The sequence below is a fragment of the Nocardia sp. NPDC056000 genome, from assembly GCF_042269265.1.
Classification (GTDB): Bacteria; Actinomycetota; Actinomycetes; order Mycobacteriales; family Mycobacteriaceae; genus Nocardia.
This window is the reverse complement of record NZ_JBHJXS010000018.1, coordinates 112201-168125: the sequence shown is the minus strand read 5'-3', so window position 1 is coordinate 168125 and position 55925 is coordinate 112201. Positions and strand designations below refer to the sequence as shown.

The following is a 55925-nucleotide window of genomic DNA, read 5'->3' as shown; positions in this document are numbered from 1 at the left end:
AGGTGGAGCGCAAGGACGCCTTCGAACGCGCCGTGATCGATTTCCTGAACCACGGCCTGTAGTCACCCGCCATCGATTCTCGCGCCCGTCCCGATTCCGGGGCGGGCGCGAAGTCGTTCGCGAAAACCCGGTATCGCGCCGCCGGGACCGCCGGTAACGTCCCCTCATGACCTGGATCGCCCCGGATGTCGAACGCACCACCCAACTGCTCGTCGGTGATGAGCGCGCCGTACTGCAATCGCTGCTCGATCGCGGCCGCACCATTCTGCTGTGGAAATGCCAGGGCCTCAATGGAACCCAGCTCTCCGCGCGCAGCGTCGAACCCTCCACGCTATCCCTGCTCGGCCTGCTCCGGCACCTGACCGAATGCGAGCGCGGCTGGTTCCGCATTCGCGCCGCCGGTGAACAGCTCGACTACCTCTACAGCTCCGAGGCCAATCGGGACGGCGATTTCGACGATACCGATCCCGATGCCGCCGAAGCCGACTACAACCGCTTCCTGGAGGAGATCGACCTGTGCGACAAAGCGGTCGCCGCCCTGCCGCTCGATTACACCGTGCCGCATCCCCGCACCGGCCTGGACATGTCCCTGCGCTGGATCTACCTGCATCTCATCGAGGAATACGGCCGTCACGACGGTCACGCGGACTTTCTGCGCGAACGCATCGACGGCGTGACCGGGTACTGATCGCGATTTCACCGGCCGTGTCCGAAACTGGAGGACAGCTTCGACGTCCCCTGTGAATCGCGCCTTCCCGGTGCGATCAGCCGGAAAGGAACAGTCATGAAGTACATGATCTTGGCCTACGCCTCACAGCGGGACTACGACGGAATGGCGGGCGGAACCGCCGAGACGCCGGCGTGGACGTCCGAGGAATTGGCGGCGATGACCGAATTCATGTCGGCGGCCAATCAGGAGCTGGCCGACTCCGGCGAACTGATCGAGACTCGCGGTCTCGCCGCACCGGTGCACACCCGGCGGGTGAGCAACGGTGACGGAGCTCCCTTCGTCACCGACGGTCCCTACGCCGAAACGCAGGAGGTGCTGGCCGGATACTGGATCGTGGAGTGCGAAAGCTTGGACCGCGCAACGGAAATCGCGGTCCAGCTGGGTAAGTGCCCGGCTCCCGGACCTCTCGCCGGTCGCGGCTACGCCGATGTCCGCCCGATCGTGGACGGCGCGACCGAACTGGTCTTCTGAATGACCTTCGTCCCCGATTCGGACCTGCGGCGGCTCACGCCGCAGGTCCTGGGCGCACTGGTACGCCGTTACGGCCATTTCGACACCGCCGAGGACGCGGTCCAGGAGGCGCTGCTGGCGGCGGCGACCAGATGGCCGAGCGAGGGCGTACCCGATGATCCGCGCGGTTGGCTCATCGCGGTCGGCGCGCGCAAGCTCACCGATCTGCTGCGCGCGGAACAGGCGCGCCGCCGCCGCGAGGACCGGGTCGCCCGCTGGGAACCGCCGCCGCGGGTCACCGATGGCACCCCGGCCGATGACACCCTGATCCTGCTGTACCTGTGCTGCCACCCCGCACTACCGCCCGTTTCCCAGGTGGCGTTGACGCTCCGCGCGGTGGGCGGCTTGACCACCACCGAGATCGCCCGGGCGTTCCTGGTGCAGGAGTCGGCCATGACCCGCCGCATCACCCGCGCCAAGGCGACCATCAAACAGAGCGGACTGCCGTTCGCCGCCCCGGCCGCCGCCGAGCGCCCGGACCGGCTCACCTCGGTCCTGCACGTGCTGTACCTGATCTTCACCGAGGGGTATGCCGCGACCACCGGCCCGGCGCTGCATCGCGTGGAGCTGTCGGCCGAGGCGATTCGCCTGGCGCGCATGGTTTTCCAACTGCTCCCGGAGGATGGAGAAGTGGCCGGGCTGCTCGCCCTGATGCTGCTCACCGATGCCCGTCGCGACGCTCGCACCGCGTCCGACGGCACCCCGGTCCCGATGGCGGAGCAGGACCGAACCCGTTGGGACGCAGCCGCTATCGCCGAAGGCATCGCACTGATCACCGCGGCTCTCCCGCGCGGTCCGGTGGGTCCCTATCAACTCCAGGCCGCCATCGCGGCCCTGCACGATGAGGCTCCCACCTACGATGCCACGGATTGGCCGCAGATCACCCTGCTGTACGAACAACTGCTGGCTCGCACCGACAACCCGGTCATCGCCCTGAATCACGCTGTCGCCGTGGCGATGTCCCGTGGACCGCGACAGGGATTGGACCTGCTCGACAAGCTTCGCTCCGACCCGCGCTTGGCGCAGGACCATCGCCTGCACGCCGCCCGCGCTCACCTGTTGAACCTGCTCGGCGATCCCGAGGCAGCACGTGCGGCGTTCGGCAGGGCCGCGACGCTGACGACCAACCTGCCGCTACAGCGCTATCTGCGCGCACAGGCTACCGCGTGAACCATTGACCGAGGCATCGTGTCTCACTACTGTGAGTGGGACATCACGTCTCATGTGGAGCACATGCCGACTGGTAGGGAGCCCGGTTATGGCCGCCGATGTCGATTCCGCGATCCGTCCCTCGAGAATGCACCCACCGAAGTGGACCCCGGCCTTCATTCGATGGCACGGCACCCCGATCACCTGGCGGCAGTCCACCCGCCTGGCGCTGGGAATCCTGCCGCGGGTGCGCGATCACACCGTGCTCGACTACGTGGCGAGCCTGCCCGGTGCGGACGATGTCATGGTGGCGCGGGTGCCGTTCAAGAGATTCGTGGTGATCCGCAGTCCGGAACTGGCACGGCAGATTCTGGTGACCAATCAGAACAACTACGCCAAGAGTCCCGAGTACGACATGCTGGCCGTCGCCTTCGGTCGCGGCCTCGTCACCGATATGAACGATGAACTGTGGCAGCGCAATCGGCGACTGGTGGGTCCGATCTTCGGTAAGCGCAATGTGGACGGCTTCGCACCGGTGATGGTGGCGGCCGCCCGGGACGCCGTTGCGCGTATTCGCGGTCTCACCGAGCAGACCGAGACCGTGGATGTGAATGCCGAAATGAACCGGCTCACACTGGATGTCACCGCCCGCACCATGTTCGGCACCGATATCACCGGGCCCATGTCGGAGGTGGTGCTGGCGCGGCTGCTCCGATTCTTCGGCCGCGGCTTCATGACCAATGCCAGTCATCCACTGCACAATTTCGCGGTCTGGCTGCACCGGCGCACCGGCCGGGACGGCGATGCCGCCAACTCGCGCTGGTCGATTCAGGTCATGCGCGCCGCCGGTTGGATGATCGAACCGCGTGCCATGCGCGATCTGCGCCATGCCGAGAACGTGGTGGACGGCTTGATCGCCGCGCATCGCGAGGGTCGCATCGACCGCAAGGACAATCTGCTCGCGCTGCTCATGGACGCCGCCGATCCCGAAACCGGTTACCGCTACAGCGATCAGGAGATCCACGATGAGCTGATGACCTTCATCGGAGCCGGAATGGAAACCACCGCAACGGCTTTGACCTGGGTCTGGCAGCTGCTCGCGGAGAATCCGCGGGCGCGCGAACGGCTTTACGCCGAGGTCGACTCGGTGCTCGGCGATCGTCCCGCCACCGCCGCCGATCTGGAACGACTGCCGTGGACCCAGGCGGTCATCGCCGAGACCATGCGAATGCTGCCGCCGGTCATCGGCCTCGCCCGCACGGCGAAGGAGCGGGACACCCTCGCCGGATATTCGATCGAGCCCGGTACGACGGTCGCCATCGTCATTCACGGTGTGCACCACCACGAACGGGTGTGGGACCGGCCCGATGACTTCGATCCCGGCCGCTATCTGCCGGAAAACCTGGAGCGCGAACAAAAACGCGCCTCGATTCCCTTCGGCGCGGGTAAACGCATGTGCGTCGCATCGGGTTTCGCGAGTATGGAGGCGACCCTGGTGGTCGCGACCTTCGCCCAGCACCTGCGATTCGAGGCGGTCTCGCCCGAGCGGGTCCGCCGTCAGATCTCCTTCACCGGCGGTCCCGACGGTCCGCTGACCATGCGCCCGCGGTTCCGCGCGGAACCGGAATCCGCGAGCCGCGCCGTATAGTCGGGTCGTGGACCTGCCGATGGACCTGCGAAAACGCCGTAAGCAGTCGCATAAACGGCGCTGGAGCGAACACAATTCGACCCGGCAGACCCTGATCCTGCAGGCCGCCGTGGAGCTGATCGAGGAGCACGAGTCCGGCGCGGAAATCTCCATCCAGCAGATCGCTGAGCGCGCCGGACTGGCCCGCTCGGTGCTCTACCGCCAGTTCGACAATCGCGAGGATCTGGACGCCCGCATTCGCGAATTCATCCGGCAGCGCGCGATCGAACAGTTCGAATCCGCGATGGTCCTCGATCCCGCCAAGACCGTCGGGGAGACCCTGCTCGATCTCATGCGCACGGTGGTGGGCTGGGCCGCCGACCACCCCAAGCTCTATCGGTTCGAGCAGAGCGGACGGTTGCACGGTCACAGCGCACCGCAATCCGGCGCGATCGTCGGCAGGCAGCGGCTGGCCGAGCTGGTGTGGCAGCGGTTCTCCACCGTGACCGCGGTGCTCGGTATCGATGTACGGCCCTTCCATCCGCTCGCGCACGGCGTCATTGGCCTGGTCGAGGGCGTCGTCAACCAATACATCGTCGCCCCGGGCGATTCCGGCCGCGCCGATCCGGAGGCCATCGCCGAACTTCTCGCCACCTCGGTATGGCACCTGTTCTCCGGCCATGCCGCCGACAATGGCTACCACTTCGACCGCGATGCCAATGCCGCCGCACTGCTCGGCGGACTGCTCGACACCGCTGCCGACGGAAAGCGCCCTCCCGCCGCGGAATCCGGCCGGTAGCGCCTCCCGCCGTGGACCTGTCGGGAACGGTAGCTTGTGGCGATGACCGATGCGCCGCTCGACCGTCCCGGCCCGGACCGCATCGGGCGGGTGGGCGCGCTGGCCTGGGTGTCGATCATCCAGTACTTCGTATTCCTGTTCGTGGTGCAGGCGCATTGGACGACCCCGTACAGCTGGATTCGCAATGCCATCAGCGATCTCGGGGCCGAGACCTGTTTTCATTCCGAATCTGTCGAGGCGTGGGTGTGCTCGCCGTGGCATCGGGTCGCCAACGTGTCCTGGGTGATCGCCGGTGCCTGTATGACGATCGGAGCGCTGGCGCTCTACCGCCTATTTCCGCGAAACCGGCTGTCCCACATCGGGTCCGGTCTCTATGCCGTGGCCGGTATCGGATTGATCGTGGTGGGGTTGAATCCCGAGGACGCCAATTCGCACCTGCACGGAATCGGCGCGGTCATCGCCATCGCCGGTGGCATCGCCGCCATGCTGTGCCTGTCGATCACACTGCGCCGGGCCGGGCAATGGCCGCCGGTGGCCCGGACCGGGATTGTGCTCGGAGTGGCGGCCACCTGCGGATTCATCGTGATGGCCGCGCGGGTCGGCGGACCCGCCATGTTCGGCCTGTGGGAACGCATCGCCGCGTTCCCGGTGCTGATCTGGCTCATCCTGTGCGGCGGGTACATCCTGGTCGGCTCGCGCAGCGCGGTCGCCATTCCCGAATGACGGTGCGGCTCAACCCAGAATGAGCGCGGCCGCGTGCTCGCCGATCATCATGGTGGAGGCATTGGTATTGCCGCCGACGATGCTCGGCATGATCGAGGCGTCGGCGACTCGGAGCCCTTCCACCCCGCGCACCCGCAGCGTCGGGTCCACCACCGCGCGCTCGTCCACGCCCATGCGGCAGGTGCCGACGGGGTGGTAGACGGTGGTCGCCCGATTCGGGACCTCAGCGGCCAGTTCAGCGCGGCCGGGAAACTTTGTGCCGGGCTCGATTTCGGTGTCGACCAGGCCGTCGAGTGATTTCGCGGCCATGATTTCGCGGATCAACTCCATGCCGTGCACCAGCGTGTCGAGGTCGCGCTGTTCGGCGAGATAGTTGGGGTCGATGGCGGGCGCGGCGGCCGGGTCGGCCGAGGTCAGCCGTAGCGTGCCGCGACTCTGCGGGTAGATCAGCGTCGACATGATGGTCAGCGACCGGCGCGGGTCCGGGGTGTGCCGGATCGGGGCATCCTGATTCGGGCCGGGGTAACTCCAGGGGAGCACGTGCAATTGGAGATCGGGCACCTCGGCGGCATACGGGGTGCGCAGGAATGCGACCACCTCGAAGACGCTGCGTGCGAGCCAGGTGCTGTTGTTGCGCAATGACTCTCGCAGCAGTGCACTGGCGAAGTAGCCCGGTGACGATCGGCGCACCGCGGTGGGCATGGCGAAGGTCATCGGCACGAACAGGTGATCGTGCAGGTTATCGCCCACCGGCAGATCGGCGACGACATCGATATCGAAGGCGCGAAGGTGATCGGCGGGGCCGATGCCCGAGAGCATGAGCAGTTGAGCCGAGCCGAAAGTGCCCGCGCTGACGATCACTTCGCGCTCGGCCCGCAGTGTCTCGGTGCCGCGCTTGGTGCGGACCTGTACGCCGATGGCCCGCCCGTTCTCGATCAGAATGCGCTCGACCTGTGTATTCGGCAGCACCGTAAGGTTTTTCGGCCGATCGTCGAGATATCCGACCGCGGTGCTGGAACGCAGCCCGTTGCTATTGCTCTGCTGGAAGAGCGAAACGCCCTCCTGCTCCGCGCCGTTGTAGTCGGGATTGACCGCCGCACCGGTGGTTTCGGTCAGCGCGCCCATGAACGCCTCGGACGCGCCCGTCAGCTCGCGCGCCCGAATCACCTTGATGGGCCCGGATTCCCCGCGGAATTCGTTCGCACCGTCCTCGAACGATTCGAACTTCTTGAAGCTCGGCAGCACATCGTCATACGCCCAGCCGGTATTGCCCTCGGCGGCCCAGTCGTCGAAATTGCGCCGATTCCCGCGCACGAAGACCATGCCGTTGACCGAGCTGGAACCGCCGACCACCTTGCCGTGCGTCTGCGGTACGCGCCGCCCCAGCGCGTGCTTCTGCTCGACGGTGTAGTGCCCCCAGTCGATGATCTTCTTCAACTGCGGTACGGCGTGCATCGGCCCGATCATCCCGGGCTTGCGCACCAGCCTGGTGTTATCCCGCCGTCCCGCCTCGATCAGCGTGACACTCGCCCCGGTATCGGCCAGCCTGCGCGCGATAATCGCTCCCGCACTGCCGGAACCGATGATGATGTAGTCCGCCGTCGCCACGATCAGCCCTTCTGTCAACACACTCCACGCCGCGCCCCTGCGGCGAAACTGGAACGTGTTGCGAAGCTACTCCGAAAACGGCCGCGTGGTAACCCGTTTCAAGGTCAGAGATCGTGTTCGTGCGCCCAGGCCGCCACCTGGGTGCGGGAGGTGAAGCCCAGTTTGGTGAGGATGTGCTCGACGTGGGTTTCGGCGGTGCGGATGGAGATGACCAGGTCGGCGGCTATGCGCTTATTGCTGTGCCCGGCGGCCACCAGTCGCGCGACATCCTTTTCGCGGCGGGTCAGCACGTTCGTCTCCGACACCGCGGCGGGGGCTTTGCGGGGTGCGCGCTTGGGTGCGGCGGGTTCGGGTTGTGCGGAGACGACGGTGCGGCCGAGGGCGTAGTCGATGGCCTCGGGCAGCGGCATATTCGCGCCGGAGCCGAAGGCGGCGCGGAAGGCGTCCTCACCGAGAGCGTCTCGGACCTTGAGTCGTTCCTTATCGCCGACGGCGACCGTGATGGTGTGCGCCAGGCGAATGGTGCTGCGCTGCAAGGATTCCGCCGCACCGAGCAGCCGGGCGGCGCGGGCGAAGTCGCCATTGGCCGAGACGGTCCAGGCCAGCCCTTCGAAAGCGGAGGAGAGCCAGACGCAGCGGTCGAACAGGGCCAGCTGTTCGATCGCGCGGCCGTGGAATTCGGCCGAGGCCGTCAGATCGCCGAGCCGCCAGTGGTCGATGCCGACGGTCCACAGGGCCAGGCCGCCCAGCAGGTGCGAACCGCTGGCGGTGGTCAGCTCCAGGAAACGGTTCGCCAGTTCGGTGCGGCCGGGGGCGTCCAGCACCATGGCGCACATGAAAGCGAAGGCGTGACTGTCCATTTCGATGGCCTGCTGATTGGTCTCGACCGCCAATTCGATGGCGGTGCGGCCCAATTCCAGCGAGCGCTGGCGGTCGCCCTCGGCGAAGGCGAGCAGCGAGCGGTCCAGCGCCGCCTCCGCCATGATCTCCGAACCCTCCAGCGTGGCAGCCAATTCCAGGCATTCCTGCACCAGGCGCGCGGCGGAGACCTGATCGCCGAGCAGGGCGGCCAGCGATGCGGCCGAGGACAACGCCTTGGCGCGTTCGGCGGTGGGCTCCGGATTGCGTTCCAGGGCTTCGGTGAGCCAGCGGTAGCCCTCGGACAGGAAGCGATTGTGCTCCCAGAACGGCCGCAGCACGGTCACCGTGGCAATGGTCTCGAGCGGTTCGTCTTCGAGCCCGGAACGCAGCGCCGCACGGAGATTCGCGTGTTCGCGGGTGAGTTCGCGGAACCACTGCACATCGTCGGCGGTCCAGTACGCGGTCTGCCCGCGCAGGGCCAGATCCCGGTAGTGCGCGCGATGGCGGGCGCGCACGGCGTGGATATCGCCGCGCTCCAGCAGCCGGTCGGCCGCGAACTGGCGGATCGGCTCCAGCATGGAATAGCGCGCCACATCACCGTCATAGCGTTGCGCCACAACGGATTTGTCGACCAGACCGGTGAGCGCGTCGATCAGCGAACCCCGGCCGAGATCGCAGACCGCCTCCGCCGCCTCGATATCGAATCCGCCCGCGAAGACCGAAAGCTGTTCCCACAGCGACTGTTCGGCGGGCGTGCACAGGTTGTAGCTCCACCGGATCGCGCCCTCGATGGTCTGCTGCCGTTCGGGCGCGGTGCGCGGTCCGGCGCTGAGCAGTCCCATGGTGTCGTCCAGCCGGTGCAGGATCTGCTCCGGGGTGAACATGCGCAGGCGCAGCGCCGCCAATTCCAGGGCGAGCGGCATACCTTCGAGCCGGCGGCAGATCTCGGCCAGCACTTCCCGATTGCCCGGTGTCGCTTTGAATTCCGGGTTCGCGGCACTGGCGCGTTCGATGAACAGTTGCAGCGCGTCGCTCTCATCCCCGGTATCGGCTTCGGGAATGGTGAGCGGCGGCACCGGCATCACCTGTTCGCCGGGAATGCCCAGCACCTCGCGGCTGGTGGCCAGCACCCGCACATCCGGGGTGGTGGCGATGATCCGCCCGACCAGCGCCGCGCACGCCTCGATGAGATGCTCGCAATTGTCCAGAATCAGCAGCAGTCGCTTATCGGCGAGGAATTCGGTGAGCCGGGGCAGCGGCGCGGTGGACTCATCGCGCAGGTTCAGCGCCTCGGCCACGCTGAGGGTGACCAGGTTGGGATCGTGCAGGTCGGCGAGCTCGACCAGCCACACGCCATCGGGGAACGCGCGCGCGACCAACTGCCCGATCTGCCGGGACAACCGGGTCTTGCCCATACCGCCGGGACCGAGCAGGGTCAGCACCCGGGTGGTGGGCAGTAGCCGTTTGGCGGTAGCCAGCTCGTCGCGGCGGCCCACAAAGGAAGTCACCTCGGCAGGGAGGTTTCCATTGACACGCCGCGCCATGAGCTCCAACCTATGTGATCTGTCACGCTCCCTGCTACCACCGGGGCATAAACGCAGTTCGCGTCGTCTGGTAAGTGTTTGTCAAGCGCCGTTGCGGACCCGGCTAGACTGCGTTGGTGCCGCCGAAATCGCGTCGCGCCAAGCTCGCCGATGTGCACGCTCTCGCCGAGGGCATGCCGCACGTGACCACCGTGCGGGGGCCGGTCGCGGACAATCCGGTCTATCAGGTGGGCGGGAAGTCCTTCATCTTCTTCCGCACCCCGCGACCCGATGCCGTCGATCCGGAGACCGGTGAGCGCTATCCGGACGTCATCGTCTTCTGGGTGCCGTCCGAATCCGATAAACAGGCCATGGTCCAGGACCCGGAGTCGCCGTTCTTCACCACACCGCATTTCAACGGGCATCTCTCGGTGCTGGTGCGTTCCTCCCGGCTGGGTGAGTTGAGCCTGGCCGAGCTCACCGAGGTGATCCAGGACGCCTGGCTCTCCCGTGCCTCGCCCACTCGCGCGCGCAAGTGGCTCGCCGAGCACTCCTAGCATTTCGTTTACGGCGCAGTGGTTTTCACCGGCGTCAGGGCGGTGCGTAGCGCGTCCAAGATCTGGGCGCGGCCCACGCGTCCCTCCCGGGTGGGCGTGAGCGGGTAGACGTGCACCAGCCCCGCGCCCTCGTGATAGTCCACCTCGACGCCCGCCAGGCGCGCCTTGTCGACCAGCAGCCGGGTATCGGGCAGCACGATGTCGCGGGTGCCGCTGAACACCGTCAGCGGCCCCAGCCCGCGCATCTCACCGAGCAGGGGACTGACCCGCGGATTGGTCAGCGGCAGCTCACCGCGCCACAGGTCGATGAATACCCGGGTGCCCTCCTTGCCCAGCCACGGATCATCGGGCAGCACCACATCGATATCCGGATTGCTCAGCGACAGTTCCAGCGCGGGGGAGATCAATACCGTGCGCGGCAGCAGCACCTGATGCTCGTCCCGCAGCACCTGCGCCGCGGACAGTGCGATCTGCCCGCCCGCGGAATCACCGGCCAGGCAGACCTCGCCGTACCGGGACCTGTTGTCCAGCACCAGTTTCGCGACCGCCTCGATCACCTGTCCGGCGGTGCCGAACGGCACCAGCGGATAGATCGGCACGGTCACCGTGGTGCCCGCCTCGGCGGCGATATCGGCGGCCAGCTGCCAATGCTGCGGTGCGATCTCATTGACCCACGCGCCGCCGTGCATATAGACCACGTTTCCGCGCGGCCGCCCGGTGCGCGGAATGATCGTGTAGATCGGCCAGCCCCGGCTGTGATCCACCGACACCACCACATCCGAGCGCAGCCGCCGCGGCGGACCGTAGGTCTTGGGCCGCAGACTCCGCTCGCGCAGATGCTTGCGCGCGGGCTCGACGGTGAGGAATGGCCGATTCGCGCGAATAACGCGCAGGTAGGCGGGAACTACCCGGCGGCTCAGAAAGCTCGCCCGAGATGCGTGGAACGCCGTCATGCGGCGACCATACCGGGGCGGGGGCTATGCCGGAGGCACCTTCATTTCACTCACCAGCCAACGGCCGTCCGCCTGCTCGTCGAGCTGGGCCAGCGCGGACATGGAAGTCGAGTGCGTCTCATTGGCGATGCTGGCCACCGTCTGGTTCACGAACACCAGCACCTCGGCGTGGTGCGCCGCCAAGCTGGTGAGTCCGCAGCGCGTCTCACCCGGCTTGCTCCGCGTTTGCGCCTGGGTCAGGAACGATCGCAGCGACGGCCAGTTCTGGATGAACGTCTGCCGCCAGTCCCCGGTGGAAACGTCCAGCATGGCCGCGCGGTATTTGTCGAGATCGGTGAAGTCGTAGGTCGCCATCTGCACCGCGAACTCACACGCCGCCCGCCGCGCCTTCTCCCGCCGGTCCGCCGCCGCGTTCAGATCCGAGACGTCCTGCCGCAGTTGCTCTTCGGTGTCCGCGCCGCGCCGCGCCGACTGATGCTCCCCGGAATACAGCAGCAATAACCCGATGGCCGCCGCCACACAGATCAGCGCCAACCCGGCCGATATCCACGACACCGCCACCGGCGACCGCAATCCCCGATTCCGCCGCGGCCCCGGTGCCTGCGGGCCGTACCCCGGCATCGACATGGCAGTTCTCCTCGTCATGACCCTGCCGAGATGCTATCCCGCCCGCACCGGCGATAGCGGCCGCGGCGGGGAACAGCCTGTGCGCCTTACTTGGCGACCACGTTGACGTCGTCGGCCAGCCAGCGGCCGTCCGGTTGTGTCCGCAGCGAGACCAGCATCGAGACGATGTTCGTGACCGGTTGCGGGTTGGTGGTGTTCGTGATCGATTGCTTGTAGACGACCAGCACCTCGGCCGAATCGGCGGTCAGCGATGTTGTGCCGCAGTGCATATCGCTCGCCGTACTGCGGACCTGGGCTTGGGTCATGACCGCGCGCATGGTGTTGCCGGTGTCTTCGAACTTCTGGCGCCACGCGTCGGTCGAGTCGCGCTGGACCGATGTGAAGTAGCTGTCCAGATCGGTGTACGAATAGGTGCCCATCAGCGACATGAAATGGCATGCGGCCTGCTGGGCGGTATCGCGTCGATCGGGCACGGCGGTGAGCTCGGAGATCTTGGTGTCGCGATCGGAAACCTGGCCCTGGAGATCCGAAACCTTGTCGCGCTCACCGCTATACAGGACCGAGGCCGTGATCGCTCCGGCCAGGAACAGCACCGCGAACACCCCGGCGATGATCGCGACGACGAACGCGGTCCCCGAACGTTTCGGCGCGGTCGGAAACGGCTGCTGCGGAATTGGATACTGCGCCGGTGGTACCGGAGACTGCGACACGTGCTCCCCCTCGTGGTGACTGTGCCGAGATGCTAACCCGCCGCGTCGATTTGCTCGAGGTGGTGGCTCATGCGGTCGCGTTTGGTGCGCAGGTAGTGCACGTTGTGTTCGGTGGGCTGGGTCTGCAGGGGGATGCGGGCCGTCACCGGGATGCCGTGGGTTTCCAGGCCGGATTGTTTGGCGGGGTTATTGCTCATGAGCAGGACCGATCGCACGTTCAGGTCGGTGAGGATGCGGGCGGCCGCGCCGTATTCGCGGGCGTCGATGGGCAGGCCGAGTTGGACGTTGGCATCCACGGTGTCCGCGCCCTGATCCTGAAGTTCGTAGGCGCGCAACTTGTTCAGCAGTCCGATGCCCCGGCCCTCCTGGCCGCGCAGGTAGACGATGACGCCCCGGCCCGCAGCGGCCACCGCCTCCAGGGCCGCGTCGAGTTGTTCACCGCAATCGCAGCGGCGGGAGCCGAAGGCGTCGCCGGTGAGGCATTCCGAATGCACCCGGACCATGGTGTCGTCCCCGGCGGGATCGCCGTACACGAGCGCCAAATGCTCTGTGCCGGAATGCTCGTCGGCGTAGCCGACCACCTGGAAATCGCCGAAGCGGGTGGGCAGGCGGGTCTCGACCACGCGGGAGACGCCGTTCTCCAGGCTCTTGCGGTGGGCGATGAGGTCGGCGATGGAGATGATCGGGATGCCGTGCTCGCGCGACATGACCAGCAGCTCCGGCAGTCTCGCCATGGAGCCGTCGTCATTGACGACCTCGGCGATGACACCGGCGGGCCGCAACCCCGCCAGCCGCATCAGGTCGACAGCGGCTTCGGTATGACCCGGACGGCCCAGCACCCCAAGGGGATTCGCGCGCAGCGGGAACACGTGACCCGGCCGCGACAGCTCATCGGGGGAGGTGCGCGGATCGGCGAGGACCCGCATGGTGCGCGCGCGGTCGGCGGCCGAAATCCCGGTGCTCACACCGGAAATCGCGTCCACGGACACGGTGTACGCGGTCCCCTTGGGATCCTGATTGACCGCCGCCATGGGCGGCAACTGCAACCGATCGAGATCCTCGCCCGCCATCGGCACGCACACCACGCCGCTGGTGTGGCGCACCAGGAAGCCGATGTTCTCCGGCGTCGCGAATTCGGCCGCGAGGATGAGATCGCCCTCGTTCTCGCGATCCTCGTCATCCACCACGAGCACCATGCCCCCGGCGGCGATGGTGGCCACCGCGGTCACAATGGCATCGAGTTCACCGGTCATCGTCGACCACCTCTCTGTTATGCCTAATAGAAATATGCGGGGCGCGGAACAGCGAGGTGGGGTCCCGGTCACCGGATGGCAATACCGCCCGAAGACAAAAAATATGGCCCGGAGGCAATAAGCCTCCGGGCCATACAACCGGCCGCGAATCAGTGCGCGGTACCGCCCGTTGCGGGGGAGCGACCGGCCTTCATGATGATCGCGCCGACCAGCGCGAGCGCCGAGGTGGCCGCGATCACGTAGAAGCTGATCTCATATCCCTTGTCGGCGAACAACATCGGGATTTCCTTGGTGACCGTGGGCGCGCCCATCACCGTCACATCCGCCTTCACCGGATTGGCGTTGAGGAAGGCGGTGGCGACCGCCAGACCCAGGGCCGCGCCCATGGCCTGCATGACGCCGAGCATGCCCGCGCTGATGCCCTGCTGTTCCGCGGGCACCGCCTCGACCATGAGATTCGGTGTGGCCGCGTAGTAGAGGCCGAACGCGATACCGAACACCGCGCTGATCGCGGCCTGCATACCCCAGCCGTGCGAGGTCGCGCCGTAGGCCAGCGCCGCTCCGACGAAGATCACCAGTGCGAACACCAGCGGCTGCCGTCCACCCGAGCGCCGGATCCACAGACCGCCGAGGAAGCCGAACAGCATGGCGATCAGGGATTGCGCGAGGGTGATGTGGGTGGCGAACTTCAGCAGACTGAATCCGTCACCGTACGAATAGCCCGGCTGCAGTTGCACATCCACCATATTCGGCGGCAGCTGCGAGTAGACGGCCTCCGGCGGCACCTTCACCGCACCCGGCGGCAGTTCCACACCCGGCGGCAGCGCGGCCTTGGCCTGCGCTTCGGCCTGCGCCTGCGCCTGTGCCAGCGCACCGGCCTTGACCTGATCCCAGGTGGCGGTCTTGACCTGCTCGACGACCTCCGCGGACGGCGGGGACTGCGTCATATAACCGGTCGCGTAGGACTGATAGCCGATCATGAACGAGGCCAGCAGCGCGATGAACAGCAGCACGCTCACGCGCGGGGTGAACAGCAGCTTCATATCCATGATGGGCTGCGAGACACGCTTTTCCACGATCGGGAACAGCGCCAGCAGCGCGAGGCCGCCGATCAGCCAGGCCAGCGAGGTCGGCTTGCTCCAGCCCCACTGCTGCCCGTTGTCCAGGTAGATCAGGGTGAGCACCAGACCCGCGCCGAGCAGGGTCGCACCGGCCAGATCGAGCTTCTGCGGCACCCGCAGCTTGGACTCCGGCACGATCGCGATCACCAGCGGAATCATCACGACGGTGAAGGCGAACAGGAACCAGAAGATGGCGCGCCAGCTGTGGCTCTCCACGATCCAGCCGCCGATCAGCGGTCCGGCCAGCGCGGAAACGCCGAGGCCGGTGGAGGCGACACCGAGGCCGACCGGAACCAGCTTGCGCGGCATCAGGTCTCGAATGAGGCCGTACGAGATGACCGCCGTCGCAATGGCGGTGGCCTGCAGGCCGCGGCCGATCAGGAACAGGCCCCAGTTGCTGGTGACGGCGCAGATGGCGCAGCCGATCATGAACAGCACACCGCAGACCAGGAACATCCGCTTCTTGCCGACGATGTCGGAGAGCTTGCCGATGATCGGCGAGGTGGCGGCGCCGACGACGCCGAAGATGATGATGGCCCAGTTGATGTTCGCGCCATGGCTCGGGAACGTCGGTGCGATTTGGCGCAGCGCGGCCGAGACCATCACGTACTGCATGGGCGCGACCTCGGTGAACAGCACGATCACCGCGAGGACGGAGAAAATCCGAAGCTTTGACGCACCGTCGAGGCGACCGGTGTCGTCGATGGTGCCGGTGGGCACCTCAGGGGCGACGGAGGTGGACATATTGCGTCCTCCAGTGGGTAGGTAACACGATTGGTGAACCGTGTCACAGCCCGGGGCCGCCGCCTATGGACTAATCCGCTCAGTGGGAATTCTTCGAATTCTCTCTACCAGTGGCTTTCTTACGGCTACGCTGCTTCGCCAGCTTGTCCAGATCGGTCAGCAGGTCCTGCGCGAATTCGCGTTCGGCCTCGTAATGGCGTACGCACCACCGCAGGACCGCGCTCGGGTACGCCCACTCCGGATTGGCGTCCGCGCCGTCCGCGTCGATCTGCGCGCGCCGCTGCATCTTCTCCGCGTAATCGATGTGCTGGGTGAGGATTTCGCGCATGCGATCGGGTTCGGCGAGATGGCCCAGCCAAGCCCGCAGCATCACACTGTGTTTGAGCACCGGGGCTTCGACGGGGGAATGATTCACCCAGTGCGAGGCCGCTTCCCGGCCGCTGTCGGTAATGGCGTACATGCGTTTGCCGCGCATGCCGTCCTCGGAGACCACGGTGCGCGAGGTGGCGAAACCGTGTTTCTCCAATCGTTTGAGTTCGGCGTAGATCTGACTGAACGACGGACTCCAGTAGAAGAACTGCAGGGACCAGTCCGCCCACTTCTTCAGGTCGTAACCGGAGAGTTCATCGGCGTGCGAGAGCATGCCGAGTACCGCCCAGGCCGTGGTCGGCAGCTCCGGAATCGCCTGCGGCTCTTCGCCGTTGGTACCGTGCGCCGCGCCATCGGTCATGGCTGAAGGGAATCGCCCCCGCATAGGACTGCCTTTTCTGTGCAAGGAAAGGAAGAGGACCGATCGGATCAGCGCCAGTGCGCGCGACGCGGGAACAGCGTGCGCCCGGCCTCGTGCGCGACCTCGAGCACGACGCGGGCCAGCCGGTCATAGCTCATACCGTCGGCGCGACCCGAGAGCGACAGTGCGGCGGGCGCGGTGCCCCGGCCGCGCAGTGGCGCTGCGACACAGGCGATTCCGACCACGGCCTCTTCGCGATCGATGGCAACGCCCTGGCGCATGCGGATCTGCGCGAGTTCGCGCGAGAGCGCCTCGGGCTCGCAGATGGTGCGCGGGGTCAGGCGGGGCAGGCGGTTGCGCAGGGCGGCCTCGGCGATATTGGGCTCGAGACAGGCGAGCATGGCCTTGCCGACGCCGGTGGCGTGCGCGGGCATGCGGCCGCCGAGCCGGGTGGGCAGGCTGGCGGCGAAGCGGCCGCCGGCCTTGTCCAGGTAGACCACATCGCGGCCGTCGAGCACCGCGAGGTGGCCGACCATGCCGGTGCGCTGGCTCAACTCGTGCAGCAGCGGGCTGACGGCATCGCGAATCTCATTGTGGTCGGCGGTGAGTCCGCCGAGTTCGAGGGCGCGCATGCCCAGGCGGTAACCGCCGGAGGTGTGCGCGAGCCAGCGCAGCTTGATCATCTGATCGAGGATGCGGTGCACGGTCGAACGCGGCAGACCGGTGCGCTCGACCAGGCCGAGCAGGGTGAGCGTGGGGGTGGAGGCGTCGAATGCGTCCAGAATGAGCGTCATCCGCTCGATCATCGAGACCGGAACCTCGGCGCCGGAGTTACGAGACTCCTTGGCGCGCACGGGCGAGTGAGTGTTTCGCGCTTCCGCCGAGGGGAGCATGGCGACGGACATTTGAGCCTCCGTTGGTGCAGACATCCAGTCTAGGGATATGCCGATTAGGTATGTATCGAGTTCGGACCTTGTGCTACCCATCACAGTGCCTTGGGCCACACCGGAGGGAATCGGGAGAACTACGTAGCTTTTGTCCCGTTCTACGGATTCATGTCTCGGTGACCGAACCCCGATATTGACGCCTCCCCGCGCTGACCTGCTGTTATGACTGGCAGCCATATTTCGAACCGAAATAAGAGGGAGTCACCGTGGAACCGGTGCTGGAGGTGGATCGAGTGTCTACGGAGATCGATCCGGCCGCGTTCAAAGCAGTGCTCGGGCGCTTCGCCTCGGGGGTCACTGTGATTACCGCCATTGACGGAGGCGAGCCGGTTGGCTTCGCATGCCAGTCCTTCGCATCGCTGTCCATCGATCCGCCGCTGGTGAGTTTCTTCCCCGCGCGCACCTCGAGCACCTGGCCGCGCATTCGCCGCGCCGGGCGCTTCACCGTCAATATCCTGGCCGACCACCAGGATCAGATCTGCCGCCAGCTCGGTCGTCCCGGCGCGGACAAGTTCGACGGGGTCGAGTGGATTGCCTCGCGGAACGGTTCACCGCTGCTGACCGGTGCGCTGGCAACCATCGACTGCGAGCTGCACGATGAGGTCGACGGCGGTGACCACACCGTGGTCATCGCCCGCGTGACCGGTCTCAATGAGCATTCCGAGGCCACCCCGCTGCTCTTCTACCGCGCGGCCTTCGGTCGTCTCGCACACCAGTAGCAACCTCCCGGCCAGTGGGACAGCCATTGTCACCGGCGTCACATCGGCCGCAACCATCAATACAAGGCAAGGGAGAGGAATTCACATGACCACCACCGACGGTGCCACGGAAGTGCGAGTGATCGACGCGGGCGCACCGCCCACCCGATTCGCGCGCGGCTGGCACTGCCTGGGGCTGGCCGACTCCTTCCGGGACGGAAAGCCGCACGCCATCAAGGCATTCGGCACCGAGATCGTGGTGTTCGCGGCCGAGGACGGCAGCCTGAACGTGCTCAACGCCTACTGCCCGCATATGGGCGGCAATCTGGCCGACGGCACCGTCAAGGGTGATTCGCTGGCCTGCCCGTTCCACGATTGGCGCTGGAACGGCAAGGGCAAGTGCACCGGCATTCCGTACGCGCGCCGGGTTCCGCCGCTGGCCCGCACCAAGGCGTGGCCGACCATGGTCGAGAACAAGCAGCTCTTCGTATGGAACGACCCGGAGGGCAAGCAGCCCCCGGCCGAGGTCGCCATCCCGCGCATCGACGCCGCGTTCGACGAGCAGTGGACCGACTGGACCTGGAATTCGATGATCGTGGACGCCAACTGCCGCGAGGTCATCGACAACGTCGTGGATATGGCGCACTTCTTCTATGTGCACTACGGGTTCCCGACGTTCTTCAAGAATGTCTTCGAGGGTCATACCGCCAGCCAGTACATGACCTCGGTCTCGCGCGAGGACATGATGGGCGCGACCGCTAAGGCATTGGGCGGCAAGAACGTTCTGCAGTCCGAGGCCGCGTACTACGGCCCCTCCTACATGATCGATTACCTCAAGAGCGAGAGCGCCAACGGCCTCGTCGTCGAGGGCTACCTGATCAACTGCCACTACCCGATCAACGAGAACCAGTTCGTGCTCATGTACGGCGCGATCGCCAAGAAGCCCTCCGGCGTCTCGCCCGAGCAGGCCGATGAGATCGCCGAGAAGTTCGTCGGCGGGCTCGGCAAGGGCTTCGAACAGGACGCGAATATCTGGAAGCGCAAGTCGCGCATCAACAATCCGCTGCTGTGCGAGGAGGACGGGCCGGTCTACCAGTTGCGTCGCTGGTACGAGCAGTTCTACACCGATGCCGCGGCCGTCACCGAGGAGATGACCACCCGCTTCGAATTCGAGGTGGACACCACCCGCGCGGTCACCGCCTGGGAGGCCGAAGTCGCGGACAACCTGGCCAAGCGTGCCGCCGCCGAAGCAAACGCCTGAAAGGCCCTGCCATGGATAAGGTTTCGTGCCGGTCCTGCGGGACCTGCGTGCTGGTGGAGAAATTCAGCCCCCAGCACACCAGCGTGCAATGGAACAACGCCGCCGTGGCGGCCTGCACGGAGCTCTCCACCACCGGCCTGAGGTCGCACACCTGCCACGCCCTGCGCGACAGCATCGACGCGGCGGTGGCGGCGGGCGAGCTGGGTTCGAGCACCCGCGATGTGGATGTGCTGACCCGCGGCCGGACCTTGGCCTGATCGAAATACACAGCACAGGAATGGAACTGGCGATGACCGTGACCGACATCGAACCGGATACGACCGAGCTCGAGGCCGAGTTGGAGACAGCGCAACAGGCCGGTGGCATCGCGTCGGTGCGGATCGTGCGCGTGGTGCGGGAGACCGACGACGCGGTATCGCTGGAGCTCACGCCGGATGACGCCCATGCGGGGAGGTTCGGGTACAAGCCGGGGCAGTTCCTGACGCTGCGCATTCCGAGTGAGCTGACCGGGTCGGTGAGCCGGTGCTATTCGCTGTCCAGTGCGCCGCACGAGGATGGACCGCTCAAGGTCACCGTCAAGCGGACGATGGAGGGCTACGGCTCGAACTGGTTGTGTGACAACGCTGTCGAGGGCATGTCCCTCGATGTGCTGCCACCCGCCGGGCTGTTCACGCCCGGTTCGCTGGATACCGATCTGCTGCTGTTCGGCGGTGGCAGCGGTATCACCCCGGTGCTGTCCATCCTGAAATCCGCACTGGCGCAGGGCGCCGGACACATCACGCTGGTCTACGCCAACCAGCACGAGAACTCGGTGATCTTCGCCGCCGAACTGGCGGAACTGGCTGCCGCGCACCCGGATCGGCTGCTGGTGCTGCACTGGCTGCAATCGGTACAGGGCCTGCCCACGGTGGAACTGCTTGCCGCGCTGGTCAAGCCGTGGGCCGGGCGTGAGGCGTTCGTCTGCGGACCCGCGCCGTTCATGGACGCGGTGAGCGCCGCCATGGCCTCGCTCGGCGCGGATCGCAAGCGTGTGCATTCGGAGAAGTTCGTTTCGCTTTCCGGCAATCCCTTCGAAACCGACGGCACCGCCGTCGATATCGACGCCGCCGCGGCCGATGGTGACAATGCGACCGTCAAAGTCGAACTCGACGGCGAAAACCACGAATTCACCTGGCCGCGCAAGCAGACACTGTTGGATGTGCTGCTCGCCAAGGGCTTGGAAGCACCTTTCTCCTGTAAGGAAGGCGCGTGCAGCGCGTGCGTGTGCCGAGTGGTCTCCGGCGAAGTCACCATGCGGCGCAATGAAGTGCTCGAAGACGCCGATCTGGAAGACGGCTATGTGCTGGCCTGCCAGGCGGTTCCGGTGACCGACGACGTTTCCGTCACCTATTCCTGAGATATCGAGGAGTACAAACATGGCTGCTTTCAGCTCTCTCGGCTACGTGCGGGCCCGCATCGCGGATGTGCAGGCGTGGCGCGAATTCGCGTTCGACACCATCGGTTTCGCCGAAGGCACCGGACCCAATCCGGAGTCGATCTACTTGCGCACCGATGAGCACACCTACCGGCTGGAATTGGTGCCCGGTGAACGCGATGAGGTCATCGCGGTCGGCTGGCAGGTCGCGGACACCCGCTCACTCGCCCTGGTGCGCGAAACCCTGGAGAAGGCCGGAATCGCCGTCGCCACACTGAGTGTCGAGGATGCTGCGAACCGGCACGTCGAGGAAGCCATCAGCTTCGTCGATCCGTCCGGCTTCACCATCGAGGTCTTCCACGGCCCGCTGCTCGATCACACCCCGGTGCTGACCAAGCACGGCGCGCGTTTCATAAACGGTGATCTGGGCCTGGGGCATGTGGTGCTGCCGGTGCGCGATATCGAGGACGCGCGCAAGTTCTACACCGAGGTACTGGGTTTCGCCTCGCGCGGTTCGTTCCGCGTCGGCCCGCCCGGACATCCCATCTGGATTCGCTTCATGGGCGTGAACCCGCGCCACCACAGCCTCGCGCTGATTCCGGGCAGCCGTCCGGACGGGCCGGGCATCGTGCACATCATGGTCGAGGTCGATTCGCTCGACGATGTGGGCCGCGCGCTGGATCGCGTCACCAAGGCGGGCTACCACCTGTCCTCCACGCTGGGGCGGCACACCAACGACAAGATGATCTCCTTCTACGTCCGCACACCCGGCAACTGGGATCTCGAATTCGGTTGCGAGGGAATGCTGGTCGGTGACGACTACGTCGCCGAGGAGATGACCGCGGACAGCTACTGGGGCCACGAATGGGCTAGGGGCTGACCCGCCCGCACAGACCCGGCCGCGCCTCCGCCAGAGCCCCGGCGGGGGCGCGGCCGTTTCGGAGCACAACTGAATACATCGCAAAGGAGCGTCGAAAGTTGTCTCTGCCCACTGCATCCGGACCCACGCGGTTCGGATTCTTCATCGCGCCCTACCATCCGTTGAACGGCAATCCCACCTTGCAGATCCAGCGGGATCTGCAATTGGTCGAGCTCGCGGATGAGCTCGGCTATCAGGAAGCCTGGGTCGGCGAACATCATTCCGCCGGAATGGAAATCATCGCCGCGCCCGAGGTCTTCCTCGCGGCGGCCGCCGAGCGCACCAGCCGAATCCGGCTGGGCACCGGCGTGAATTCGCTGCCCTACCACCAGCCCATGATGCTGGCCGATCGGCTCTGCCTGCTCGATCACCTCACCAAGGGCCGCGTCATGATGGGCATCGGCCCGGGGCAGCTCGCCTCGGACGCCTCCATGATGGGGGTGCCGCAGCCGCGTCAGCGCGACATGATGCACGAATCCATGGACACCATCGTGCGATTGCTGCGCGGGGAGGCCGTCACCGCCAAGACGGACTGGTTCGAGCTCAATGAGGCTCGGCTGCAATTGCTGCCGTATCAGCAGGGCGGACTGGAAATGGCGGTGGCATCGACCATTTCGCCATCGGGTTCGGTGCTGGCCGGAAAGCACGGCGCGGGGCTGCTGTCCCTCGCGGCATCGGATCCCTCGGGATATGAAGCGCTGCTGCCGAATTGGAAGGTCTACGAACAGGCCATGGCGGCGAGCGGGCATACCGTGGATCGATCCAAGTGGCGGCTCGTCGCGCCCATGCATATCGCCGAGACCCGGGAACAGGCGCGCCGCGAAGCCGAATGGGGCGTAGGGCATTTGGTGGATTACATCAAACGGCTCAGTGGGATGGATGTGCCGTGGGGCGATACCGCCGCCGAGGCGATCGAACAGTGGACCGGTCCCGGCTTCCCCGCCTTCGGCCGCGCCACCATCGGCTCACCCGATGACGCCATCGAGGCCATCGAAGCGCTCGCCGAACAGTCCGGCGGATTCGGCACCTTCCTGGTGCTGGCGCTCAATGTCGCCGATCCGGAAGCCTCCCGGCGGTCGGTGAAACTGTTCGCCGAGCACGTGATCCCGCATTTCACAGGCGCGAATCGCAGTCGCGTCGCCTCGCTGGATTGGGCCAACGCGAACAGCGAACGCCTCATGTCCGGTATGCGCGCGGGTGTGGAAGCCGCGTTCGAACGGCACGGCCAGGCCCTGGCAGCTGCCCTGACACCCGTTGAAGGGAAGTGACATGCGCGCGGTAGTGATGCGCAATCGCAAGCTCATCGTCGACGAGGTGCCCGATCCGGTACCCGGTCCCGGTCAGGTGCTGGTCGAGACGATCGCCTGCGGTATCTGCGGCTCGGATAAAGCCGCCCTCGATTACACCGACGAATTTCTCCAGGCGTCCCGCGACAGCGGTGTGCCGACCTTCCTGTTCGATCCGTGCCGCGACATGGTGATGGGTCATGAGCTGTCGGCCCGGGTTATCGGCGCGGGACCGGACACCCCATTCGTGGAGGGCCAGAACGTCGTTGCCCTGCCCTGGGCGCTGGACTCCGCCGGTGGCATCCACGGTGTCGGCTACTCCAACGATTTCCCGGGCGGCTTCGGCGAGCGAATGGTGTTGCAGGCCATGGCCTTGGAACCCATTCCCGAACATGTGCCCCCGCACGTGGCGGCAATGACCGAACCCCTCGCCGTCGGCTTCGGCAATGTGGCGCGCACCGGTATCGGGCCCGAGGGCACCGGCATCGTCATCGGTTGCGGCCCAGTCGGTTTGGGCGCGGTGGCCGCCCTGGTCGAACGCGGCGTAGCCCCCATCGTCGCCTCCGACCCGTCCAAACTCCGCCGCGAAGCCGCACTGCGCCTGGGTGCACACCGCGTGGTGGATCCGGCCGTGGAAGACCCCGTCGAGGTATGGCAGGAATTGGCCTCCCCCGGCCAGCAACTGCACGTCTGGGTCTGCGCCGGCGTCCCCGGCCTCCTCAACGACCTCATGTACAAGGTCCCCAGGGAAACCAAGATCCTGCAAATCGGCTCGATCATGACCGACGACGTCATCCGCCCGATCGTAGGCATCTACAAAGACATCTCCCTGCAAATGTGCATGGTCTACCCCCACGAGGAATACGCCAAAACCCTGCACCGCATAGCCGACGGCACCATCGACGCCGAATCCCTCATCACCACCCAGGTCGGCTTCGACGACGTCTCCGACGCCATCGAATCCCTCCGCCACCCCGACGACCACATCCAAATCCTCGTCCGCCCCAACCTCTAACCCCCCCCGAACAGCGCAGACCCGATGCCAGACGGGTCGGCGTTGTCGGGAGCACCACTCAGTCCGCGACGACTACAGCCCGTACGAGTCGGCACAAATCCGCAGGATGCAGTGAGTCGGTGCGCCGCCAAAGTCCCGGATCGACCGCGTCGCGCTGCGAAACATGTTCCGCCACAGCGAATCCATGCTTACCCAGCAGTTCGGAGAGTGCCTCGGGGGAGTAGTAGCTCAACCATGGCTCGCCCTGTTCGGCAGCGGCTGGAAGTGCGAACTCGGCGTAGGCGGTTCCGGATTCGTCGCGCAGTTCGGCTGGCAGCGCGTACTCCATCACCAGTTCGGTGCCGGGCGCGAATCCCCTGAGGACCGCCAGCGTCGCCGCGATCGCCGATTCGGTCAAATACATGCTCACGCCGAGCCAGCTCACCAGGGCAGGCATTTCGGGATTGAATCCGTGCGCGGCCAATTCCGCTGCGAGGTCATCCCGCTCGAAATCCACGCCGACGAATTGTGCGGCAGCACCATCGATTCGCGCGGCCGCGAGCAATTCCCGCTTCCATTGTTGGGTGGCAGGATGATCCACCTCGAACACCGCGATCTCCCGGGCGAGCGGAGATCGGTAGGCGAAGGTATCGAGCCCCGCGCCGAGGATTACGTACTGCCGGAAGCCCGCACTCACCCGCGCCTCGGTGTAGCTGCTGCGTGCGTTGACCTGCGCACGCGTCCCACGCAGCACCACGTGATCACCCAACTGCCGGTGATACCCGAGCACCTCTTCAGCGTGCGCACCAAGCAATTCGGCCGCCAGGGTGTCGCGGAATAGGTAGGGCTCGCTATCCACCACAAGATGCGCCGCGCGCCCACCCGCCGCCATCATCGCGGTCCTACTGGGTCCGCCATCCATAGAATTCTCCTGCACCATCGTCGGGAAAACCGATGCTAGACAGGAAAATTGGATTTCGCATTTAGCATATCACACGAAAATAAATATCCGATAACACAATTCGCCCGTTTCAGTCGGTGAAGGTGATTCGGACGGTGATGGGGGTGGTTTGCAGGGCGGCGAAGGTGTTGGTGACGAGCGGGGCCAGGAGGGGGTGGGGGGCGAAGGTGCGGGCGCGGGCTACTACGTCGTCGTCGGGGAGTAGGGTGGCGGTGCCGGTGCGCCATTGGTTGCCCTGGCGGACGCGGATTTCGGGGTTGGCGGTGAGGTTGGCGCCCCAGCCGGAGCGGGTGCCGTGCTGGGAGATTACCCAGGCGCCCTTGTCGTCGAAGAGGACCGAGACGGGGACGCGGCGGGGTTGGCCGGATTTGCGGCCTACCGTTTCGATTTCGGTGGCCAGGGCGGTGCGGACGCCGACTCGGCTCAGGGCGCGGACGGTGGGGTTCAGGACGTAGCGGCCCATGGCGCGTTCGCGGCGGAACTTGGTGGCGTTCTTGTCCGGGGTGGAGCCGGGGGAGCGTTTGCTGCGCAGGGCGTCGAAGCCGTTGCGGCGCAGCATGGTTACCGCGGTGCGCCAGGGGGAGCGCTCGGGGTCGGGGTCGCTGCCCGCGCCCAGGAGGTGCAGTTGGTCGGTGTGCCATTGCAGGTCGAGTGCACCGTCGAATGCCTTGAGGCCGTTGTTCGCGGCGAACTGCGGGGGCAGTTTCAGGGAAATCGCGGGGGCGTGCAGGCGGTCCGCGCCATTGAGGAGATCGGCTGCGGCGGAGGGGATTACGGCGGCGGGGCGGCCCAGGCCGACCAGATCGCAGTTGCCCTCGGCGATGGCCTCGGACATGGCGGCGTGCGAGCGGAAGCCGCCGGTGACCGCGATCGGCACCGCACCCGCGGCCTGGCGGGCGGATTCGGCGTACTCCAGGAAGTACGCCTCGCGGGCCTTGGTGCTCGCCGCGACCGTGCGCGGGCGATTCAGCATGGCGGGGGATTCGTAACTGCCGCCGCTGATTTCGATCAGATCCAGGCCCTCGGCGGAAAGCTGCTCGATCACCAGGCGCGATTCGTCCTCGGTGAAACCGCCGCGCTGGAAGTCGGCGGAATTGAGTTTGATGCCGACGCCGAAACCGGGGCTGACCGCACCCCGAATGCTGCGCACCACCTCGAGAACAAAGCGGCGACGACGCTCGGCGTCGCCGCCCCAGCCGTCGGTGCGCTGATTGGACAGCGGAGACAGGAACTGCGACACCAGATATCCGTGCGCGCCGTGCACCTGCACGCCGTCGAATCCGGCGGCCTCCGCGACCCGCGCCGCGGTGCCGAAGCGGCGGATGATGTCGTGGATCTCATCCTCGGTGAGCGCGCGCGGGGTGGGCACGCCCGGAATGCTGATGCCGATGGCCGACGGCGCGACCGTGCGATTGCGGGTGACGAGTGGATTGGCCTGGCGGCCCGGATGATTCAACTGCATCCAGAGCTTCGCGCCGCCGTCTTTGCCCGCTTTGGCCCAGCGGGTCAGTGCTTCGAGGTGTCGTTCGTCCTCGATGGCCACATTGCCGGGTTCGCCCTGGTGGCGGCCGTCGACCATGACATTGCCGGTGACGATCAACCCGTACCCGCCGGTGCTCCAGCGCGCGTAGAGTCGTTGCAGCCGTTCGTCGGGGGCGAGGGCGGAATTGCCCAGTCCCTCGCTCAGCGCGGATTTCATCAAGCGGTTCGGGAGTACCTGGCCACTGGCCAGCGGCAGGGGATCGTGCAGGGTTTTAGTAGGCATGGGTGACCCCGATTCGTCGTCGAGTCAGTGGCGGCGGTCTACACTGGCAATGGTAGACCAATCGGTATATCTCGGACGGTAGTACACCGATCGGTATACAGCAAGGAAGGATGTAGTCCATGGGAGCCCGCGACCGCCTCATCGACAGCGCCATCGCCCTCATGCGCTGCAAAGGGATCGCCGGAACCGGAATCGCCCAATTACTCGAGCACAGCGGCATCTCCCGGCGCTCGGTCTACCTGAACTTCCCCGGCGGCAAATCCGAACTCATCGCCGAGGCCACCCGCACCGCCGGTCAGGCGTCGAGCGCGCTCATGCGCACCCTCACCGCGGGCACCGATCTGGCTACAGTCATCGCCGCCTTCCCCGCCATGTGGCGCGAAGTCGTGGTCGCCAGCGATTTCACCGCGGGCTGCCCCATCGTGGCCGCGGCCCTGGGCCGCTCGGAGTCTCCGGAGGCCGCCGATGTGGCGGGGGAGACCTTCATCGAATGGGAAGGCATCCTGGCCGAACGCCTCGAAGCCGAATCGGTCGCCCCGGAGACCGCGCGCTCCCTGGCCACCACCATCGTGGCGGCCGTCGAAGGCGCGGTCGTCATGTCCCTGGCCACCCGCTCCACCGATCCGCTGGAACGCGCCGGAAAACAACTCGCGGACCTGGTCAGCATGCATACCGGCAAGAAGATCTCGGCCGCCTGAAGCCCCCGCGTGAACCGGTGCGGACGCCGGGATCGCGCGAGCATCGGGATCAGCGGGAGAGTAGCCGCTCGATCTCCCGCTGTGTCGGAATCGATACGCTCGCACCGAGTTTCGTGGTGGCCAGCGCACCCGCCGTGCACGCCCACGCCAGCGCGATCTCCGGACCCTCGTGCCAATGCGCCGCGAGCGCACCGGTGAACGTGTCCCCGGCCCCGGTGGTATCGACCACCTCGACCCGAACTCCCGGCTGCGGCAGCGTGATTCCGTCCGGACCGCGATAGATCGCCCCGTCCGCACCCAGCGTGGTGATCACATGCGGAACACAATCCAGGACCGCGCCGAGCTGAGCCGCCTCACCCTCGTTCACCACCGCGATATCGATCTCGGCCCACAGCTCATCCGGAAGTTCGCGCACCGGTGAGGGATTCAGAATCACCACGGTGTCATTGGCCCGCGCATGCCGAGCCGCCCGCAGTACGGTCGGCAGCGGAATCTCCAACTGGCACAGCAGCACATCGGCCTGCGCGATGGCCTCGAGATCCCCGACGTCCAGCGCTGTCATCCGGGCATTGGCCCCGCCCACCACGATAATGCTGTTCTCGCCACCGGAATCAACGATGATCGCCGCCACCCCGCTGGCCCCGCTCAATCGCCGCAGTCGCGAAACCTCCACTCCCGCATCGGAAAGCACCCCGCGCAGCTCATCGGCGAAAACGTCGTCCCCGACCGCGCCGACGAACCCCACCGACCCGCCGGCCCGCCGCGCCGCGATGGCCTGATTCGAGCCTTTCCCGCCGGGCACCAGCGCGAAGCTCTCCCCGGACACCGTCTCGCCGGGTTCCGGCCGCCGCCCCACGGTCGTCACCAGATCCATATTGATGCTGCCCACCACCACAATCCGCGCCATGAGCGTCACGGTAGTCGCCGAAGTGTTGACAACCGTGCACCTTCTTCTTTATCTCTTCGCAAGAGAAGAAAAATCTTCTAGGAAGATAAATCTTCCCTGTTCGATCCGGCCACCGAGCCGCAGGCCGAGCGCTGAGCGCGCGATGCCGGTATCGACTATCGCGTCACTGGCCGGTGCCCGTGGATTCGGTTCGCCCGCCCAGGGATTGGACGCCGCGGCCGGGTTCCAGCGGGGGAGCGCCGATCGCGCAGTGCACCTTGCACTGCGGTTCGGCGGCGGGCGGCGCGGTGGCCAGCGCGTCATCGCGCACGGTGAAGAAGGTCAGCACGGCCGCTGCCACCACCAGCACCACGCAGGTCAGCAGGGCGATGCGGAAGCCGTGCTGGAACGTCGAGGGATTGCTGTAGGCGTCGCCGGTGAGCCCCGCCAGCGGCGGAATCGCCGCCACCGCAAGCAGACCCGCCGCACGCGCCACCGCGTTGTTGACCCCGCTGGCCACGCCCGCATGCCGTTCGTCGGCGGTGGCCAGCACGGTGGCGGTCAGCGGTGCGACCGCCAGCGTCAGGCCGATACCGAACACGATGGCGGCGGGCAGCACCACGGTCACATACGAGGAGTGCTCACCGATGCGGGTCATCAACAGCATGCCGAGCGCGGCCAGCAGCACACCGGCGGTGATCGGCTTACGCGGACCGATCTTCTGCGCGAGCGCACCCGCCCGCGCCGAGAACAGCAGCATGAGAATCGTGCCGGGCAGCAGCGCGGTGCCCGCGGCGATCGGGCTGAAGCCCGAAACCACCTGCAAGGTGAGCACCAGCAGGAAGAACACCACGCTCATCCCGCCGTACAGCACGAAGGTGACCGCGTTGATCGCCGTGAACTGCTTGGAGGCGAAGACATCCACCGGCACCATCGGCGAAGGGCCGTCATCGCGGGCCGAGCGACGGCGTTCGAGCAGTACGAAAGCGATACCGGCCGCGACGCCCAGCACCGCGCTGCCGATCACCAAGGCCAGGTTGGCATCTCGTTCCGGTGCGGTGGTGAGCGCGTACGTTATCCCGGCCAGGCACAGCGCGGCCAGCGCCGCGCCGAGCACATCGAATTTCCCGTGCGCGCGCGAATCGTAGGTCTCGGGCACATGTTTGGCGGCGACGGCGATAACCACCAGCGCCAGTGGGACATTCAGCAGGAACACCCAGCGCCAGCCCGCGTACTCGACCAGATAGCCGCCCAGGAACGGGCCGATCGCGCCCGCCACACCGCCGAGCCCCGACCACGCTCCGACCGCGCGGGCGCGATCCTGGGGTTCGAACGAGGCCTGAATGATCGCCAGCGATCCGGGCGTCAACAGCGCCCCGCCGACGCCCTGTAGCGCCCGCGCCGCGATCAGCATCAAAATATCCTGTGCCGCACCGCAGAGCGCCGAGGCCAGCGCGAACCAGATGACGCCGATGATGAATACGCGGCGGCGGCCGTACCGGTCGCCGAGCGCACCGCCCAGCAGAATCAAACCCGCGAGGGTGAGCGAATAGGCGTTGACGGTCCACTGCAATCCGGCCATCGACGCGCCGAATTCGTCGCCGATCCTGGGCAGCGCCACATTCACGACGGTGGCGTCGAGCATCGCCATTCCGGAACCGAGCACCGTTGCCAGGAGAACCCAGCGTCCGGCAGCGGACGAGAGACGAATGCTCGCGGTCATGTGGTCACGGTAGCCCGCGCCGCCGATACTCGCCGGTCGCGGGAAATAGTCCGGGTCGGCCGGTGTGTACGGCCCGGGACGAGCGGCGGGGAGTTCGGGTCGAGACCGCCGCGCCACGTGGCCCGCCGGGTCGCCGAAATAGCCGTTCGGGCCGGGTATATAGGCAGTACCCGGCGGTAAGTACGCTGTAGCCATGACTGTCTCGACCACCACTGAACTGGACGACGTCCGCGAGGTGGTGCATGCCGCGGCGCGCCGAGCCCGGGTGGCGTCGCGCACGCTCGCCCAGCTCACCACCGCGCAGAAGGATGCCGCACTGCACGCCGCGGCCGATGCGCTGCTCGCCGCCAAGGATCGTCTGCTCATCGCCAATGGCGAGGACATCGAGATCGCCCGGGCCGGAGGCACCGCGGAAGCCCAACTCGACCGGCTGCGCCTGACCGAGGCCCGCATCGACGGCATCGCGTCCGGACTGCGGCAGGTCGCCGGGCTGCCCGATCCGGTGGGCGATGTGGTGCGCGGTTCGACGCTGCCCAATGGCCTGGAGATCCGGCAGACGCGCGTCCCGCTCGGTGTGGTCGGCATGGTGTACGAGGCTCGCCCGAATGTCACCGTCGACGCCTTCGGGCTGACCTTGAAGTCCGGTAACGCGGCGCTGCTGCGCGGTTCCTCCTCGGCGGTGCGCTCGAATGTGGCGCTGGTGACCGTGCTGCGCGAAGCGCTTGCGGCGCAGGGCCTTCCGGAGGACGCGGTGCAGTTGCTGCCCGCCGACGACCGTTCCAGCGTCACCCATCTGATCCAGGCGCGCGGACTGGTCGACGTGGTCATTCCGCGCGGCGGCGCGGGCCTGATCAACGCCGTGGTGCGCGATGCCCTGGTGCCGACCATCGAGACCGGTACCGGCAACTGCCATATCTTCGTGCATCGCGACGCCGATCTGGATATGGCCGAATCGATTCTGATCAATGCCAAGACCCGGCGGCCGAGCGTCTGCAATACCGCCGAGACGGTGCTCATCGACGCGGCCATCGCCGATACGGCCGTACCGCGCCTGATCAAGGCGCTGGAGACCAGCGGCGTCACCATTCACGGTGATCTGCCCGGTTTGGTGCCCGCCACCGATACCGACTGGGCGGATGAGTACCTGTCCCTCGATATCGCGCTGAAGGTCGTCCCCGATCTCGATGCCGCCGTCGAGCACATCAACCACTGGGGCACCGGCCACACCGAGGCCATCGTCACCGGCGACCTCAAGGCCGCCCGTGAATTCACCGGCCGGGTGGACGCCGCCGCCGTCATGGTCAATGCTTCGACTGCGTTCACCGACGGTGAGCAGTTCGGCTTCGGCGCGGAGATCGGTATCTCCACGCAGAAATTGCACGCGCGCGGCCCCATGGGCCTGCCGGAACTGACCTCCACCAAATGGATCGTGTGGGGCGACGGCCAGATCCGGCCCGTCTAGCACTTCGAGGAAAGGCAGCACCCGTGGCTTCTACAGCACCGATCCAGGAGCCGATCTTCGCATCGGTCGACGATGTGATCGAACGCCTGGCCGGAACCGGCTACCTGGCCGATAAGGCCACCGCCACTTCGGTTTTCCTCGCGGACCGGCTCGGCAAACCACTGCTCATCGAAGGTCCGGCCGGTGTCGGCAAGACCGAGCTGTCCAAGGCGGTCGCCGAGGTCGCGGGCGCGGAACTGGTGCGCCTGCAATGCTACGAGGGCGTCGACGAATCGCGTGCGCTCTACGAGTGGAATCACGCCAAGCAGATCCTGCGCATCCAGGCGACCTCGGAAAACGATTGGGCCGAAACCAAAGCCGACGTCTTCACCGAGGAATTCCTGCTCTCGCGGCCGCTGCTCACCGCCATCCGGCGCACCGAGCCGACCGTGCTGCTCATCGACGAGACCGATAAGGCCGATGTCGAGATCGAGGGCCTGCTGCTCGAGATCCTGAGCGACTTCTCGGTCACCGTCCCGGAATTGGGCACCATCACCGCGACCCGCAAACCGTTCGTGGTGCTGACCTCCAATGCCACCCGCGAGCTGTCCGAGGCTCTGAAGCGGCGCTGCCTGTACCTGCACATCGACTTCCCGGATGAGGATCTCGAGCGCCGTATCCTGGCCAGCCGGGTGCCCGAGCTCAAGCCCGCCGTGGCCGCACAGCTGGTGCGGGTCGTGCACGTGCTGCGCGGTATGCAGCTCAAGAAGCTGCCCTCGGTCGCCGAGTCCATCGACTGGGCGCGCACGCTGATCGCCTTGGGCGCAAAGGATCTGGACGAGAAGACAGTGCGCGCGACGCTCGGCGTGGTGCTCAAACATCAGGCCGACCATCTGCGTGCGCAGTCCGAGCTGAAGCTGGCCTGAGATGGCCGGCTCGTCGAACAAATCCCGCGGGCTGGTCTCCGCGGCCATGCGCGCGGTGAGCGGTGCGCCCGCCGCAAAACCGCCGACGACGGCCGAGCCCACCGCCGAGTACGGATTCTCCGGACATCTGGTGGGGTTCGTGGAGGCGTTGCGCGCCAGGGGGATTCCGGTCGGGCCGTCCGAAACCGTCGACGCCGCACAGGTTGTCACCGTGCTGGATCTGATGGATCGGGAAGCGCTGCGGGAGGGGCTGGCGTGTGCGCTGCTGCGCCGCACCACCCAGCGCGCCACCTACGACGGCCTGTTCGATCTGTGGTTCCCGGCCGCACTCGGTGAGCGCGTCGGGGCCGAAGAGGTCGAGATCCCGTTGAAGCCCAATGGGGCCGTCGACATTATCGAGCTGCGAAAGATGCTGGCGGAGTTGCTGGTTCAGGACCCGTCCGGTGAGCAGGAGCGTCAGCTGCAGGCGCTGGCGGCGCAGATGGTCGAGCAGATGGGCCAGTATCAGGCGGCGGGCGGCCCGTCCTTCTCCGCGTATCAGACGTTGAAGGATCTGCAGCCCGAGATCCTGGTGGCCAAACTGCTCGCCGGGCTCACCGCGGGTATGGACAACTCCGATTTCGACACCGAGGTCGCCCGGCGCACCGCGCGCCAGCGCATCAAGGGGTTCCGCGGCACCGTCGAAGCCGAAACCCGCCGCCGCGTCGCCGAGCGCATCGGGCGCGAACGCGTCGCCACCTATGGTGTCGCGCGGCAGGCCGAAGACGCCGACTTCCTGCGCATCTCGCAGAACGAACTCGACGATCTGCGCCGCTCCAGTCAGCGCCTGGCTCGAATCCTGGCCTCCCGCTTGGCCGCTCGTCGTCGCCGCTCCCGTCGCGGTGAGATCGATCTGCGTAAGACGCTACGCAAATCCATGTCCACCGGCGGTGTTCCCATCGATCTGGTGACCCGCAAGCCCCGGCCCGGCCGCCCCGATCTCGTTCTGCTGTGCGATATCTCGGGGTCGGTGGCCGGTTTCTCCAGTTTCACCATGGTGCTGGTGAACGCGCTGCGCGAACAGTTCTCCCGCGTCCGCATTTTCGCGTTCGTTGACCGCTCCGATGAGGTGACCAAGCTCTTCGATTCGGTGACCCCGTTGGATCAGATCACCCGCCGCATCTTCACCGAAGCCGATGTCGTGGGCATCGAAGGCCATTCCGACTACGGCTCCGCCCTGGAAGGTTTCGCCGAGAACTTTCCCGACGCCGTCACCAGCCGCACCTCCCTGCTCATCCTCGGCGACGCCCGCAACAACTACCGCGATCCGGCCCTGGGCACCCTGGCCGACCTGGTGGCCGTCGCCAAACACGCCTACTGGCTCAACCCCGAAGCCGAAAAGATGTGGGGCACCGGCGATTCCGCCGCCAAGAAGTACGCGGAAGTGATCGAGATGCACGAATGCCGCTCCGCCCGCCAACTCACCGCCGTAGTCGGCCGCCTACTACCCGTCTGAGGAGCCACCCATGGATCTCCTGACCTACTGCCTCGCGAAACCCGGTGCCTGGCAGGACGAACCGTGGGAGGGCGATGTGGTCGCCAAGGTGGGGGACAAGATCTTCGCGTTCGTCGGGAGCGGGGCGGCCGTGACGCTCAAATGCGGTAGTAAGCCCGAGGCCGATGAGCTGATCGCCATCTATCCGGATGATGTCTCGCTCTCGGCGTATATCGGGCGGTACGGGTGGGTTTCGGTGAAGGTCGGGGGCAAGGTGCCCGAGGACGAGTTGCTCGAGCTCATCGACGCCTCCTACGACGCCATCGTCGCGAAGCTGCCGAAGTCCAAGCGGCCCTGATCTGCGTCGTTGGTGGGTCATTGGTGATTCATTGGCGGGGACCGGGAATGTACCGGGCAACGCCGGAATTGGTCCGGCCGCGCCGATCCGGAGCCTGATATGCGACGCCGTGCCCTCGCCCACCTGCTCACTGCCGCCGTGCTTGCGGGGCTGACCGCATCCGCCGCGACGGTGGTCGCGCACGCCGACACCGGTTTCCGCATGTCGGAGTACACCCTGACGGGGAGCAACTACAAGGTCTCCGTGCCGCGTACCGATATCGACGGTGTGGACGGGCCCTATCTCGCCGCGCGCGACGAGTTCAACAGCTCGCTGCGCGGGGCCGCCGACGGGTACATCACCAAGGTCACCCCGACCCTCAACCTGTCCACCTCGGTGAACTTCACGTACGTCGGGCCGCACCTCTTGAGCGCCAAACTCGGGGTCAACTACTTCGCCGAACACGCCGCACATCCCTACGAGGACTTCACCACCCACACCACCAGCCTCGACAGCGGTAAGGCCATTCAACTTCAGGATGTCTTCACGGACTTGAACGCGGGCTTGACCGTGCTGTCGAAGCAGGCCGCCATCCTCGTCCCCAAGACCAATGCGGGTGACACCTACTACAGGGACGGCATTCTGCCGACCGTCGACAACTACCGCAATTGGGCGGTCGATTCGGGTGGCATGCGGATCTACTTCGGTGAAATCGGTTCGCACGCGGCCGGAAACATCGTCATCACCGTCCCGTGGTCGGCGCTGTCGTCGGTGCTGTCCCCGCAGATGAAGGCACTGGTCGCCTGATCCCGAGACCTCGATGTCACACCCCGGCACGCTGCGTCGTCCTCTTGATGAACCGGCCCGAAACGAGGGCCCATCAACAGAAATCGAGAAGACGCCATGAACACCGCCTACATCATCGTCACCATCGTCGCCGCCGCCTGGGTCGGATTCTCGGCGTTCTCGCTGCTGCGCAAGGCGCCGTTCGTGGTCGACCCGCTGATCGAATACGGTGTGCCGCAGTCGTGGTGGGCTCCGCTGGGAGTGGCCAAGGCCCTCGGCGCGATCGGCCTGATCGTGGGCCTGTTCATTCCCGCCATCGGCATTGCCGCCGCCATCGGCCTGATCCTCTACTTCGCCGGTGCGGTCATCACCGTCCTGCGCGCCCGCTCATACAAGACCGTCGCCTTCCCGCTGCTGTACCTGATCCCCGTAGCGGTCGCGGTGGGCCTGGGCGCCGCCGCCTGAGAATGCGGGCGGTCTCCGATCCGAACCAACGCCGACCGGGTAATGGTGGCGCGGCCGTCACGCCGCCATCATTACCCGGTCGCCGTCATTTCACCTGTGGTGCACGCTATCCCGGGATCACAAAGCTCCCGTGCCCGGCGATATGCGGCTGATCGGTATCGATGGTGACCTCGATCCGCCCCGGCACCTTCCCGGTCCACACCGGAACCCAGAGCGCGGTATGACTACCGTCATCCCCCAGCGGCACAACCGGATTGACCGCACTCGCCCCGGTATCGAGATTCCGCCAACTCACCGTCGCATTAACCGCACATCCCCCGGAACCCGATGCGAGCGTAGTGAATTCCGCCCGAATCCACATCACCTGATCCCCATAGAAATCCCGCGCCGGATCATAAAACCCCCGCACCTGCCCGAAACAGGGCACCAATCCTCCGCCGAGAGTCATCGCGGGATTCACGGTGGTGACCGGATCAGCCCACGAAGTCCCCGTCGCACCCACCAAACCGACAACCAAACCGACAGCCCCAAGCAGAGATCGACGCCAAGCCACAAACACCTCCAGGATCGATTGTTGCGATACCCGACCCTACGAGACGACCGCACCTCCGCGATCAAGATCCGCTAGGCCGCCCGGGTGAGCGCATCGAACCGCCGCCCGAAATACTCTGCCTCGGAGCCCCGCGCACCAGCGGCAGCGCGCCGCACCGGCCGCAATTCCGCCACCAGCCGAGGCGAATCAACCTGCGATTCGAGCAAATCCAGTGCCCCGTGCCCCGCCCCGATCGCCGCCGCCGAATCACCCAGCCCGGCAAGCGAAGCCGCGAAATAGGCCCTATACGACGCCTCATCCCGAGGCAGATTCTCCGCCCGATCAATACTGTCGCGGAACAAATCCGCCGCCCGAGTGTGCTGCCCGAGTAACTTCCGCCCTCGCGCCTCATGCACCCGCAACTCGGCTTCGGTGACGAAGTGCAGCCAGATCGGATCGTCGGGATTATCGAAGCCGCACTCCAATTCGTGCCAGACCCGTGTCATCGTGTGCGTGAATTCGCGATGATCGCCTATTGCCGCGTGTGCCACCGCTTCTCGGGCCAGGCGTAACGCTTTGAGCCGGGGAGAGGGCACCGAGTTCGCGAGTTCGGTGACCCTGCGTGCGATCCGAATGGGCTCGCGGCCGTGCCGTGGATGATCAGTCGCGGTGATCGTCAAGCCGCCGAGCGCGGCCGCCAGCATTTCGCCATCCCCGGTCTGCTCGGCCAACAGCACCGACTCGGTGTAGCACCAGCGCGCGATTTCCGGGCGGCCACTGTCATGAGCCAACCATCCGGCACAGCTGCACAACCTCCCCGTGGCGGCGGCAAGCGCATCGCCGGTTCTCGGACCGTACTGACCGTGGTCCAGCATCCGGCGTGCCAGCCGAAGGTGCTGGAGCGCGAATTCGGTTATCGCCCCACCGCCTCGGCGATTGTCGTGGTCCCACAACTGCTCGGTGACATCGCGAAGCGCGGTGACATGGTCGGTGCCGATGAGCATCGCCCCGCTCGCGGTCGTCACTGGCGCGGCAGCTCCCATGAGCGTCATGGTCGCTGCGATGCCGAATTGCCTGCGGTCCACGTCGTCGACTCCTTCGCCACACCCCATTTCGATCGTCCACGGGTTGGCGGTTCCTAGCAAGACCGGCAGGAAGGCGGCGCGTGGAACTCCGAGCACGTCCGCCACACGCAGAAGTTCCCGAATATCGAACAGCGTGTCCACCTCGCCACGCTCCACCCGCCCGACATGCGACCGATCCCAGTGCAATAGCTCCCCGAGATCGGCCTGACTCAAACCCATTTCGCGGCGCACGGCCGACAATGCCAAACCGACCTGTCCGTCTGCCAGTAGCTGACGAAACCGTGCAGACCCCCATATCGCTGATTCAGCGCCACCACTGGCCATTCGAGCCCTCCGGGACACGACCGATGATGAAAGCGACTGTAAGACCAGCGAATACCCACCGTGTCGCGCTCACCACATTCCCATTTTGTCAACGGCAGATACTGCGCACACCGAGGCAAATTCAGCCGTCGCCCCTGCCTCCTCCGCGGCCCAAGCTGAGTTCATTCACATCGGCTCAGGGAGGTTCAGGATGACTCGTCCGTACATGGCCCCACGGCCTCTCAAATCCTCATTGCCCAAGGCGGTCGGCTACCTACGTCTCGACCTGAGCGGAACCGCTTGGGAGCGAGACGAATTGGAACTCTTGGAGCTCGCGAGTCAGCACGGCTACGACCTCGTCAAAACCCTCCGAATCACTCTCGAAATCCGGGAACCGGTGCAGCGCCTGCTGATCGTCGTACGCCACCTGGACGCCCACGCCGTCCTCACCCCAACCCTCGACCACATCGGCCCTCCCGAACCGATCCGCCGAGCATGCGATCTGATCGTCGGATCACCCGAACTGATTTTGCCTCGTTTGAACGCCTTCGACGGCGGGCGGCGATCCCATTGACGAACTGGATCGCCTTCGTGACCGCAGTGATTGCCCAACTGGCAATGTGCGCCCTTATCCTGACCCTCGGAATCTGGTGGCCACAACCCGAACCGCCCGCGAACCCACACCCGGTGCGCGGCCGCCATCGAGCAAGCCGCCACCGAAGGCAGCTGCCACGAGGGGCGTGATGAGCTACAGCGCTGAAATTATGGAAACCCAGGGCGACTACTCCCTGGTCAAGTGGGAAGGAAGGAAATTCCCCGGCCTTCTGATCCAAGGCGATACCCTGACCACCGTCCTGGACGACCTCTCGGAAGCGCGATCCGAACTCGATGTCGGCAACGTCGATGACGGTAGGTTCGCGCTCGGAGAAGCACTCCGGAAGGTAGAGCAGATGCTCAGCTCCTACGAGGAAATGATGCTCCTCGCAGGCGTCAAGCTGCCCTATTTCCGGTCCGATCATGCAGAATAGATCCGTTCTGACTGTAGAACAGGTCGTTGAATCGAATTCGCTTGCAGCGGTTCTGATTGTGCGGTGCTTGGAAGGCGTAGTGCGAGTTGGGGATCAGGTAATGATCGGGCAGTCTCATGACGGCTCGAATCTCGCTGTCGCCTTGGTGGTCGACGAGATACTTCGCTACGGCAGACCTTGCGAATCCCTCGACGCTCCGCACGTCGCCGAACTCAGCTGCTCCGGTGCCGGAGCTGAGCTGGTCGGCGATATGTCGAAAATCGTTGTGTGGAAGTGATTTACGGAGTTTCGACTCATGTTCATATCGACGTTCGATGAAGAGCCCCTCTGGTATCGCTTGGCCGAGATCGAATATATGAGTCAGCTGCCGATTGTCGAGCAGAATCGCTTGCTGATCGGACTTGCGATCGAGAAGCTGCTCGGGGAGGGCGATGGCGAAGCGGACGAGGGTGGTCGTTATCTGCGGATGGTCTCCGTAACTGGCTGGTGGGATGTGGATGAGCGCGGATGGACCCGCAACGACGGGACGAAATCCCTGCTGGCGCCCAACATTTGGATCGGCAATAAGTTGTCCGAGCCGATGAGGCATTTCCGGATGGCACCGGCGGAATCGGAGTGCGCCGCGTTCGTGAAGGCGGCTGTTCCGAATGTGGAGGAGTATCGACTGTACGAAAACTGGAAAATGTCGGGCGGTGAGCGGTTTTCGGTGAACCGCGTCTATGTCTGTCCGGTGCGGGCTGATGTTCCGGATGAGTGGATAGCCTGATCAGGATCGGCGCTGATCGCTAACGGATGAGTTCGCCGGTGGCTAGCTGGAATTGGGTGCCGTCGGGGGATTGGCCTGCGGCTATGGAGTATTGGGTGGTGCCGTTGGCGCTGATGGACCAGAAGGTCATGGTTAGTTGGCCTTTGGGGGTTTGGCAGGTTTGGGTGGGTGGGGAGAGTTCGGCGGTGTTGCCATCTGCTGACAGGGTCCAGGTGCAGCCGTTTTCGAGGGTTGTCAGGTGGATTTGGTTGGCAGGGGCCGGGGTGATGTGGATTGTGCCGGTTTGGGGTGTGGGGGCGGTGAACCAGTTCAGGGTGTTTACGCCGGTTAGGACGTTTGCGGGGGTGTAGGTCCAAGTGCCGGTTAGGGATTGGAGGGTTTCCTGGCGGGAGGTGGTGCCTGCGCGTTGGCGGTCGCCTCGGGGGAGGGTGAAGCCTATGTCGCCTATTGGTTGGTGGCTGATGGCGTGGATGGTTTCGGAGGCGTGGTCGCCTTGGAATCGGATGTTCCAGACGGTCATGGTGTAGGCGGAGCCGATTACCTTGTTGAAGCAGGATTGGGTGGTGTCTCGGAGGGCGAAACCGTCGGGGGCGGGGATGAAATGCCAGGTGCAGCCTTGGTCGCTGGTGCCGGTGACACCGCCGGGCTCGCGGGCGAAGGTGACCGTGCCGATTTGGGGGAATTGGACGGGGACGGGGATGTCCAGGCTTGCGATATTCGTTCCGGTGGCGCGGTCGGGGTGGGTGTAGTTCCAGACGCCGAGGTAGGAATCGATGGGGTCGGCGGCGGAGGCCGGGTCGGGGATGGCGTTGGTGGCCAGGACCCAGGCTGTGAGGGCTGCCGCTGTGAGGAAGACGCGTAGTCGGCGGCGAAGAGTGTTGTGGCCCATGATGGTTCCGTTCGAGCTACGGGAGTTCGCTGGTGAAATCCCACTACAGGCAAGGACGGGGCACGGGCCCGGGAAGTTACCGGCGGCATCGGTAACTATTCGAGGGGCTGTCTCGTCCTGGAGATGTGACCGTGTCTGACGCACTCATCAACACTTGGCGGGCCGATCGCGCCTATCTGGTCGATCTGGCGTATCGCATGCTGGGGACGGTGGATGAGGCCGAAGACGCTGTGCAGGAAGCGTTCATGCGGTTCGCGCTCGCCGCGCCGGGCAGCATCGAGGATCCACGGGCCTGGCTGACGGTGGTGACCAGCCGGCTCTGTCTCGATGTGCTGCGCAGTGCCCGGGTGCGCCATGAATTCCCGGGCGATCCGGCGGTGGCGCTGGCGGCGTTCGCCGATCCCGCCTCACCCGCGGACCGCGTAACCCTCGATGACGAAGTGCAATTGGCGCTACTGCTCCTGCTGCAACGGTTGAGCCCGGCCGAGCGGGTGGCCTTCGTACTGCACGATGTCTTCGGTATGCGGTTCGAGGACATCGCCGAAACCCTCGGCAAGCCGGCCGGTACCTGCCGGCAATTGGCGCGGCGGGCCCGGCTCAAGATCGCCGCCGAGGCGGGGCTGAATTTCATCGAGAAGAACGAGCATCGGCGTGTCACCGAACGCTTCATCGCCGCCTGCGCGGGCGGCGACCTCACCGAACTGCTCGACGTCCTGCACCCGCAGGCGTGGGGGCGGGTCGCCTTCACCGCCGAGTCCGGACTTGCGCCCGTCATCACGCAGGGTCCGAACAATGTGGCCGACAACCTGATCCGGTTCTACGGCGCGCACACCACCCTGGTCTCATACCCCGCCGCCAACCCGGTACTGCTCGCCTTCCGCGAGCAACGCCTGTTCGCGGCACTGAAGCTGACGCTGGCCGACGGCCTGATCCGGCGCATCGACACCACTGTCGACCCCGGGCGAGCCGCCGCTGCGCCCGGTTCCGGATAGCCCCCGGTAAGCTCGGGTTTTGTGCATACGAACGGGCGCCGCAAGCTAGGGGTGATGGGCGGCACCTTCGACCCCATCCACCACGGGCACTTGGTCGCGGCGAGTGAGGTGGCTAATCGGTTCGCGCTGGACGAAGTGGTTTTCGTCCCGACCGGGCAGCCCTGGCAGAAGGCCGACAAGTACGTCAGCTCGGCGGAAGACCGCTATCTGATGACCGTCATCGCCACCGCGAGCAATCCCAGCTTCTCGGTCAGCCGCACCGATATCGACCGCGGGAAGAAGACGTACACCGTCGACACCCTGCGTGAGCTGCGCGAACAGTATCCCGAAGCGGATCTCTACTTCATCACCGGTGCCGACGCGCTGGCCAGCATCCTCACCTGGCAGGATTGGGCCGAACTGTTCGAACTGGCGAAATTCGTCGGAGTGAGTCGTCCGGGGTACGAATTGAACATCGACCATCTGGCCGACCATCTCCGCAACTACCCCGCCGACGCCGTCACCATGATCGAGATCCCGGCGTTGGCGATCTCGTCCAGCGAATGCAGAAGGCGGGCCAGTGAAGGCCGGCCGGTGTGGTACCTCGTCCCCGACGGGGTCGTGCAATACATATCTAAGCGGCACCTGTATGTGCCGGACAGCAACGGGAAGGTAGCAACAGGGTGAGCGCATCCGTCGAAGCGGTGAAGATGGCAACGGTGGCCGCATTGGCGGCCGACGAGAAACTGGCATCGGACGTCGTGATTCTGGACGTGTCCGAGCAGCTGGTGATCACCGACTGCTTCGTGATCGCGTCCGCGCCCAATGAGCGCCAGGTCAACGCGATCGTCGACAATGTCGAGGACAAGCTGCGCGAGGCCGGATACAAGCCGGTGCGCCGCGAGGGCACCCGCGAGGGCCGCTGGGCGCTGCTCGACTACGTCGAGATCGTCATCCACATCCAGCACAATGACGAGCGCGACTTCTACGGCCTCGAACGGCTCTGGAAGGACTGCCCGCAGGTGCCGGTCGCAGGTCTGGAAGATCAGCGCGCGAAGGCCGCCGAGGCCGGAGACGACGAGGCCGGAGCCGAGTAGTGAGCAAGCTTGCCGGCGTCCGCCGTTTGATCCTGTTGCGGCACGGGCAAACCGAATGGAACGCCACCGATCGCATGCAGGGCCAGATCGACACCGAACTCAGTGATGTCGGCCGTCGCCAGGCCAAGGACTGCGCACCGGATATGGCGTCCAGCGATGTCCTGGCCATCATCTCCTCGGACTTGCGGCGCGCGCACGACACCGCGCTGTGCGTCGGTGAACACGCCGGACTGCCGGTGACCACCGATATCCGGCTGCGCGAAACCGATCTCGGACAGTGGGAGGGGTTGACCCATCACGAGGTCGACGCCCTCGCACCCGGAGCGCGCAAGGAATGGCGGATGGACGCCACCTTCACCCCGCCCGGTGGTGAATCCAAACTCCAAGTGGGCGCTCGCGCACTGCCCGTGGTGCACGAACTGTTCACCGAGCGCCCCGACTGGCCCGGCCGTACCATCATCCTGGTTGCGCACGGCGGATTGATCGCGGCGCTGACCGCGGCGATCCTCGACCTCCCGCCGGTGAACTGGCCGGCCCTGGGCGGGCTCGCCAACACCAGCTGGGTGCAGTTGACCAGCCACGGTCCGAGTCTCGACCGGCCCGGCTGGCGTCTCGATGTATGGAACGCGCTGGCGAAGGTAGCTCCCGATGTCCTCTGACACCCCCGAACAGCAAGCCTCCGGCGAACGGCCGGTGCTGCTGGTCATCGCCGACTCGCTGTCCTACTTCGGGCCCAAAGGCGGGCTGGCGGCGGACCATCCGCGCATCTGGCCGAATCTCGTTGCGGCCGAACTGGGCTGGGATGTGGAGTTGGTGGCGCGCATCGGGTGGACCTGCCGGGACGCCTACTGGGCGCTGATCGGCGATCCGCGGGTGTGGGCGACCGTGCCGCGCGCGGGAGCGGTGGTATTCGCGACCGGCGGCATGGATTCGCTGCCGTCGCCGTTGCCGACCGCGTTGCGCGAGCTGATCCGTTATGTGCGACCGTCTTTCGCGCGGCGGCAGGTGCGCACCGCGTACAACTGGGTGCAGCCCAAGCTTTCCCCGCTCGGCTGGCCGGTGGCGCTACCGCCGTCGGTGAGCGTCGACTATCTCGAGCAGTCGCGAAACGCGCTGGCGGGGTTGCGGCCCGAGCTTCCCATGGTGGCGGTGCTGCCCTCGGTGCATCAGTGCGATGCGTACGCCCGGCATCACAGTGGACGCGAACCCATGGTCAAGGCGGTCACGAAATGGGCTGACACCCATTCGATTCCGCTGGTGGACCTCGGAGAAGCCGTGCGCGAGAACGTCTTCCACGGTGAGGCCAATCCGGACGGTATCCACTGGGGCTGGGAAGGGCACGTCGCGGTGGCACAGGCCATGGTCAAGGCGCTCTCCGAGGCGACATCCCGCGAGGTTCGGACTGCATGACGGGCTCGTACGGCAGACCGAGCTCGCTCGGCTCGGATCGCGTGAAAGGCATTGCGCGCGAGGGGGATCGCTAGCCGATGCCCGTGGTGGTGGTCACCGATTCGTCGGCCAGCCTGCCCGCTGAACTCGCCAGGGAACTCGGCGTGCTCGCGGTGCCGCTGCACATCCTCGTCGACGATCGGGAAATCCGGGAAGGTGTGGACGAGTGCGATATCGACTACAGCTCGTCCACGGTGACCACCTCCGGGGCGTCACCGGGTGATCTGAAAGCGGTGTACGAACAGGCGCTGGAACTCAGTGGCGGGGATGGCGTTGTCGCCGTGCATATTTCGCGGCAGCTGTCCGGCACCTGGGAGGCCGGGCGGCAGGCCGTGCGCGATATGGACTCCGACAAGGTGCGACTGGTCGATTCGCTCAGCGCCGGGCTGGGCACGGGCCTGCCCGTGCTTGCCGCGGCTCGCCGGGCGCGCACCGGTGCGCCGCTCGATATCGTCTACGACGCGGCCGTCTCGGCCGCCAGTCGCGGACGGGCGTTCATCGTGGTCAACCGCACCGAGCAATTGCGCCGCGGCGGCCGATTGAGCACGGCGGCAGCGTTCTTCGGCACCGAGCTGGTTACCAAGCCGATCCTGCAGATCGTCGACGGACGGCTGGAATTGCGCGAGAAGGCCCGCACCCGGTCCAAAGCCTTCGCCAAACTCGTCGCGGCGGCGGTGGACGCGGCCGGAGACGACGGCGCCACCGTTGCGGTGCAGCACCTCGGCGCGGAGGAAGCGGCGAACACCGTCGCCGGTCAACTCCGCGATCTGATCCCCGGTATCCGCGAACTCATCGTCGCCGAGTTCGGGCCAACTCTCGGAGTACATCTCGGCATGGGCGCGGTCGGCGCGCTCGTCGTGCCGGGCGGCTGCGGCTGACCAGCGCTAACCCGAGCGGAATCCGGTTGTCCACAACCGGAAATCCATCCACAGGCCGACCGAAACCCCAGGTCGCTCCCACTGCCTGATCCGGCGCGACCCATACCGTCGCTCCCATGCCGAAAACCGACGAACGCAGCGAGGTCAGCCGCCGCCTCGGCGGCCTCACCCACCCCCAACCACCCACCCAGCACCCCGAACCACCTGCCGCCCCAGCACCATTCGCACCCACCCCGCCCCATCGACCGCGCTGGAACGACGATTCCCTGACTCCGGCCCGCACGGTCAGAAGCTGCGAGTCGGACGGCTGGGACACCGATCCCGCCGAGATCCCGCAGGACTCCGCAGGTCGGCGCGAAACCCGCGACGCTCGAGCCGCAGGGCGCGGAGACCCGCCGGACCTGTACATGTCCGCCATTGATGTCGCAGATCGCGACGAGCCGGACCCGACGGGCCGAATGCGTGGTGGCTCGGGCGGATCATCAACTCCCGCATGGCTGTCCGAACCCTGCGGTCCGGTCTCGCTCTGGCATGAACGCCTGGTCCCGGAGCGGTTCCGAGGCACCCGCTGGGACCCGGGCCCGCGAGGCGCGGTCGTTCTGACCGCCGTCGCGGTGGCGGTCGTAGTACTGGCGGCGCTTCTCACCTTCCGGGAAAGGCCGGTGGCGCAGGCGGTTCCACCGATCACCGTCGCGGGCGAGAGCGCCATCGCTGATTCGGATGCCGGTGGTGGCGCGTCCACGACGGGTCGGGCCGGCGCTCCCAAACCCGCCGTGCCCAGAACTACCGCGCCCGCACGAGTGAATCCGCCGGGCAGTGGTTCAGCCGCGCAGCTTCCGGCCGGATCGAATCCGCAGGGCGGTGCATTGGCCGCGCCAGCTCCTGTCGGCGGATCGAACCCACCGGGTGGCGGGCTCGCAGCGCAAGCGCCCGCCGCTGAACCGAATTCAGACCCCGAGGTGAACGGCCACCCTGCCAATACCGGCGAAGTGGTGGTGAGCATTATCGGCCTCGTCGAGCACGGCGGCCTGCGCCGCTTTCCGCCCGGAGCCCGCATCGCAGACGCTCTCAAAGCGGCCACCCCGCGGCCCGAAGCCGACCTGTCCGGACTCAACCTGGCCCAGCACCTCTGCGACGGCGATCAACTCATCGTCGGCCGCACAGGCCCCCGCCCGGGCACCCAACAGGTCGGCAGCAAAGTAGTCAACGGCACCGGAACCCCTTCGCCCGCATCCACATCCCCCGGCGCAACCCGCACCACCGGTCCACCGCAAAAGGTCAACCTCAACACCGCGACCGAAGCCCAACTCGACACCCTCCCCGGCGTAGGCCCCGTCACCGCCCGCGCCATCCTCACCTGGCGCACCCAGCACGGCCGCTTCACCTCGATAGACCAACTCGCCGAAATAGAGGGCATCGGCCCCGCCCGCCTCAACCGCCTCCGCCCGGTGGTGACCGTATGACCGTCGGTGAGGATCGTGACCGCGGTATCGAGGTCGGCGGCGATGCGGGGGAACTGCCCGACGAGCTGGATGCTCGATTGGTTCCGGCGGCGTTCTGTTGTTGGGGCGCAACGATTGTGGCTCTCGTCGGTGGGTGGCGGGTCGGAGTGTGCACTGCGGTGGGGTGTCTGTTGCTCGGGGTTGGGGTGTGGGGGTTGATGATTCGGTCGGGTGGGTGGCGACAGGGCGTGGGGTGGGTGATGTTGGCGGCGTTTTCGGTGGGGGCCGGGTTTGCGGGGGCGGGGGCTTGGCATGAGTGGCGGGTTGCCGGGCATCCGTTGCGGGCGGTGGGGAAGGGGGAGCGGGTTGAGATCACCTTGATTGTGGCTGATGATCCGAAGGCTTTGGTGGAGAAGAAGTTTGGGGGGAGGAAGGTGATGTTGCGGGGGGATTTGGTGGAGTTTCGGGCGGGTGGGGAGGTGGTGTACGCCGGGGGAGCGGTGGTGGTGTTGGCGCCGGAGGCGGGGTGGCGGGGTTTGTTGCCCGGGCAGCGGGTGGTGTTTCGGGCGCGGGTGGCCAACGCCTTGCGGTCGGATTTGACCGTGGCGATGTTGCGGGCCGAGGGTGCGCCGGTGGCGGTGGGGCGGCCGCCCTGGTGGCAGCGGGCGGCGGGACGGATGCGGGAGGATTTCGGGACCGCGGCGCAGCGGGCGTTGCCCGGGGATGCGGCGGGACTGTTGCCGGGGTTGGTGATCGGGGATACGTCGCGGCTTCCGGAGCGGGTGCGGGAGAGCTTCCGTGAGACGGATCTCGCCCATTTGACCGCTGTCAGCGGGGCGAATATCACGATCTTGCTTGCGGCCGTGCTGGTTTCGATGCGCGCGTTGACCGTCGATCCGCGGGTGGGGGCGGTGGCGGCGGGGATCGCACTGGTGATGTTCGTGATTCTGGCGCGGCCCTCGCCGAGTGTGCTGCGGGCCGCGGTCATGGGTGCGGTGGCCTTGCTCGCGCTGTGTACGGGTCGGAAGAAGCAGGCGCTGCCCGCGTTGTGCACGGCGATCATCGTCCTCCTGGCCTGGTCGCCGCGGTTGGCGATGGATGCCGGGTTCGCGTTATCGGTGCTGGCGACGGCGGGGCTCATCGTGCTCGCGCCCGGATGGTCGGATTGGCTTCGCGCACACCGGTGGTGGCGCATTCCGGCTGACGCGTTCGCGGTGGCGGCCGCGGCGTTCGTGGTCACCACCCCGGTGGTCGTCGCGCTGACCGGGCACCTCAGTTTGGTGGCGATCGTGGTGAATGTGCTGGTGGAGCCGGTGATCGCGCCGATCACCATCGTGGGCGCGATCGGGGCGATGCTGTCCTGCTGTTGGACACCGCTCGCGGAGCTCGTGCTGTACTGCACGGCCCCGCCGCTATGGTGGCTGCTCACCGTCGCCGAGCGGTTCGCGGCCCTGGGCGCTTCGGTCACGCTGCCCACCGGTATTCGTTCCGGTGTGGTCGCGGCCGTGGTGTGCGCACTGGTCGTCGCCGGGCTCCGGCCACGTGCACCCCGCCCGGACACACCCTCATAGCCGGGGTGCGGGGTTGTCGGGGTGGGCTCGTAGGATCGCGGGGTGAGCCAACGACCAGCGCCCCTGCATCTCGTGCTCGGTGATGAAGAATTGTTGATCGAGCGGGCGGTGTCGGGGATCACCGCGCAGGCGCGGGCTGCTACGTCGGAGCCGGATTCCATGCCGGTGGACCGGCTGCGGGCGGGGGATGCGAGTACCGCCGAGTTGGCCGAGCTGCTGAGCCCTTCGCTGTTCGCCGAGGATCGGGTGATCGTGCTGGAGGCGGCGGCCGAGGCGGGGAAGGATGCCGTCGCGGTCGTCACCGATGCCGCGTCCTCACCGCCCGACGGCGTGGTGCTGGTGATTCTGCATTCGGGCGGCGGGCGCGCCAAGGCGCTCGCACCGGCATTGCAGAAGATGGGCGCGGTGGTGCATCAGGCCGCCAAGGTCGCCAAGGCCGGTGAGCGGATCGAGTTCGTGCGCAATGAGTTTCGCGCCGCGAACGTGCGCGCCTCGGCGGATGTGGTGCAGGCCATTATCGAGGCGGTCGGCAACGATCTGCGCGAATTGGCCGCTGCCACTTCACAATTGGTCGCCGATACCGGCGGCAAGGTCGATGTCGCCGCCGTGCACCGCTATTACTCCGGCAGGGCCGAGGTCACCGGATTCGATGTGGCCGACCTCGCTGTGGCGGGTGATCGCGCCGCTGCCATGGAGGCATTGCGCTGGGCCACCGACCGCGGTGTTCCGGCGGTGCTGCTCGCGGACGCGCTCGCGGATTCGGTGCACACCATCGCCCGCGTCGGTTCGGCGGGCCGCGGTGACCCGTTCAAGCTCGCGGGCGATCTCGGCATGCCGCCCTGGAAGGTGAAGAAGGCGCAGGGCCAGGCGCGCGGCTGGACCGGAGTCACTATCGGCCAGGCCCTCAAGGTCGTCGCCGGGCTCAACGCCGACGTAAAAGGCGGTGCGGCCGATACCAATTACGCCCTGGAACACGCCCTCGCGCGGATCCTCGACCTCCGAGAATCCGCCTCCTGAACGAACGGCTCGGCGGGAAGCACTCTCGCCGAGCCGAATCCACCGGCGGATGCGAACGGCCCGGCGGGAATCACCTCCGCCGAGCCGAATTCATCGCTGCTGCCGCGAACGGCTCACGGCTCCCAGGTGATTTGGCCGCCCTCGAACTGCTGGGCCTTACCGTCCTTGTAGTTGTACTCATCGCTGGTCGGGTAGCCGTAGCGGCCGTTCTCCGAACCGTTGCGCACCCAGTCGTCGCGGATCGCGCCCCAGATGGTGCGGGTGCCGCCCTTCTGTGAGGTGTAGATCGCGCCACCCTCGAAGAGCTGATAGCGGCCGTCGCCCTTATTGGTCTTGGCCTCATCGGAGATGGGGAAGCCCAGCGGGCTGTTCTCCCATCCGGCCGCGGCGTACTTATCGCGGATCGCGCCGCTGATCACATGCGTGCCCGAACCGATCGACCAGTAGATCGACCCGCCCTGGAAATGCTGGAACCGCCCCGGCTTACCGGTCGCGCCCTCATCGGTGGTCGGGTACTTCAGCGCACCGGACTCCGCGCCCACCCCGCGCCACTTGTCCCGGATCGCGCCGCCGATGGCATGCGCGTCGGTCGCGGGCGTCCAGTAGATGGAGACGTTGTTCGCGAATTCCTGCTTCTTACCGCCGGCGGCGGCATCGGTTTCGGGTCCGGTCGGATCACCGAAGAATCCGGGCCCGCCCGCCCCGTCGTATTCGACCTCGATCGCCCCGCCCACATCGAACGGTCCGATCGGCCGGGCGGCAGCGGTGCCCACTCCGGTCGCCAGCACGGCCGCGACCGCACCCGCGGCCACCACCGCCCTGGTCCAGGACGAATTCTTCGGACTCAGCGATGTCAAGAGATCTCCCAATGCAGCTGGTATGTACGTCCCCCGACGTTCCGGCGGCCCCTGCGGCCAACCGCAGCCATCTTGCAGGGAACCGCGCGACTCGGCAAGTTCCCAGGTTCGTGAAACGACAAAACCACCGTGGTCATCGTGGCCACGGTGGTTGTTCGAAGCATGATGCCGGTACGTATACCGGGGTGATCAGCCGAGCTTGTTGAAAGCCAGCGACAGCGCCGACTTCTTGTTGGCGGCCTGGTTGGTGTGGATGACACCCTTCGAGGCGGCCTTGTCGAGGCTCTTGCTCGCGGACTGCAGCAGCTCGCTCGCCTTGTCCTTCTCGCCCGCCGCAGCGGCCTCGCGGAACTTGCGGATCGAGGTACGCAGCGCGGACTTCACCGACTGGTTGCGCTGACGCGCAAGCTCATTGGTACGGATCCGCTTCATCTGGGACTTGATGTTGGCCACGCTTGTTTCCTCGTGTTCCTTCGTTTGGTGGTTTATGCGGGAAGCAAAGTCTTCGGGCGCACTACGCAGCCTGTAGCGCAGCACCGACGGTCGAGGTTACCAGGCAACGTCCGGGGTATGAAATCGACCCTGCCCGAAATACCCCCGATACGAGAAATTTATCCCGGTCCAACTGCGTGTTGCTCCTGCGTGATGGACTATTTTTGCATGACCCCCGCCGCAGCCGCACGAGCGGCCGCGGCCGCTCCCATAACGAACGGCCGCGCCGAGTTCAACGGTGCGCACACAGGAGTCTTCGAGGGATACCGCCCCGGGCGTTATTCGAAGGCTTATGACGAGATGTTCGACCCCTCCGGCCGGCCCCGCGCGCCCTATCGGGGCATCTTCGCGGCGCTGGCCACCATCGACGCGTCCGACCTCGCGGCACGCGCCGAGGCGCTGGCCCGGGCCTTCGTGGATCAGGGCATCACCTTCTCGCTATCGGGCCAGGAGCGGCCGTTTCCACTGGACCTGGTTCCCCGGGTGATAGCCGCCACCGAGTGGACCAAACTCGAGCGCGGCATCAAACAGCGAGTGCGGGCCCTCGAGGCCTTCCTCGCCGATGTCTACGGCGAGCAGACCATCCTGCGTGATCGGGTCATCCCGATGCGGCTGGTCACCTCGTGCGCGCACTTCCATCGCGAGGCCGCCGGGCTCATCCCGCCCAATGGTGTGCGGATTCACGTCGCGGGCATCGATCTGATCCGTGATGAGCACGGCGATTTCCGGGTGCTCGAGGACAATCTGCGCTCACCGTCCGGTGTGTCGTATGTGATGGAGAACCGCCGCACCATGGCGCGCGTGTTCCCCGATCTGTTCGCCTCGCATCGGGTGCGCGCGGTCGGCGACTATCCGAGCAATCTGCTGCGCGCGCTGCGCTGTGCCGCCGCGGCCAATGAGGCCGATCCGACCGTGGTGGTGCTCACCCCCGGCGTCTTCAACTCCGCGTACTTCGAACATTCGCTGCTGGCACGGCAGATGGGTGTGGAATTGGTCGAGGGCCGTGACCTGTTCTGCCGCGACGGCGTCGTCTATATGCGCACCACGGCGGGGGAGCGGCAGGTGGACGTCATCTACCGCCGCATCGACGATATCTACCTGGACCCCATGCAGTTTCGCCCCGACTCCATGCTCGGCGTAGCCGGAATCCTGAACGCCGCCCGCGCGGGCACGGTGGTGCTGGCCAATGCGGTCGGCAACGGCGTCGGCGATGACAAGCTCATCTACACCTATGTGCCCGCGTTCATCGAGTACTACCTGGGCGAGAAACCGATTCTGCCCAATGTGGATTCGTACCGCTGCTGGGAACCCGAGGAGCGCGACGAGGTGCTCGATCGGGTCGCGGAATTGGTGGTGAAACCGGTGGAGGGCTCCGGCGGCTACGGCATCGTCATCGGACCGGACGCCACCCCTAAGGAATTGGAGGCGATACGCCGCAAGGTGCGTGCGGATCCGCGCGGCTGGATCGGCCAGCCCGTGGTGCAATTGTCCACGGTGCCAAGCAAAATCGGGCCGAAGCTGGCCCCGCGGCATGTGGATCTGCGGCCGTTCGCGGTCAATGACGGTGAGGACATCTGGGTGTTGCCGGGCGGATTGACCCGCGTGGCGCTGCCGGAGGACTCGCTGGTGGTGAACTCCAGTCAGGGCGGCGGGAGTAAGGACACCTGGGTGCTGGCCGCGAGAACCTCGGGGGCGGAACGGGAATTGTCCGGGGATCAATTGGTGAGCGAACAGCTCATTCCGGGGGATCGCGATCAGGCGCGAGAACCCTCGCCCGCACGGGCGAATCAACAACAGCAATAGCAAACAACAGCAATAGCAACGGCGCTGCTGATGGGTGGAATTACAGCGTTAGGCGGTTGAATTATGTTGGCGCGCAATGCCGAATCCCTCTTCTGGATCGGCCGGTACATCGAACGCGCCGAGTACACGGCGCGAATACTCGACGTCGCGGTGCATCAATTGCTCGAGGATGCCACGGTGGACCCGGATCGAACGTCGCGAGTTCTGTTGCGGGTCTTGAGCATCGAACCGCCCGAAGAGGAACTCGACGTCTGGTCGGTGACCGAACGCGTCGCCTTCGGCCGGGACCACGGCGGTTCCATTGTCGACTCGATCAGCAGGGCCCGCGAGAACGCCCGGGGGGCAAGGGAAGTCGCATCCACCGAAATGTGGGAATGCCTCAACTCCACCTACAACGGGCTGGCCGCGGCCGAGCGCGCCGCGCGGGCGCTCGGCCCGCACGAGTTCTGCCACTACATCACCGATCGCGCCGCCATGTTCGCCGGACTCTCCGATTCCACATTGAGCAGGGACGACGGCTATCGCTTCCTGCTCTTGGGCCGTTCCATCGAACGCGTGGATATGACTGTGCGGCTGTTGCTTTCACGTGCGGGTGATCGCACCTCCTCACCCGCGTGGGTGACGGTATTGCGCTCGGCCGGAGCCCACGACCCCTATCTGCGCACCCATCGCGGCGTGCTGGACGCCAATCAGATCGCCCAATTCATCCTGCTGGACCGGCTTTTCCCGCGTTCGGTCTTCCATACCCTGCGGGTGGCCGAAACCTGTCTGCAGGAACTGGATCAGCGGCCCAACAGTCGTTTCGCCGCGCGACAGGAAGCGCATCGACTATTGGGCCGGGCGCGCAGCGAATTGGAATTCCTCCCCGCGACCGTCCTGCTCGAAGACCTCCCCAGCCGCCTGATCTGGTTGCAGGAAACCTGCCACGAAGTGGGAGAAGCGGTGGCGCTGCAATATTTTCACGCCGAGTCCTGGGTGTCCTGGACCGGACTGCACGGCCGCAACGGCAGCCGGATCGAGGAAGCGGTATGAGCTGGCGCATGCGGGTGGTGCACACCACCGGATATGTCTACGACGCGCCGGTATCGCGTTCGTTCAACGAGGCGCGCCTGACCCCGCGCGCCGACAGCAGGCAGAACGTCATCCTCAACCGGGTCGAAACGGTGCCCTCCACCCGGTCCTTCCGCTACGTCGACTACTGGGGCACCGCGGTGACCGCGTTCGACCTGCACGCCCCGCACACCGAATTGGAGGTCACCAGCTCCTCGGTGGTCGAGACCGAACCCTTCGCCGGACCCGCCGAGGAACTCTCCTGGGAGGAACTGCGCGCCGGGGATATCGCCGACCGCTTCGACGAATTGCTCACCCCCACCGCCTATGTGCCGCGCGAACGCCGCCTCGCCCCGGTCGCCCGCCAGCTCGCACGCGGCGTGCCGCCCGCCAAAGCCGTTGTGCGCGGGGCGGAATGGGTGCACCGGGAAATGAACTACCTGGCCGGAACCACCTCGGTGCACACCTCTGCGGTCGAGGCGTTCGCGGAAAGACAAGGGGTTTGCCAGGATTACGCGCACCTGACCCTGCTGCTGTTGCGCGCCATGGGAATTCCCAGTCGCTACGTCTCGGGCTACCTGCATCCGGACCCCACCGCCGAAGTGGGGCGCACGGTAGCCGGGCAGATGCACGCCTGGGTGGAAGCCTGGACCGGGCAATGGTGGGGCTACGACCCCACCAACAACATTCCCGTCACCGAACAACACGTATCCGTCGGAGTAGGCCGTGATTACGCGGATGTGCCCCCACTCAAAGGTATCTTCAGCGGAAGTGGGTCGACTGATCTGGAAGTGGAAGTGGAGGTCACTCGACTCGCGTGAGGTCAGAACACAGGTGCTCTCCCATCAGGGCGGGTCGATCCGGGAAGGTGGCTGATGTCTCCCACAGCGCAGGAAGTCGTCGAAGAACTGGGCGAGATGGAACCGATCTCGCTGAGCCGGAAACTCTTCGCGGAGGGCTTCGGCACCTTCGTACTGGTGCTCGGCGGCGTGGGCACCGCGGTGCTGGCCGGGGAGCGCGTCGGTGCGCTCGGTATCGCCCTGGCCTTCGGATTCACGCTGCTGTTCCTGGTGTACGCCATCGGACCGGTCTCGGGCTGCCATGTGAATCCGGCCGTGACGGTGGGGCAGCTACTGCTGGGCCGGGTGTCGGCCGGGGTGGCGCTGGCGTACATGGTCGCGCAATTCGTGGGCGGATTGCTCTCGGGCGCGGTGATCTACGCGATCGCCAAGAACCTGCCGTCCTATGACCGGGCCAAGGATGGACTGGCCGCCAACGGCTGGGGCGCGCACAGCCCGTCCAAGGTCGAACTGGCCGGGATCACCACCAACGGCTACGGTCTGGCCGCTGCCATCACCGTCGAGGTGATTCTCACCGCGCTGCTGGTGTTCGTGGTGCTGGCCTCCACCGATCAGCTCTCGGATGTGCCGCTGGCCGGGTTGTCTATCGGCATCACGCTGGCCGTCATCCACCTGATCTCGATCCCCGTGGACAACACCTCGGTGAATCCGGCGCGCAGCCTCGCGGTCGCGTTCTTCCAGGACGGTGCACCTGCCCAGCTGTGGGTGTTCATCGTCTTCCCGCTCATCGGCGGCGTGCTCGGTTCCCTGGTCTACGGCCTCATGTTCGGCCGCTCGCGGAATATGGTGAGCTGACACCTCTTCGCGATTCCCGTGCCCCCGTTCCTGTGGAACGGGGGCACGGTGCGTAGAAGGGGCGGGTGCCTCGCGAGGAGATGCGTCAGCGGGTGTTCACGAGGAGGGCGTATTGGGCGGCGGCGCGCTGGCGGGCGGTTTTCTCGTCCTGGCCGCTGACGACGGCCCAGTAGCGCCCGTCCATCAGGAAGCAGCGGTAGCGGGTTTCGCGGGCGTTGTCGGGGACGTCCTTGCCTCGGAAGCAGGCTGCGTCGGGGACGCCCGCGGGGGTCGCGACCGGGGTGTCGCCGTTCGCGGTGGCGGCCGCGACGACGCGGTCGTGCATGCTGCGCGTGTGCGCCAGATCCGATAGGCGCATCAGCCACCAATCGCCGATGAAGGCCGCGCGCTCGATCGGATCGGGTTCGAATTTCTCGGCCGCGCCACCCTGGCCGAACAGGTGCGTGATACCGCGCGGACCGTAGACCACACCGGTGCCGTGGGCGAACCCGAACCAGTTCGTGTCCGCCGGGGTGCCCGCCTGATTCGCGGCCGGATACGGCCATGCGGTGGCGTCGGGATGCAGTAGGCGGCGCAACATATCGTCGCCGTCGAAAGGCATGGCGGACAGCTTGTCCGGTGCGGTCGGCACGAATCCGTCCAGCAGCGGGAGCTCCGCGGCCAGGGCCGCGCTCGCGCGTGCGCTCAATGCCGCCGCGTCCACCACCCGATCGGCCGCGTACACCACGACCACGAAGGATTTGTGCGCCAGCGCGGTCACCAGTACGGGCGATCGCTTGCGTGAAATGCCGTAGGCGTCATCGAATCCCGGGATGGCGATCCGGATGGTGTCCGGATTGCGGGCCATATCCGCCGCCGCGATCCGGCCCGCGACGAGCCGGGCGATCGGATCCGCGCGGAAGCTCAGCACGGTCATGCGCAGGATCTTGGAATCGCCGACCGCGGGCGGGGTCGCGGGGCTGTCGGTCCCGTTGACCGCGTAGCCGGCGATCATGCCGTACTGGGCGATCGGCTGTAGCGCTATCTCCGGCGCGAGCACCGCGGTGCGCCCGGGCGTTGGCAACAGCGCCGAGCCGCCGTAGCTCAGATCCTTGTCGAAATCAGCGGGCTTGACCACCACCTCCGCCAGTCGCGCGGATTCCATGACACGCCCGTACGTGTCATTGTCATTGGCGGGCACGGCAATCGGTTGTGCGGATAGTTCGCCCATATCGAGCGCGGCCAGGTTCGGGGTGCTCTGCCGGGCATTGCCGGGCACGACCTCGCCACCGCAACCGCCGAGCACTCCGGCCAGCACGGTCAGACTCGCCGCACAGGCCATCGCGCGCCGCCGCGCGCGCCGCCGGAATTCGTCGTTCGTCACACCTGGTCCTCGCTAGATCGGGGCGTCCGGCCACCATTGGTCGTAGAGTTCACGACCGGATTTCGCCCCGGTGAATCGCATTGTGCAGAAATTGCGTGCGGCGCCGTCGAAACGGATGTCCAGCTGTCCCTTCGGGCTTCCGTCACTGTCGAAGGTCTTCCACTGCGCCTGACCGGTGCCCGAGGCGCGCGACCAGGACTCGCCGTCCTGCGGATTGCCGGTCGGCTCCAGGCCGCGCATGGCCGAGCGATCGGCGGCGCAGGTCAGCCACAGCGATACGCTGCCGGTCGAACAGACCAGGACGGGTTGATCCAGTACATCGTCGAGCGGAACCGCCCTATCCCTGTCATCGGAGGCGGTGCACCGCAAGCCCTGATAGCCGCGCGCGGCGGGTGTGGCCGGAAGCAGCGCGGGGAAGGCGTCGACCATGAAACCGAAAGCGTGCCAGGGTGATCCGGCGCTCGTGGTGGG

At 66.3% G+C, this 55925-nt stretch carries 59 protein-coding genes (2 of these 59 only partly in view); 39 read left to right on the top strand and 20 right to left on the bottom strand.

Annotated features, from left to right (window positions below):
- The 7 genes from ACFC4D_RS41420 to ACFC4D_RS41390 all read left to right on the top strand — a co-directional run.
- Positions 1-62: the 3' portion of an alpha/beta fold hydrolase gene (locus ACFC4D_RS41420; RefSeq protein WP_376071762.1), read on the top strand. It extends 793 nt beyond the left edge of the window; the window shows 62 of its 855 coding nt (coding positions 794-855); its start codon lies beyond the left edge, outside the window; the stop codon is at positions 60-62.
- A 104-nt stretch (positions 63-166) separates the two neighbouring features.
- Positions 167-688 (top strand): DUF664 domain-containing protein, encoded by a 522-nt coding sequence (locus ACFC4D_RS41415; RefSeq protein WP_376071760.1) that lies wholly within the window; start codon positions 167-169, stop codon positions 686-688.
- Between the two features lie 96 nt (positions 689-784).
- A complete protein-coding gene (locus tag ACFC4D_RS41410; protein WP_376071757.1) occupies positions 785-1201 on the top strand; it encodes a YciI family protein in 417 nt (138 codons plus the stop codon).
- Positions 1202-2410 carry an RNA polymerase sigma factor gene (locus ACFC4D_RS41405; RefSeq protein ID WP_376071754.1) on the top strand — a complete coding sequence of 403 codons (1209 nt, stop codon included), beginning with the start codon at positions 1202-1204 and terminating at the stop codon, positions 2408-2410. It begins immediately after the preceding gene.
- Positions 2411-2498: 88 nt separating this feature from the next.
- A complete protein-coding gene (locus tag ACFC4D_RS41400) occupies positions 2499-4037 on the top strand; it encodes a cytochrome P450 (protein ID WP_376071751.1) in 1539 nt (512 codons plus the stop codon).
- A 7-nt stretch (positions 4038-4044) separates the two neighbouring features.
- The gene (locus ACFC4D_RS41395; protein ID WP_376071748.1) at positions 4045-4815 is read left to right on the top strand and encodes a TetR/AcrR family transcriptional regulator; all 771 of its coding nucleotides are present in this window, start codon (positions 4045-4047) and stop codon (positions 4813-4815) included.
- Between the two features lie 42 nt (positions 4816-4857).
- Complete coding sequence (locus tag ACFC4D_RS41390; RefSeq protein WP_376071745.1) at positions 4858-5538, top strand: DUF998 domain-containing protein; 681 nt, start codon at positions 4858-4860, stop codon at positions 5536-5538.
- Between the two features lie 9 nt (positions 5539-5547).
- On the opposite strand, the gene ACFC4D_RS41385 is transcribed toward ACFC4D_RS41390, so the two are convergent.
- Positions 5548-7164: a GMC family oxidoreductase gene (locus ACFC4D_RS41385; protein ID WP_376071743.1), complete on the bottom strand. Its 1617-nt coding sequence runs from the start codon at positions 7162-7164 to the stop codon at positions 5548-5550.
- 86 nt (positions 7165-7250) lie between these two features.
- Positions 7251-9551, bottom strand: a complete 2301-nt coding sequence (locus ACFC4D_RS41380; RefSeq protein WP_376071740.1) for a LuxR C-terminal-related transcriptional regulator — start codon at positions 9549-9551, stop codon at positions 7251-7253.
- Positions 9552-9724: 173 nt separating this feature from the next.
- Between ACFC4D_RS41380 and ACFC4D_RS41375 the strand changes: the two genes are divergently transcribed.
- Positions 9725-10087 carry an MmcQ/YjbR family DNA-binding protein gene (locus tag ACFC4D_RS41375; RefSeq protein WP_375956061.1) on the top strand — a complete coding sequence of 121 codons (363 nt, stop codon included), beginning with the start codon at positions 9725-9727 and terminating at the stop codon, positions 10085-10087.
- A gap of 8 nt (positions 10088-10095) precedes the next feature.
- Here the strand turns inward: ACFC4D_RS41375 and ACFC4D_RS41370 are convergent, their stop codons facing one another.
- The 7 genes from ACFC4D_RS41370 to ACFC4D_RS41340 all read right to left on the bottom strand — a co-directional run bounded on the left by ACFC4D_RS41370 (position 10096) and on the right by ACFC4D_RS41340 (position 17130).
- Positions 10096-11040: an alpha/beta hydrolase fold domain-containing protein gene (locus ACFC4D_RS41370; protein WP_376071737.1), complete on the bottom strand. Its 945-nt coding sequence runs from the start codon at positions 11038-11040 to the stop codon at positions 10096-10098.
- Positions 11041-11064: 24 nt separating this feature from the next.
- Positions 11065-11667, bottom strand: coding sequence for a hypothetical protein (locus ACFC4D_RS41365; protein ID WP_375955162.1), 603 nt, complete (start codon positions 11665-11667; stop codon positions 11065-11067).
- 86 nt (positions 11668-11753) lie between these two features.
- Positions 11754-12377, bottom strand: coding sequence for a hypothetical protein (locus ACFC4D_RS41360; protein ID WP_376071734.1), 624 nt, complete (start codon positions 12375-12377; stop codon positions 11754-11756).
- 32 nt (positions 12378-12409) lie between these two features.
- The gene (locus ACFC4D_RS41355; protein WP_376071732.1) at positions 12410-13630 is read right to left on the bottom strand and encodes a bifunctional 3,4-dihydroxy-2-butanone-4-phosphate synthase/GTP cyclohydrolase II; all 1221 of its coding nucleotides are present in this window, start codon (positions 13628-13630) and stop codon (positions 12410-12412) included.
- Between the two features lie 149 nt (positions 13631-13779).
- Complete coding sequence (locus tag ACFC4D_RS41350) at positions 13780-15495, bottom strand: MFS transporter (RefSeq protein ID WP_375955156.1); 1716 nt, start codon at positions 15493-15495, stop codon at positions 13780-13782.
- A 79-nt stretch (positions 15496-15574) separates the two neighbouring features.
- Positions 15575-16225 (bottom strand): PadR family transcriptional regulator, encoded by a 651-nt coding sequence (locus ACFC4D_RS41345; RefSeq protein ID WP_376071729.1) that lies wholly within the window; start codon positions 16223-16225, stop codon positions 15575-15577.
- Positions 16226-16293: 68 nt separating this feature from the next.
- Positions 16294-17130: an IclR family transcriptional regulator gene (locus tag ACFC4D_RS41340; protein ID WP_364629731.1), complete on the bottom strand. Its 837-nt coding sequence runs from the start codon at positions 17128-17130 to the stop codon at positions 16294-16296.
- Between the two features lie 275 nt (positions 17131-17405).
- On the opposite strand from ACFC4D_RS41340, the gene ACFC4D_RS41335 reads away from it, so the two are divergent.
- The 7 genes from ACFC4D_RS41335 to ACFC4D_RS41305 all read left to right on the top strand — a co-directional run bounded on the left by ACFC4D_RS41335 (position 17406) and on the right by ACFC4D_RS41305 (position 23765).
- Positions 17406-17891, top strand: a complete 486-nt coding sequence (locus ACFC4D_RS41335; protein ID WP_375955151.1) for a flavin reductase family protein — start codon at positions 17406-17408, stop codon at positions 17889-17891.
- An 85-nt stretch (positions 17892-17976) separates the two neighbouring features.
- On the top strand, positions 17977-19131 hold the full coding sequence (locus ACFC4D_RS41330; RefSeq protein WP_376071726.1) for a Rieske 2Fe-2S domain-containing protein: 1155 nt from the start codon (positions 17977-17979) through the stop codon (positions 19129-19131).
- An 11-nt stretch (positions 19132-19142) separates the two neighbouring features.
- On the top strand, positions 19143-19388 hold the full coding sequence (locus ACFC4D_RS41325; RefSeq protein ID WP_364629740.1) for a hypothetical protein: 246 nt from the start codon (positions 19143-19145) through the stop codon (positions 19386-19388).
- 32 nt (positions 19389-19420) lie between these two features.
- Entirely contained in the window at positions 19421-20527 is a 1107-nt protein-coding gene (locus ACFC4D_RS41320) for a 2Fe-2S iron-sulfur cluster-binding protein (protein WP_376071723.1), read from the top strand.
- Positions 20528-20546: 19 nt separating this feature from the next.
- Complete coding sequence (locus tag ACFC4D_RS41315) at positions 20547-21425, top strand: VOC family protein (RefSeq protein WP_364629745.1); 879 nt, start codon at positions 20547-20549, stop codon at positions 21423-21425.
- A 98-nt stretch (positions 21426-21523) separates the two neighbouring features.
- The gene (locus ACFC4D_RS41310; RefSeq protein WP_376071721.1) at positions 21524-22732 is read left to right on the top strand and encodes an LLM class flavin-dependent oxidoreductase; all 1209 of its coding nucleotides are present in this window, start codon (positions 21524-21526) and stop codon (positions 22730-22732) included.
- A gap of 1 nt (position 22733) precedes the next feature.
- Positions 22734-23765, top strand: a complete 1032-nt coding sequence (locus ACFC4D_RS41305; RefSeq protein WP_376071719.1) for a zinc-binding dehydrogenase — start codon at positions 22734-22736, stop codon at positions 23763-23765.
- A gap of 58 nt (positions 23766-23823) precedes the next feature.
- On the opposite strand, the gene ACFC4D_RS41300 is transcribed toward ACFC4D_RS41305, so the two are convergent.
- Together ACFC4D_RS41300 and ACFC4D_RS41295 are read right to left on the bottom strand one after the other, a co-directional pair.
- Positions 23824-24666, bottom strand: a complete 843-nt coding sequence (locus ACFC4D_RS41300) for a class I SAM-dependent methyltransferase (protein ID WP_376071716.1) — start codon at positions 24664-24666, stop codon at positions 23824-23826.
- Positions 24667-24775: 109 nt separating this feature from the next.
- Positions 24776-26470 (bottom strand): nitroreductase family deazaflavin-dependent oxidoreductase, encoded by a 1695-nt coding sequence (locus ACFC4D_RS41295; RefSeq protein ID WP_376071713.1) that lies wholly within the window; start codon positions 26468-26470, stop codon positions 24776-24778.
- Positions 26471-26589: 119 nt separating this feature from the next.
- Between ACFC4D_RS41295 and ACFC4D_RS41290 the strand changes: the two genes are divergently transcribed.
- The gene (locus tag ACFC4D_RS41290; protein WP_375955138.1) at positions 26590-27168 is read left to right on the top strand and encodes a TetR/AcrR family transcriptional regulator; all 579 of its coding nucleotides are present in this window, start codon (positions 26590-26592) and stop codon (positions 27166-27168) included.
- A 49-nt stretch (positions 27169-27217) separates the two neighbouring features.
- Here ACFC4D_RS41290 and ACFC4D_RS41285 read toward each other — a convergent pair whose 3' ends face one another.
- Positions 27218-28075, bottom strand: coding sequence for a ribokinase (locus ACFC4D_RS41285; protein ID WP_375955136.1), 858 nt, complete (start codon positions 28073-28075; stop codon positions 27218-27220).
- Between the two features lie 163 nt (positions 28076-28238).
- A complete protein-coding gene (locus ACFC4D_RS41280) occupies positions 28239-29777 on the bottom strand; it encodes an MFS transporter (protein ID WP_376071710.1) in 1539 nt (512 codons plus the stop codon).
- A 193-nt stretch (positions 29778-29970) separates the two neighbouring features.
- On the opposite strand from ACFC4D_RS41280, the gene ACFC4D_RS41275 reads away from it, so the two are divergent.
- The 6 genes from ACFC4D_RS41275 (at position 29971) to ACFC4D_RS41250 (ending at position 35206) form a co-directional block, all read left to right on the top strand.
- A complete protein-coding gene (locus tag ACFC4D_RS41275; protein ID WP_364629768.1) occupies positions 29971-31239 on the top strand; it encodes a glutamate-5-semialdehyde dehydrogenase in 1269 nt (422 codons plus the stop codon).
- A complete protein-coding gene (locus ACFC4D_RS41270) occupies positions 31200-32144 on the top strand; it encodes a MoxR family ATPase (protein WP_364629771.1) in 945 nt (314 codons plus the stop codon). The genes ACFC4D_RS41275 and ACFC4D_RS41270 overlap by 40 nt, the downstream gene beginning before the upstream one ends.
- A gap of 46 nt (positions 32145-32190) precedes the next feature.
- A complete protein-coding gene (locus tag ACFC4D_RS41265; RefSeq protein ID WP_376071890.1) occupies positions 32191-33639 on the top strand; it encodes a VWA domain-containing protein in 1449 nt (482 codons plus the stop codon).
- Between the two features lie 10 nt (positions 33640-33649).
- Positions 33650-33976 carry an MmcQ/YjbR family DNA-binding protein gene (locus tag ACFC4D_RS41260; protein ID WP_375955130.1) on the top strand — a complete coding sequence of 109 codons (327 nt, stop codon included), beginning with the start codon at positions 33650-33652 and terminating at the stop codon, positions 33974-33976.
- Between the two features lie 99 nt (positions 33977-34075).
- Positions 34076-34762 (top strand): RsiV family protein, encoded by a 687-nt coding sequence (locus tag ACFC4D_RS41255; protein ID WP_376071707.1) that lies wholly within the window; start codon positions 34076-34078, stop codon positions 34760-34762.
- 96 nt (positions 34763-34858) lie between these two features.
- Positions 34859-35206 carry a DoxX family protein gene (locus tag ACFC4D_RS41250; RefSeq protein ID WP_364629782.1) on the top strand — a complete coding sequence of 116 codons (348 nt, stop codon included), beginning with the start codon at positions 34859-34861 and terminating at the stop codon, positions 35204-35206.
- Between the two features lie 106 nt (positions 35207-35312).
- On the opposite strand, the gene ACFC4D_RS41245 is transcribed toward ACFC4D_RS41250, so the two are convergent.
- Positions 35313-35501 carry a hypothetical protein gene (locus tag ACFC4D_RS41245; protein WP_376071704.1) on the bottom strand — a complete coding sequence of 63 codons (189 nt, stop codon included), beginning with the start codon at positions 35499-35501 and terminating at the stop codon, positions 35313-35315.
- Positions 35502-35830: 329 nt separating this feature from the next.
- Positions 35831-37069, bottom strand: coding sequence for a helix-turn-helix domain-containing protein (locus ACFC4D_RS41240; protein WP_376071702.1), 1239 nt, complete (start codon positions 37067-37069; stop codon positions 35831-35833).
- A 268-nt stretch (positions 37070-37337) separates the two neighbouring features.
- Here ACFC4D_RS41240 and ACFC4D_RS41235 point away from each other — a divergent pair, with 268 nt between their 5' ends.
- The 4 genes from ACFC4D_RS41235 (at position 37338) to ACFC4D_RS41220 (ending at position 38920) form a co-directional block, all read left to right on the top strand.
- The gene (locus ACFC4D_RS41235) at positions 37338-37700 is read left to right on the top strand and encodes a hypothetical protein (RefSeq protein ID WP_376071699.1); all 363 of its coding nucleotides are present in this window, start codon (positions 37338-37340) and stop codon (positions 37698-37700) included.
- A gap of 169 nt (positions 37701-37869) precedes the next feature.
- Positions 37870-38154 (top strand): DUF6959 family protein, encoded by a 285-nt coding sequence (locus ACFC4D_RS41230; protein WP_376071696.1) that lies wholly within the window; start codon positions 37870-37872, stop codon positions 38152-38154.
- Between the two features lie 100 nt (positions 38155-38254).
- Positions 38255-38431, top strand: coding sequence for a hypothetical protein (locus ACFC4D_RS41225; RefSeq protein ID WP_376071694.1), 177 nt, complete (start codon positions 38255-38257; stop codon positions 38429-38431).
- 18 nt (positions 38432-38449) lie between these two features.
- Complete coding sequence (locus tag ACFC4D_RS41220) at positions 38450-38920, top strand: Imm15 family immunity protein (RefSeq protein ID WP_376071691.1); 471 nt, start codon at positions 38450-38452, stop codon at positions 38918-38920.
- Between the two features lie 19 nt (positions 38921-38939).
- On the opposite strand, the gene ACFC4D_RS41215 is transcribed toward ACFC4D_RS41220, so the two are convergent.
- The gene (locus tag ACFC4D_RS41215) at positions 38940-39809 is read right to left on the bottom strand and encodes a hypothetical protein (RefSeq protein ID WP_376071689.1); all 870 of its coding nucleotides are present in this window, start codon (positions 39807-39809) and stop codon (positions 38940-38942) included.
- A gap of 125 nt (positions 39810-39934) precedes the next feature.
- Here ACFC4D_RS41215 and sigI point away from each other — a divergent pair, with 125 nt between their 5' ends.
- The 9 genes from sigI (at position 39935) to holA (ending at position 48234) form a co-directional block, all read left to right on the top strand.
- Positions 39935-40801, top strand: coding sequence for an RNA polymerase sigma factor SigI (gene sigI / locus ACFC4D_RS41210; protein WP_376071686.1), 867 nt, complete (start codon positions 39935-39937; stop codon positions 40799-40801).
- 21 nt (positions 40802-40822) lie between these two features.
- Positions 40823-41467, top strand: a complete 645-nt coding sequence (gene nadD, locus ACFC4D_RS41205; protein ID WP_375955120.1) for a nicotinate-nucleotide adenylyltransferase — start codon at positions 40823-40825, stop codon at positions 41465-41467.
- Positions 41464-41877, top strand: coding sequence for a ribosome silencing factor (gene rsfS, locus ACFC4D_RS41200; RefSeq protein ID WP_375955118.1), 414 nt, complete (start codon positions 41464-41466; stop codon positions 41875-41877). The genes nadD and rsfS overlap by 4 nt, the downstream gene beginning before the upstream one ends.
- A complete protein-coding gene (locus ACFC4D_RS41195; protein WP_375955117.1) occupies positions 41877-42536 on the top strand; it encodes a histidine phosphatase family protein in 660 nt (219 codons plus the stop codon). Before rsfS ends, ACFC4D_RS41195 begins: the two co-directional genes overlap by 1 nt.
- Positions 42526-43287: a diglucosylglycerate octanoyltransferase gene (gene octT / locus ACFC4D_RS41190; protein WP_376071683.1), complete on the top strand. Its 762-nt coding sequence runs from the start codon at positions 42526-42528 to the stop codon at positions 43285-43287. Before ACFC4D_RS41195 ends, octT begins: the two co-directional genes overlap by 11 nt.
- A gap of 77 nt (positions 43288-43364) precedes the next feature.
- Positions 43365-44204 (top strand): DegV family protein, encoded by an 840-nt coding sequence (locus tag ACFC4D_RS41185; RefSeq protein ID WP_376071681.1) that lies wholly within the window; start codon positions 43365-43367, stop codon positions 44202-44204.
- Positions 44205-44320: 116 nt separating this feature from the next.
- Entirely contained in the window at positions 44321-45667 is a 1347-nt protein-coding gene (locus ACFC4D_RS41180; protein WP_376071680.1) for a helix-hairpin-helix domain-containing protein, read from the top strand.
- A 416-nt stretch (positions 45668-46083) separates the two neighbouring features.
- Positions 46084-47217 (top strand): ComEC/Rec2 family competence protein, encoded by a 1134-nt coding sequence (locus tag ACFC4D_RS41175; protein WP_376071677.1) that lies wholly within the window; start codon positions 46084-46086, stop codon positions 47215-47217.
- A gap of 42 nt (positions 47218-47259) precedes the next feature.
- A complete protein-coding gene (gene holA, locus ACFC4D_RS41170) occupies positions 47260-48234 on the top strand; it encodes a DNA polymerase III subunit delta (RefSeq protein ID WP_364629820.1) in 975 nt (324 codons plus the stop codon).
- 113 nt (positions 48235-48347) lie between these two features.
- Here the strand turns inward: holA and ACFC4D_RS41165 are convergent, their stop codons facing one another.
- Both ACFC4D_RS41165 and rpsT read right to left on the bottom strand, forming a co-directional pair.
- Positions 48348-49091: an LGFP repeat-containing protein gene (locus ACFC4D_RS41165; protein WP_375955108.1), complete on the bottom strand. Its 744-nt coding sequence runs from the start codon at positions 49089-49091 to the stop codon at positions 48348-48350.
- Positions 49092-49280: 189 nt separating this feature from the next.
- The gene (gene rpsT / locus ACFC4D_RS41160) at positions 49281-49544 is read right to left on the bottom strand and encodes a 30S ribosomal protein S20 (protein ID WP_375955107.1); all 264 of its coding nucleotides are present in this window, start codon (positions 49542-49544) and stop codon (positions 49281-49283) included.
- Between the two features lie 207 nt (positions 49545-49751).
- On the opposite strand from rpsT, the gene ACFC4D_RS41155 reads away from it, so the two are divergent.
- From ACFC4D_RS41155 to ACFC4D_RS41140, 4 genes are all read left to right on the top strand, one after another.
- Positions 49752-51386, top strand: a complete 1635-nt coding sequence (locus ACFC4D_RS41155) for a circularly permuted type 2 ATP-grasp protein (RefSeq protein WP_375955105.1) — start codon at positions 49752-49754, stop codon at positions 51384-51386.
- Positions 51387-51449: 63 nt separating this feature from the next.
- Positions 51450-52418, top strand: coding sequence for an alpha-E domain-containing protein (locus ACFC4D_RS41150; RefSeq protein WP_364629830.1), 969 nt, complete (start codon positions 51450-51452; stop codon positions 52416-52418).
- Complete coding sequence (locus ACFC4D_RS41145) at positions 52415-53257, top strand: transglutaminase domain-containing protein (RefSeq protein WP_375955103.1); 843 nt, start codon at positions 52415-52417, stop codon at positions 53255-53257. Before ACFC4D_RS41150 ends, ACFC4D_RS41145 begins: the two co-directional genes overlap by 4 nt.
- 54 nt (positions 53258-53311) lie before the next feature.
- Positions 53312-54091 carry an aquaporin gene (locus ACFC4D_RS41140; RefSeq protein ID WP_364629836.1) on the top strand — a complete coding sequence of 260 codons (780 nt, stop codon included), beginning with the start codon at positions 53312-53314 and terminating at the stop codon, positions 54089-54091.
- 85 nt (positions 54092-54176) lie between these two features.
- Here the strand turns inward: ACFC4D_RS41140 and ACFC4D_RS41135 are convergent, their stop codons facing one another.
- Both ACFC4D_RS41135 and ACFC4D_RS41130 read right to left on the bottom strand, forming a co-directional pair.
- Positions 54177-55454, bottom strand: a complete 1278-nt coding sequence (locus ACFC4D_RS41135; protein ID WP_376071674.1) for a hypothetical protein — start codon at positions 55452-55454, stop codon at positions 54177-54179.
- A 12-nt stretch (positions 55455-55466) separates the two neighbouring features.
- Positions 55467-55925, bottom strand: partial view of a serine/threonine-protein kinase gene (locus tag ACFC4D_RS41130; protein WP_376071672.1) — the 3' end only. The gene runs 963 nt beyond the window's last position; the window shows 459 of its 1422 coding nt (coding positions 964-1422); the start codon falls outside the window, past its right edge; it ends in the stop codon at positions 55467-55469.

What these genes read in the sequence shown, in the direction of transcription:
- ACFC4D_RS41330 (WP_376071726.1), top strand. Translation starts at nt 17,977, where the DNA reads ATGACCACCACCGACGGTGCCACGGAAGTGCGAGTGATCGACGCGGGC.
- ACFC4D_RS41215 (WP_376071689.1), bottom strand. Translation starts at nt 39,809, where the DNA reads ATGGGCCACAACACTCTTCGCCGCCGACTACGCGTCTTCCTCACAGCG.
- ACFC4D_RS41405 (WP_376071754.1), top strand. Translation starts at nt 1,202, where the DNA reads ATGACCTTCGTCCCCGATTCGGACCTGCGGCGGCTCACGCCGCAGGTC.
- ACFC4D_RS41270 (WP_364629771.1), top strand. Translation starts at nt 31,200, where the DNA reads ATGGATCGTGTGGGGCGACGGCCAGATCCGGCCCGTCTAGCACTTCGA.
- ACFC4D_RS41255 (WP_376071707.1), top strand. Translation starts at nt 34,076, where the DNA reads ATGCGACGCCGTGCCCTCGCCCACCTGCTCACTGCCGCCGTGCTTGCG.
- ACFC4D_RS41340 (WP_364629731.1), bottom strand. Translation starts at nt 17,130, where the DNA reads ATGTCCGTCGCCATGCTCCCCTCGGCGGAAGCGCGAAACACTCACTCG.
- octT (WP_376071683.1), top strand. Translation starts at nt 42,526, where the DNA reads ATGTCCTCTGACACCCCCGAACAGCAAGCCTCCGGCGAACGGCCGGTG.
- ACFC4D_RS41370 (WP_376071737.1), bottom strand. Translation starts at nt 11,040, where the DNA reads ATGACGGCGTTCCACGCATCTCGGGCGAGCTTTCTGAGCCGCCGGGTA.
- ACFC4D_RS41345 (WP_376071729.1), bottom strand. Translation starts at nt 16,225, where the DNA reads ATGACCGATGGCGCGGCGCACGGTACCAACGGCGAAGAGCCGCAGGCG.
- ACFC4D_RS41185 (WP_376071681.1), top strand. Translation starts at nt 43,365, where the DNA reads ATGCCCGTGGTGGTGGTCACCGATTCGTCGGCCAGCCTGCCCGCTGAA.
- ACFC4D_RS41375 (WP_375956061.1), top strand. Translation starts at nt 9,725, where the DNA reads ATGCCGCACGTGACCACCGTGCGGGGGCCGGTCGCGGACAATCCGGTC.
- ACFC4D_RS41410 (WP_376071757.1), top strand. Translation starts at nt 785, where the DNA reads ATGAAGTACATGATCTTGGCCTACGCCTCACAGCGGGACTACGACGGA.
- ACFC4D_RS41365 (WP_375955162.1), bottom strand. Translation starts at nt 11,667, where the DNA reads ATGTCGATGCCGGGGTACGGCCCGCAGGCACCGGGGCCGCGGCGGAAT.
- ACFC4D_RS41220 (WP_376071691.1), top strand. Translation starts at nt 38,450, where the DNA reads ATGTTCATATCGACGTTCGATGAAGAGCCCCTCTGGTATCGCTTGGCC.
- ACFC4D_RS41225 (WP_376071694.1), top strand. Translation starts at nt 38,255, where the DNA reads ATGATCGGGCAGTCTCATGACGGCTCGAATCTCGCTGTCGCCTTGGTG.
- ACFC4D_RS41275 (WP_364629768.1), top strand. Translation starts at nt 29,971, where the DNA reads ATGACTGTCTCGACCACCACTGAACTGGACGACGTCCGCGAGGTGGTG.
- ACFC4D_RS41315 (WP_364629745.1), top strand. Translation starts at nt 20,547, where the DNA reads ATGGCTGCTTTCAGCTCTCTCGGCTACGTGCGGGCCCGCATCGCGGAT.
- ACFC4D_RS41180 (WP_376071680.1), top strand. Translation starts at nt 44,321, where the DNA reads ATGCCGAAAACCGACGAACGCAGCGAGGTCAGCCGCCGCCTCGGCGGC.
- ACFC4D_RS41355 (WP_376071732.1), bottom strand. Translation starts at nt 13,630, where the DNA reads ATGACCGGTGAACTCGATGCCATTGTGACCGCGGTGGCCACCATCGCC.
- ACFC4D_RS41265 (WP_376071890.1), top strand. Translation starts at nt 32,191, where the DNA reads ATGCGCGCGGTGAGCGGTGCGCCCGCCGCAAAACCGCCGACGACGGCC.
- ACFC4D_RS41415 (WP_376071760.1), top strand. Translation starts at nt 167, where the DNA reads ATGACCTGGATCGCCCCGGATGTCGAACGCACCACCCAACTGCTCGTC.
- ACFC4D_RS41350 (WP_375955156.1), bottom strand. Translation starts at nt 15,495, where the DNA reads ATGTCCACCTCCGTCGCCCCTGAGGTGCCCACCGGCACCATCGACGAC.
- ACFC4D_RS41320 (WP_376071723.1), top strand. Translation starts at nt 19,421, where the DNA reads ATGACCGTGACCGACATCGAACCGGATACGACCGAGCTCGAGGCCGAG.
- ACFC4D_RS41300 (WP_376071716.1), bottom strand. Translation starts at nt 24,666, where the DNA reads ATGGATGGCGGACCCAGTAGGACCGCGATGATGGCGGCGGGTGGGCGC.
- ACFC4D_RS41260 (WP_375955130.1), top strand. Translation starts at nt 33,650, where the DNA reads ATGGATCTCCTGACCTACTGCCTCGCGAAACCCGGTGCCTGGCAGGAC.
- ACFC4D_RS41325 (WP_364629740.1), top strand. Translation starts at nt 19,143, where the DNA reads ATGGATAAGGTTTCGTGCCGGTCCTGCGGGACCTGCGTGCTGGTGGAG.
- ACFC4D_RS41155 (WP_375955105.1), top strand. Translation starts at nt 49,752, where the DNA reads ATGACCCCCGCCGCAGCCGCACGAGCGGCCGCGGCCGCTCCCATAACG.
- ACFC4D_RS41175 (WP_376071677.1), top strand. Translation starts at nt 46,084, where the DNA reads ATGTTGCGGGGGGATTTGGTGGAGTTTCGGGCGGGTGGGGAGGTGGTG.
- ACFC4D_RS41295 (WP_376071713.1), bottom strand. Translation starts at nt 26,470, where the DNA reads ATGCCTACTAAAACCCTGCACGATCCCCTGCCGCTGGCCAGTGGCCAG.
- ACFC4D_RS41140 (WP_364629836.1), top strand. Translation starts at nt 53,312, where the DNA reads ATGTCTCCCACAGCGCAGGAAGTCGTCGAAGAACTGGGCGAGATGGAA.
- ACFC4D_RS41280 (WP_376071710.1), bottom strand. Translation starts at nt 29,777, where the DNA reads ATGACCGCGAGCATTCGTCTCTCGTCCGCTGCCGGACGCTGGGTTCTC.
- ACFC4D_RS41145 (WP_375955103.1), top strand. Translation starts at nt 52,415, where the DNA reads ATGAGCTGGCGCATGCGGGTGGTGCACACCACCGGATATGTCTACGAC.
- ACFC4D_RS41305 (WP_376071719.1), top strand. Translation starts at nt 22,734, where the DNA reads ATGCGCGCGGTAGTGATGCGCAATCGCAAGCTCATCGTCGACGAGGTG.
- ACFC4D_RS41235 (WP_376071699.1), top strand. Translation starts at nt 37,338, where the DNA reads ATGACTCGTCCGTACATGGCCCCACGGCCTCTCAAATCCTCATTGCCC.
- ACFC4D_RS41380 (WP_376071740.1), bottom strand. Translation starts at nt 9,551, where the DNA reads ATGGCGCGGCGTGTCAATGGAAACCTCCCTGCCGAGGTGACTTCCTTT.
- ACFC4D_RS41285 (WP_375955136.1), bottom strand. Translation starts at nt 28,075, where the DNA reads ATGGCGCGGATTGTGGTGGTGGGCAGCATCAATATGGATCTGGTGACG.
- ACFC4D_RS41250 (WP_364629782.1), top strand. Translation starts at nt 34,859, where the DNA reads ATGAACACCGCCTACATCATCGTCACCATCGTCGCCGCCGCCTGGGTC.
- ACFC4D_RS41390 (WP_376071745.1), top strand. Translation starts at nt 4,858, where the DNA reads ATGACCGATGCGCCGCTCGACCGTCCCGGCCCGGACCGCATCGGGCGG.
- ACFC4D_RS41290 (WP_375955138.1), top strand. Translation starts at nt 26,590, where the DNA reads ATGGGAGCCCGCGACCGCCTCATCGACAGCGCCATCGCCCTCATGCGC.
- ACFC4D_RS41150 (WP_364629830.1), top strand. Translation starts at nt 51,450, where the DNA reads ATGTTGGCGCGCAATGCCGAATCCCTCTTCTGGATCGGCCGGTACATC.
- ACFC4D_RS41230 (WP_376071696.1), top strand. Translation starts at nt 37,870, where the DNA reads ATGAGCTACAGCGCTGAAATTATGGAAACCCAGGGCGACTACTCCCTG.
- ACFC4D_RS41400 (WP_376071751.1), top strand. Translation starts at nt 2,499, where the DNA reads ATGGCCGCCGATGTCGATTCCGCGATCCGTCCCTCGAGAATGCACCCA.